Source organism: Streptomyces sp. RFCAC02 (assembly GCF_004193175.1).
GTDB lineage: Bacteria > Actinomycetota > Actinomycetes > Streptomycetales > Streptomycetaceae > Streptomyces.
Genome location: NZ_SAUH01000001.1, coordinates 403,193 through 460,863, shown reverse-complemented (window position 1 = coordinate 460,863; position 57,671 = coordinate 403,193). Strand labels below are relative to the sequence as shown.

At 76.0% G+C, this 57,671-nt stretch carries 42 protein-coding genes (2 of these 42 running past the window's edge); 29 read left to right on the top strand and 13 right to left on the bottom strand.

Annotated features, from left to right (window positions below):
• Window positions 1–346, bottom strand: partial view of a DeoR/GlpR family DNA-binding transcription regulator gene (locus EMA09_RS01940; RefSeq protein ID WP_206305885.1) — the 5' portion only. It extends 479 nt beyond the left edge of the window; 346 of the gene's 825 nt are visible here — the first part of the coding sequence; its start codon is at window positions 344–346; its stop codon lies beyond the left edge, outside the window.
• 134 nt (window positions 347–480) lie between these two features.
• Between EMA09_RS01940 and EMA09_RS01935 the strand changes: the two genes are divergently transcribed.
• On the top strand, window positions 481–2,838 hold the full coding sequence (locus EMA09_RS01935; protein ID WP_129838257.1) for a hypothetical protein: 2,358 nt from the start codon (window positions 481–483) through the stop codon (window positions 2,836–2,838).
• A 16-nt stretch (window positions 2,839–2,854) separates the two neighbouring features.
• Here EMA09_RS01935 and EMA09_RS01930 read toward each other — a convergent pair whose 3' ends face one another.
• Window positions 2,855–5,299, bottom strand: coding sequence for a right-handed parallel beta-helix repeat-containing protein (locus EMA09_RS01930; protein WP_129838255.1), 2,445 nt, complete (start codon window positions 5,297–5,299; stop codon window positions 2,855–2,857).
• A gap of 372 nt (window positions 5,300–5,671) precedes the next feature.
• Between EMA09_RS01930 and EMA09_RS01925 the strand changes: the two genes are divergently transcribed.
• The gene (locus tag EMA09_RS01925; RefSeq protein WP_129838253.1) at window positions 5,672–7,081 is read left to right on the top strand and encodes a family 2B encapsulin nanocompartment shell protein; all 1,410 of its coding nucleotides are present in this window, start codon (window positions 5,672–5,674) and stop codon (window positions 7,079–7,081) included.
• A 203-nt stretch (window positions 7,082–7,284) separates the two neighbouring features.
• The gene (locus EMA09_RS01920; RefSeq protein WP_240796192.1) at window positions 7,285–8,673 is read left to right on the top strand and encodes a family 2B encapsulin nanocompartment shell protein; all 1,389 of its coding nucleotides are present in this window, start codon (window positions 7,285–7,287) and stop codon (window positions 8,671–8,673) included.
• Window positions 8,674–8,711: 38 nt separating this feature from the next.
• Here EMA09_RS01920 and EMA09_RS01915 read toward each other — a convergent pair whose 3' ends face one another.
• On the bottom strand, window positions 8,712–9,341 hold the full coding sequence (locus tag EMA09_RS01915) for a DUF6643 family protein (RefSeq protein WP_129838251.1): 630 nt from the start codon (window positions 9,339–9,341) through the stop codon (window positions 8,712–8,714).
• Between the two features lie 245 nt (window positions 9,342–9,586).
• Between EMA09_RS01915 and EMA09_RS01910 the strand changes: the two genes are divergently transcribed.
• Together EMA09_RS01910 and EMA09_RS01905 are read left to right on the top strand one after the other, a co-directional pair.
• Window positions 9,587–10,879: a TerD family protein gene (locus EMA09_RS01910; RefSeq protein WP_129838249.1), complete on the top strand. Its 1,293-nt coding sequence runs from the start codon at window positions 9,587–9,589 to the stop codon at window positions 10,877–10,879.
• A gap of 22 nt (window positions 10,880–10,901) precedes the next feature.
• Window positions 10,902–11,681: an aspartate/glutamate racemase family protein gene (locus EMA09_RS01905; RefSeq protein WP_129843781.1), complete on the top strand. Its 780-nt coding sequence runs from the start codon at window positions 10,902–10,904 to the stop codon at window positions 11,679–11,681.
• 19 nt (window positions 11,682–11,700) lie between these two features.
• On the opposite strand, the gene EMA09_RS01900 is transcribed toward EMA09_RS01905, so the two are convergent.
• Window positions 11,701–12,291 carry a helix-turn-helix domain-containing protein gene (locus EMA09_RS01900; protein ID WP_129838247.1) on the bottom strand — a complete coding sequence of 197 codons (591 nt, stop codon included), beginning with the start codon at window positions 12,289–12,291 and terminating at the stop codon, window positions 11,701–11,703.
• Between the two features lie 109 nt (window positions 12,292–12,400).
• Between EMA09_RS01900 and EMA09_RS01895 the strand changes: the two genes are divergently transcribed.
• The gene (locus EMA09_RS01895) at window positions 12,401–13,336 is read left to right on the top strand and encodes an alpha/beta fold hydrolase (protein WP_240796191.1); all 936 of its coding nucleotides are present in this window, start codon (window positions 12,401–12,403) and stop codon (window positions 13,334–13,336) included.
• Between the two features lie 141 nt (window positions 13,337–13,477).
• Here the strand turns inward: EMA09_RS01895 and EMA09_RS01890 are convergent, their stop codons facing one another.
• The gene (locus EMA09_RS01890) at window positions 13,478–14,053 is read right to left on the bottom strand and encodes a TetR/AcrR family transcriptional regulator (protein ID WP_129838243.1); all 576 of its coding nucleotides are present in this window, start codon (window positions 14,051–14,053) and stop codon (window positions 13,478–13,480) included.
• An 81-nt stretch (window positions 14,054–14,134) separates the two neighbouring features.
• Between EMA09_RS01890 and EMA09_RS01885 the strand changes: the two genes are divergently transcribed.
• Complete coding sequence (locus EMA09_RS01885) at window positions 14,135–15,574, top strand: MFS transporter (RefSeq protein ID WP_129838241.1); 1,440 nt, start codon at window positions 14,135–14,137, stop codon at window positions 15,572–15,574.
• The gene (locus EMA09_RS01880; protein ID WP_129838239.1) at window positions 15,561–16,052 is read left to right on the top strand and encodes an NUDIX domain-containing protein; all 492 of its coding nucleotides are present in this window, start codon (window positions 15,561–15,563) and stop codon (window positions 16,050–16,052) included. Before EMA09_RS01885 ends, EMA09_RS01880 begins: the two co-directional genes overlap by 14 nt.
• Here the strand turns inward: EMA09_RS01880 and EMA09_RS01875 are convergent.
• Genes EMA09_RS01875 through dhaK form a run of 3 tightly spaced genes read right to left on the bottom strand, consistent with a single transcriptional unit; the run spans window position 16,037 to window position 18,106 of the window.
• Complete coding sequence (locus tag EMA09_RS01875) at window positions 16,037–16,465, bottom strand: PTS fructose transporter subunit IIA (protein ID WP_129838237.1); 429 nt, start codon at window positions 16,463–16,465, stop codon at window positions 16,037–16,039. The two genes, EMA09_RS01880 and EMA09_RS01875, sit on opposite strands and share 16 nt — an antisense overlap.
• A complete protein-coding gene (dhaL, locus tag EMA09_RS01870) occupies window positions 16,458–17,072 on the bottom strand; it encodes a dihydroxyacetone kinase subunit DhaL (protein WP_240796190.1) in 615 nt (204 codons plus the stop codon). Before dhaL ends, EMA09_RS01875 begins: the two co-directional genes overlap by 8 nt.
• Window positions 17,073–17,113: 41 nt before the next feature.
• Complete coding sequence (dhaK, locus tag EMA09_RS01865) at window positions 17,114–18,106, bottom strand: dihydroxyacetone kinase subunit DhaK (RefSeq protein ID WP_129838234.1); 993 nt, start codon at window positions 18,104–18,106, stop codon at window positions 17,114–17,116.
• A 274-nt stretch (window positions 18,107–18,380) separates the two neighbouring features.
• Here dhaK and EMA09_RS01860 point away from each other — a divergent pair, with 274 nt between their 5' ends.
• From EMA09_RS01860 to EMA09_RS01810, 11 genes are all read left to right on the top strand, one after another.
• Window positions 18,381–19,400, top strand: coding sequence for a ScbA/BarX family gamma-butyrolactone biosynthesis protein (locus EMA09_RS01860; protein WP_168220624.1), 1,020 nt, complete (start codon window positions 18,381–18,383; stop codon window positions 19,398–19,400).
• Window positions 19,391–20,065, top strand: coding sequence for an HAD family phosphatase (locus EMA09_RS01855; protein WP_129838230.1), 675 nt, complete (start codon window positions 19,391–19,393; stop codon window positions 20,063–20,065). Before EMA09_RS01860 ends, EMA09_RS01855 begins: the two co-directional genes overlap by 10 nt.
• Window positions 20,062–21,705, top strand: coding sequence for an FAD-dependent monooxygenase (locus EMA09_RS01850; RefSeq protein WP_129838228.1), 1,644 nt, complete (start codon window positions 20,062–20,064; stop codon window positions 21,703–21,705). Before EMA09_RS01855 ends, EMA09_RS01850 begins: the two co-directional genes overlap by 4 nt.
• A gap of 8 nt (window positions 21,706–21,713) precedes the next feature.
• Window positions 21,714–24,038: an MMPL family transporter gene (locus tag EMA09_RS01845; protein WP_129838226.1), complete on the top strand. Its 2,325-nt coding sequence runs from the start codon at window positions 21,714–21,716 to the stop codon at window positions 24,036–24,038.
• A complete protein-coding gene (locus tag EMA09_RS28150; protein ID WP_168220623.1) occupies window positions 24,035–25,078 on the top strand; it encodes an NAD-dependent epimerase/dehydratase family protein in 1,044 nt (347 codons plus the stop codon). Before EMA09_RS01845 ends, EMA09_RS28150 begins: the two co-directional genes overlap by 4 nt.
• A gap of 41 nt (window positions 25,079–25,119) precedes the next feature.
• A complete protein-coding gene (locus EMA09_RS01835; protein ID WP_129838223.1) occupies window positions 25,120–26,259 on the top strand; it encodes an alpha/beta hydrolase in 1,140 nt (379 codons plus the stop codon).
• A 116-nt stretch (window positions 26,260–26,375) separates the two neighbouring features.
• Window positions 26,376–28,631: an MMPL family transporter gene (locus EMA09_RS01830; protein WP_129838222.1), complete on the top strand. Its 2,256-nt coding sequence runs from the start codon at window positions 26,376–26,378 to the stop codon at window positions 28,629–28,631.
• Window positions 28,632–28,786: 155 nt separating this feature from the next.
• The gene (locus EMA09_RS01825) at window positions 28,787–30,253 is read left to right on the top strand and encodes an ornithine decarboxylase (RefSeq protein WP_129838221.1); all 1,467 of its coding nucleotides are present in this window, start codon (window positions 28,787–28,789) and stop codon (window positions 30,251–30,253) included.
• The gene (locus EMA09_RS01820; RefSeq protein ID WP_276324152.1) at window positions 30,250–30,813 is read left to right on the top strand and encodes an isochorismatase family cysteine hydrolase; all 564 of its coding nucleotides are present in this window, start codon (window positions 30,250–30,252) and stop codon (window positions 30,811–30,813) included. The genes EMA09_RS01825 and EMA09_RS01820 overlap by 4 nt, the downstream gene beginning before the upstream one ends.
• A gap of 261 nt (window positions 30,814–31,074) precedes the next feature.
• On the top strand, window positions 31,075–32,895 hold the full coding sequence (locus tag EMA09_RS01815) for a serine/threonine-protein kinase (protein ID WP_129838220.1): 1,821 nt from the start codon (window positions 31,075–31,077) through the stop codon (window positions 32,893–32,895).
• A 24-nt stretch (window positions 32,896–32,919) separates the two neighbouring features.
• Complete coding sequence (locus EMA09_RS01810) at window positions 32,920–33,417, top strand: hypothetical protein (protein WP_129838219.1); 498 nt, start codon at window positions 32,920–32,922, stop codon at window positions 33,415–33,417.
• 40 nt (window positions 33,418–33,457) lie between these two features.
• Here the strand turns inward: EMA09_RS01810 and EMA09_RS01805 are convergent, their stop codons facing one another.
• Window positions 33,458–34,549: an aminoglycoside phosphotransferase family protein gene (locus tag EMA09_RS01805; protein ID WP_129838218.1), complete on the bottom strand. Its 1,092-nt coding sequence runs from the start codon at window positions 34,547–34,549 to the stop codon at window positions 33,458–33,460.
• 230 nt (window positions 34,550–34,779) lie between these two features.
• Here EMA09_RS01805 and EMA09_RS01800 point away from each other — a divergent pair, with 230 nt between their 5' ends.
• Window positions 34,780–36,249 carry a hypothetical protein gene (locus tag EMA09_RS01800; protein ID WP_129838217.1) on the top strand — a complete coding sequence of 490 codons (1,470 nt, stop codon included), beginning with the start codon at window positions 34,780–34,782 and terminating at the stop codon, window positions 36,247–36,249.
• A gap of 424 nt (window positions 36,250–36,673) precedes the next feature.
• Here the strand turns inward: EMA09_RS01800 and EMA09_RS01795 are convergent, their stop codons facing one another.
• Complete coding sequence (locus EMA09_RS01795; protein WP_129838216.1) at window positions 36,674–37,858, bottom strand: SpoIIE family protein phosphatase; 1,185 nt, start codon at window positions 37,856–37,858, stop codon at window positions 36,674–36,676.
• 268 nt (window positions 37,859–38,126) lie between these two features.
• Between EMA09_RS01795 and EMA09_RS01790 the strand changes: the two genes are divergently transcribed.
• Window positions 38,127–39,620 (top strand): HEAT repeat domain-containing protein, encoded by a 1,494-nt coding sequence (locus EMA09_RS01790; protein ID WP_129838215.1) that lies wholly within the window; start codon window positions 38,127–38,129, stop codon window positions 39,618–39,620.
• An 11-nt stretch (window positions 39,621–39,631) separates the two neighbouring features.
• Here EMA09_RS01790 and EMA09_RS01785 read toward each other — a convergent pair whose 3' ends face one another.
• Window positions 39,632–40,099, bottom strand: coding sequence for a cyclic nucleotide-binding domain-containing protein (locus tag EMA09_RS01785; RefSeq protein ID WP_129838214.1), 468 nt, complete (start codon window positions 40,097–40,099; stop codon window positions 39,632–39,634).
• Between the two features lie 348 nt (window positions 40,100–40,447).
• Between EMA09_RS01785 and EMA09_RS01780 the strand changes: the two genes are divergently transcribed.
• From EMA09_RS01780 to EMA09_RS01760, 5 genes are all read left to right on the top strand, one after another.
• Window positions 40,448–42,778, top strand: a complete 2,331-nt coding sequence (locus EMA09_RS01780) for a SpoIIE family protein phosphatase (protein WP_129838213.1) — start codon at window positions 40,448–40,450, stop codon at window positions 42,776–42,778.
• Between the two features lie 8 nt (window positions 42,779–42,786).
• A complete protein-coding gene (locus EMA09_RS01775; RefSeq protein WP_129838211.1) occupies window positions 42,787–44,904 on the top strand; it encodes a SpoIIE family protein phosphatase in 2,118 nt (705 codons plus the stop codon).
• A 101-nt stretch (window positions 44,905–45,005) separates the two neighbouring features.
• A complete protein-coding gene (locus tag EMA09_RS01770) occupies window positions 45,006–46,538 on the top strand; it encodes a hypothetical protein (RefSeq protein WP_129838209.1) in 1,533 nt (510 codons plus the stop codon).
• Window positions 46,535–47,386 carry a hypothetical protein gene (locus EMA09_RS01765; protein WP_129838207.1) on the top strand — a complete coding sequence of 284 codons (852 nt, stop codon included), beginning with the start codon at window positions 46,535–46,537 and terminating at the stop codon, window positions 47,384–47,386. The genes EMA09_RS01770 and EMA09_RS01765 overlap by 4 nt, the downstream gene beginning before the upstream one ends.
• 33 nt (window positions 47,387–47,419) lie before the next feature.
• Window positions 47,420–52,066: a hypothetical protein gene (locus tag EMA09_RS01760; protein WP_129838205.1), complete on the top strand. Its 4,647-nt coding sequence runs from the start codon at window positions 47,420–47,422 to the stop codon at window positions 52,064–52,066.
• An 18-nt stretch (window positions 52,067–52,084) separates the two neighbouring features.
• On the opposite strand, the gene EMA09_RS01755 is transcribed toward EMA09_RS01760, so the two are convergent.
• Window positions 52,085–52,327 (bottom strand): hypothetical protein, encoded by a 243-nt coding sequence (locus tag EMA09_RS01755; RefSeq protein WP_240796189.1) that lies wholly within the window; start codon window positions 52,325–52,327, stop codon window positions 52,085–52,087.
• Window positions 52,328–52,629: 302 nt separating this feature from the next.
• On the opposite strand from EMA09_RS01755, the gene EMA09_RS01750 reads away from it, so the two are divergent.
• The gene (locus EMA09_RS01750) at window positions 52,630–55,056 is read left to right on the top strand and encodes a nitrate- and nitrite sensing domain-containing protein (protein ID WP_129838203.1); all 2,427 of its coding nucleotides are present in this window, start codon (window positions 52,630–52,632) and stop codon (window positions 55,054–55,056) included.
• Between the two features lie 9 nt (window positions 55,057–55,065).
• Complete coding sequence (locus tag EMA09_RS01745) at window positions 55,066–55,482, top strand: roadblock/LC7 domain-containing protein (RefSeq protein WP_129838201.1); 417 nt, start codon at window positions 55,066–55,068, stop codon at window positions 55,480–55,482.
• Window positions 55,483–55,671: 189 nt separating this feature from the next.
• Here EMA09_RS01745 and EMA09_RS01740 read toward each other — a convergent pair whose 3' ends face one another.
• On the bottom strand, window positions 55,672–56,355 hold the full coding sequence (locus tag EMA09_RS01740) for a M15 family metallopeptidase (protein ID WP_240796612.1): 684 nt from the start codon (window positions 56,353–56,355) through the stop codon (window positions 55,672–55,674).
• A 215-nt stretch (window positions 56,356–56,570) separates the two neighbouring features.
• On the opposite strand from EMA09_RS01740, the gene EMA09_RS01735 reads away from it, so the two are divergent.
• Window positions 56,571–57,671 carry the 5' portion of an acetoacetate--CoA ligase gene (locus EMA09_RS01735; RefSeq protein WP_129838197.1) on the top strand. The gene runs 945 nt beyond the window's last position, so the window shows 1,101 of its 2,046 coding nt (coding positions 1–1,101); it begins with the start codon at window positions 56,571–56,573; its stop codon lies off the right edge, out of view.

Sequence of the window (57,671 nt, the reverse complement as noted above, 5' to 3'; positions counted from 1 at the left end):
GCGCGACCGCGTACGTCGTGGTGCCGCCCGACAGCGCCACCGCGCTCCCCGGCGCGGCGAGCGCCGCGGCGGCCCGGGCGATCGCGTTCTTCGCCGACGGTTCGAGTGCCGACTTCGCCTCGAACCCCGGCTCGTGCGTCCGGCGTTCCGCGACCGGGACGGCCCCGCCGTGCACCTTCTCCAGCGCGCCCTGCCGCGCCAGCACGTCCAGGTCGCGCCGGACCGTCATGTCGGACACCTGGAGCATGCGGGTCAGCTCGCTCACCCGGATGCCGCCGCGCCGGCGCACCTCGTCCAGGATGAGCGCGCGCCGCTGGCCCGCCAGCAGATTCTGGTTGTCGCTCACAAGACCTCCCGCCTCCCTCGACTCGCCGGGGGTCATCCTCGCACGCCCAACTTCCGTCCACCGTGGACGGTTCGCGGTCGTTGGCAACGGAGAGACACAGAGCAGGAGCAGCCAGCGAACCCGGGGGACACCGCATGGGAACCGCCGACGAGACCGCAAGCACCGTCCCGCCGCCCGACCCCGCCGTCGAACTCCTCGTGCACGGTGTCGGCGGCACCACCCCCCAGGCCATGCTGGAGTCCGCCTGGACCGCCCGCGTCACCGGCGACGGCACCGCGAGCCTGCACCGCAGCACCGACGACACGGACGACCGCCCCTGGGACGACGAGCGCCCCCTGCGCGAGGCGTACTGCTGGTCCGGCCTCACCTCGGGGAACGGCGCGCGCGCCCTGTGGCTCCTTCTCCTGCCCTTCATGATCGTCAACCTCGCGCACTGGATGTGCCCCACCGCGCCCGGCGGCACCCGCCACGCCCACCGGCTCTACGCGATCCTCGTCCGCCTCGCGGCCGTCAGCCTCACGGTCCTGTTGACCGCCGGAGCCTGCGTCGTCGCGCTCGACCTCATCGCCTGGCAGTGCGCCGGATCGCCGCTGTGCGCCGACCGCGCGTCCTGGCTCGACCCGGTGTCCGGCGAAGGCTGGTGGGCGCAACCCGGGCGACGCCTCGCCCTCGCCGCGCTGCTGCCCACGGCCCTCGCCGTCCTCCTGTGGTGGCTCTCCCACCGGACCTGGAGCGCCTACGAGTCCGCCTCGCCCCCCGTCCGCCCCCGGCCCGACGGCGGCCGGCGCGCCGCCCTCAGCCTGCCCGGCTTCTGGTACGGCCGCCGCCTCGTCTCCCGGCTGCGCGCCTCCCACACGACGGCCGCCCTGCTGACCGTCGCGACCGCGCTGCTCGCCGCGTCCGAGCCGTTCGACACGAGTGCGTACGGCAGCCCCGTCCTGCACGGCACCGGCATCGCGCTCCTCGTCCTCGCCGTCGCCGGCTGGGGCGTCGTCGTCGCCCAGCAGTTCGTGGCAGAACACATCGAGCAGGAACCCGACGAACGCCCCGACTCGCCCGTGACCCGCCTGCTCCCGTCCGCCGCGGCCGTGCTCCTCGCCGCGGTCGTCGTCCACACCGCCTGGGACCGGCCGCGGTGGATCAGCGGCGGCAGGCTGCCGGCCGGCGGCGGCACCTTCCCCGCGCTGATGATCCTGCAGGGCGTCCTCGTCGTCGGGCTCGCCCTCACCGCCTTCTGGCTGCACCGGCACACCCCGCGCCGCGAACGCGGCGCGCTCCACGGGCTCGGCGGCCCGGCCGTGGCCATGCTCGCCTGCGGCCTCGCCGGCATCCTCACCGGCGGCATCGCCGACCGCGTCGCCGACTGGCTCGACCCGGCCGCCGCGCCCGGCGAGGACGGCTCGGCCATCACCGGGCCGCCCGTCGTCCTCAGCTGGGAGGCCGCCGTGATCCCCGTCGTCCTCGCCGTCGTCGTCTGCCTGGCCGCCGCCGCCGCGCTGCGCACCCGGCGCCTGGCCCGCGACCTCACACCCGGCGTGCGCGACCGGTACCCCGACGAGACCTGTGTCCCCCTGCGCGAACGCAGCGCCCGCATCGCCACGTCCGTCGCCCGCGCCCGGCTCACCGACTCCGCCCCCGCCCTCGTCGGCTGGGTCGCCGGCGCCTGCCTCGTCCTCGGCATGGCCGTGGTCGGCGGCTCCCTCACCGGCGAGTCGCCGACCGAACTCGCCAAGGACATGCCCGCGTTCCCCGCCGCCCTGGTGGACATCTGCCAGGGGCTCGGGTCCTGGCTGATGGGCGCGGGCGTCATCCTGCTGCTCGCCGTGGGCCGCCGCGCCTACAGCGACAGCGGTGCCCGCAGGACCGTGGGCATCCTGTGGGACATCGGCACGTTCTGGCCGCGCGCCGCCCACCCGTTCGCGCCGCCCTGCTACGCCGAGCGCGCCATCCCCGACCTGTCCTGGCGCATGAGCACCTGGGTCGACGCCACGTCGGGCCGCCTCATCATCTCGGGGCACTCCCAGGGCAGCGTCCTCGCCGCGGCCGCCGTCTGGCAGCTCGACGCCGCGACCCGTGCCCGCGTGGGCATGCTGACGTACGGCTCACCGCTGGAGCGGCTGTACGGGCGCTGGTTCCCCGCCTACTTCGGACCCGCGGCCCTGCGCTCCCTCCACCAGGACGTCCCCTGCTGGCGCAACCTCTGGCGGGCCACCGACCCCATCGGCGGCCCGGTCCTCGTCCTCGGCGGCCCGGAGCAGATCCCCGTCGACAAGGGGCCGCTGCCCGACCCCCTCTTCTACGGGCGCAACCTCCTGCGCCCGCTCCCCGAACCCGTCCTCGGGCACGGCGACTACCAGGAGGACCCCGCGTTCGTCACCGAACGGGCCGCGCTCTTCCGCCGCCTCGTGCGGCGCCGCGTCACCCCGCCGATCCCGCTGCCGGGCCAGCCCGCGCCGGACAGCGGCCGGCCCGCCGGCACGGGCGGTCCGTGAGCGGACGACCCTGACCTCAGCGCAGCGGCGGCAGGTCGTCGGGGAAGAGCAGGGACAGATCCTCGGTGCTCGGATCCGCGAGCCGCGCGACCCGGCCGGCGTGCCGTTCCACCATCGCCTCGAACGTCTGCCGCGCCGTGCGCCCGTTGCCGAACGACGGGCCGCGGTCGAGGGCGGTGAAGTACTTCAGCAACGCGTCCCGCGTGCCCTCGCCGAGGTCGTACTCCTGGTCGCCGGCCTGCTGCGTCACGATGCTGAGCAGTTCCTCGGGGGAGTAGTCGCCGAAGGTGATCGTGCGGGAGAAGCGGGAGGCCACGCCCGGGTTCACGGCGAGGAACCGTTCCATCTCGGCCGTGTACCCGGCGACGATGACGACGACCGCTTCGCGGTGGTCCTCCATCAGTTTCACCAGCGTGTCGATGGCCTCGCGCCCGAAGTCCCGCCCGGCGTCCTCGGGGGAGAGGGCGTACGCCTCGTCGATGAACAGCACACCGCCCCGCGCCCGGTCGAACGCCTCCTGGGTACGGATCGCCGTGGACCCGATGTGCTCGCCCACCAGGTCGACGCGGGAGACCTCCACCAGGTGACCGCGCTCCAGCACGCCGAGGGACGCGAGGATCTCGCCGTACAGCCGTGCCACGGTCGTCTTGCCGGTGCCGGGGGCGCCCGTGAACACCAGGTGGCGCCGCACCGACGCGGCCTTCAGGCCGGCCCGGGCACGCCGCCGGCCGACCTCGATCATGTCGATGAGGGCGCGGACCTCGCGCTTCACCGTGTCCAGACCGACCAGGGACTCCAGTTCGGCCAGTACCTCGTCCGAGGGACGCGTGCCGTCCGCCCCGCCGGCCGGTGCGGCCGCAGCGCCCGCGTCCTGCCGGCCGGGCGCCGGTGCCGGAACGGTGGCGGCCACCACGGCGGGCTCGCGCTGCGCCGGGACGGTCGCGAGCGCGGCGGCCTCCGCGGCGCGCTCCCGCGCGTCGGCGCCCGGCGCCGTCGCCTCGTCGCTGTGGCAGTCCGTCAGGACCGGGCTGTCCTCGGCGAAGACGTACCCGCCGCGCGCGCACCGCTCCGTGCGGCAGCGGTTCAGCTCCGTGCGGCAGCCGTCGATGACGTGGAAGCCGTACCCGGCCGAGCCGGTGATCCGGCAGCGCGTGAACCGCCCCCTGCCGCCCGCCGACACGTACACGCCGGCCTCGCCCGGCGAGGTGATCACGCACTCCTCGACCGCCGGGTCGGCCTCCTTCGTGACGATGAACGCCGTCCGCGCCTCCTCGACGGTGCAGCCCGTCACCGTGCCGCCGCTGCCGGCGTCGCGGAACCAGGCGCCCGTCCCGACCCGCCGTATCCGGCAGGCGTCGAGCCGGGCCGTCGCACCGTCGCTGACCGAGACGGCCGAGCCGCGCACGTCGTCGACCTCGCTGTCCACCAGGTCGGCGCGCGACCCCGCGTCCAGCACGAACAGGGCGTCCGGCACGTCGCGCACCCGGCAGGACTCCAGGACGGCCGTCGCGCCGTCGCTGACCCACACCGCCGGGTAGTCCCCGGTGCTGCCGTGGATCTCGCAGTCGTGCGCGTCGGCGTGGGTGCCCGGGTCCCAGACGGACATGCCGTTGCGCCCGAAGCGGTGCACGGCGGTGCGGACGAGGGTGAGGACCGAACGGGACCGCAGGTCGATCGCGTTCTCCGGGATGTCGGTGACCTCGCTGTCGGTCAGCGTGAGCACCGCCTCGGAGTCGAGGCAGACGCCGTCGCCCGTCGTCTCGGCGACCCGGCACTCCGTGAGGTGCGCGGTGGCCCGCTCCGCGAGCCGCACGCCCGTGCCCCGGACGTCCTCGATGCGGCAGTGCACCGCGTCGACCGCGGAACCGTCACCGGTCACGGACAGGCCGGCGCCCCGCGCGCGCCGGACCGTGCACCGCTCGAGACGCAGGTGCGCCGCGCCGCGCACGGCCACGCCCGGCTGCCCCGACTCGGCGATCTCGCACTCCTCGAACAGGCCTCCCGCGCCGTCCCCGACACTGACGCCGGTCCCCGTGGGGTTGCTCACCGAGCACTGCCGCACGGTGGGGCGCGCGCCCGCGCGCACCTCCATCCCCGAGGCCGACGCCGTGTGCACCCGCAGGCCGATCAGCTCGGGCATGGAGTTCTCGACGAGCACGGCCGGCGCCGTCGTGTCCTGGCCCTCGATCCGCAGGTGCCGTACGGTGGCCGAGCCGCGCACGGTCAGCGGTACGCCGTCCAGCGGTGCGATCCGCGCGGGGCCGTCCCGGTCGTCGGCGGGGCCGCGCAGGGTGACGGACTGTTCGATCACGAGGTTCTCGCGGTAGGTGCCGGGCGCGAGGACGAGCACATCGCCGTCGGCGGCGGCGGCCAGGGCTTCGGTGACCGTGCTGTAGACGGCGGTCCTGCGCCGCCATCGTCCCGTACCGGTGTGTGTCACCTGGACCGAGCCCTGAGTCATGGACCGTTGTGCCCCAACCTCGTGCGACGACTGCGCGCGCGATGAGCGCGTCTGGCCGCTCCACCGTAGCGTGCTGCGGGCCGATCGAATGACCGGCGCGGTACCTCTCCGTGCGCGCCCCCGCGGATGCCTCCACGCTCCGCTCACGCGCCTGCGCGCCACCTCACCATAGACCGTCACGTGCGGTCATCAATCGATCGCCGTCCGTGCTCGACGAACGGGCGTTACGCGGCGTTACCCAGTAATTCCCTTGATAAATCCATGAGTTGACCGCTCTTTCGGGTGATTGCCCCCCTTCCGGCCAACCTCTAGTTTCAACGCGGGAACTCCCCCGAATGGCCTGAGAAACACCTGTGATTGGCGGCACGACCCATGACGACTTCGACCGAGCCGACGCCCGAAAACGCGGTGGCCGAACACCCGTTGAGCCTCACCACGGCGGCGGCGCGGAATCTGGCGACCACCACCAAGACGCCGCCCCAGATGCAGGGCATCAGCTCCCGCTGGCTGCTGCGCGTCCTGCCCTGGACGCAGGTCTCCGGCGGCACCTTCCGCGTGAACCGGCGCCTCACCCACACCCTCGGCAACGGGCGCGTCGAATTCGTCTCGACCGGCCAGGACATCCGCATCATCCCCGCCGAACTCGGCGAGCTGCCGGCCCTCGCCGGGTACGCGGACACCGCCGTGCTGGAACGGTTCGCCGCCGCCTTCACCCAGCACGAGGTGCGCCCCGGCGACGCGCTGACGCGGGCCGGCGACCCGGCCGACCGGGTCGTGGTCGTCGCCCACGGCAAGGTCGAACGCCGCGCCCCGGGACCGTACGACGCCGAGACGGCGCACGGCGTCCTGGGCGGCGGCGAGTTCTACGGCGACTGGATCCTCACCGCCGACGACGCCGGCGTATGGCCGCACAGCCTGGTCGCCCTCACCAGCGGCACCGTCCTCACCGCCGACCTCGCCGCCCTGCGCGACCTCGCCGCCGCGGAACCCGGCCTCGCCGCCCACCTCGCCGCCGCCCGCAGCGCGGCCGCCGCGCCCCGCAACGCCGCAGGTGAGGCCGCCATCGCCCTCGCCTCGGGCCACAGCGGCGAGCCGGTGCTGCCGGGCACGTTCGTGGACTACGAACTGGCGCCCCGCGAGTACGAGCTGAGCGTCGCGCAGACCGTCCTGCGGGTCCACTCGCGCGTCGCCGACCTCTACAACGACCCCATGAACCAGGTCGAGGAGCAGCTCCGGCTCACCGTCGAGGCCCTGCGCGAGCGCCAGGAGCACGAGATGGTGAACAACCCCGGGTTCGGCCTCCTCCACAACGCGGACGTCCGCCAGCGCCTCCACACGCGCACCGGCCCGCCCACGCCCGACGACCTCGACGACCTCCTCGCCGCCGTCTGGAAGGAGCCGGGCGTCATCCTCGCCCACCCGCGCGCCATCGCCGCGTTCGGGCGCGAGTGCAGCAGCCGCGGCCTCTACCCCGGCACCGTCGAGCTGTCGGGGCACGCGGTCCCGTCCTGGCGCGGCGTGCCCGTGCTGCCGTGCGACAAGATCCCGGTCACGCCCGAGGGCACCAGCTCCATCATGGCGCTGCGCACCGCGGGGAAGCAGGGCGTCGTCGGGCTGCACCGCACCGGTATCCCGGACGAGTACGAGCCCGGGCTGTCCGTCCGCTTCATGGGCGTGAACGACCAGGCCGTCATGTCCTATCTGGTCAGCGCCTACTTCTCCGCCGCCGTGCTCGTGCCCGACGCCCTCGGCATTCTGGAGGACGTCGAAATCGGGCTGTGACGCCCGCGCTTTCCGTCGCGCAAACGTACGAGAAGCGTTCGGTCATTCGATCGAGTCGCGCGGAATCGCCGTCCGGAACCACCGTGCGGCATTCCACCGCGACGGCCACCGGCCGATGACCCCTCGCGCCGCCGGGCACCGTTTCCCCTTTTCTCCGGTGCCCGGCGGAAGAACCATCCTGTTCCCCCTGGAAGGCACACCGAGTGAACGCCCAGCCCACCGACGACCGGCAGCCCCTGTCCAGCCTGGACACCGCCGCAGCCCGCAATCTCGCCACCACCACCAAGACCCCGCCACAGATGCAGGCGGTCTCCTCCCGGTGGCTGCTCGAGATCCTCCCCTGGGTCCAGGTGTCCGGCGGCACCTTCCGCGTGAACCGGCGCCTCACCCACACCCTCGGCAACGGCCGTGTCGAGTTCGTCAGCACCGGCACCCAGGTGTCCGTCATCCCCGCCGAGCTGACCGAACTCCCGGCGCTCCAGGGCTTCGACGAGGCCGACGCGCTCGCCGCCCTGGCCGAGCGCTGCGTCCAGCGCGAGTACGCGCCGGGCGACGTCATCGCCGCCCTCGGCACCCGCGTGACCGAGGTCGTCCTCATCGCCCACGGCAAGGTCCAGCGCCTCGCGCCCGGCCCGTACGACGCCGAACGCAGCCTCGGTGTCCTCGCCGACGGCGACTTCGACGGCGACCGCGCCCTGACCGCCGGCGGCACCGCCGAGTGGCCGCACACCCTCACCGCCCGCACGCGCTGCACCGTGCTCGCCCTGCCCCTGGACGCCGTCTCCGCCGTCGCCGAGCGCTCCCCGGGACTGCGTGCCCACCTCGACGGTGTCGCCGCCCGCCCCGTGCCCCGCCAGAACCGGCGCGGCGAGGCGGCGATCGAACTGGCCTCGGGCCACAGCGGCGAGCCGGTGCTGCCGGGCACGTTCGTGGACTACGAACTGGCGCCCCGCGAGTACGAGCTGAGCGTCGCGCAGACCGTCCTGCGGGTCCACTCGCGCGTCGCCGACCTCTACAACGAGCCGATGAACCAGGTCGAGGAGCAGCTCCGGCTCACCGTCGAGGCCCTGCGTGAGCGGCAGGAGCACGAGATGGTGAACAACCCCGGGTTCGGCCTCCTCCACAACGCGGACGTCCGCCAGCGCCTCCACACCCGGGGCGGGCCGCCCACGCCCGACGACCTCGACGAGCTGATCTCCCGGCGCCGCAAGACGCAGTACCTGCTCGCCCACCCGCTCACCATCGCCGCCATCGGCCGCGAGTGGAACGCGCGCGGGATCTACCCCGCCACCGTCGAGTTCGAGGGCTCCGCGGTGCGGGCCTGGCGGGGCATCCCGATCCTGCCGTGCAACAAGATCCCCGTCACGCCCGAGGGCACCAGCTCGGTCCTGGCCCTGCGCACCGGGCAGGAGAACCAGGGCGTCGTCGGACTGCACCAGACGGGCATCCCGGACGAGTACCAGCCCAGCCTGAACGTGCGCTTCATGGGCATCAACGACCAGGCCGTCATCTCCTACCTGGTGAGCGCCTACTTCTCCGCGGCCGTCCTGGTCCCCGACGCCCTCGGCATCCTGGAGGACGTGGAGATCTGACCACCGTCCGCGCGCCCGCGCGGCGCGCCCGGTGGCCGCTAGTGGCCCGCCCCCGGTTCCGACCAGTAACCGGGGGACGGGTACTGGTGCTGGGGCTGATGCTGCGGCTGGGGCTGCGCGGGCGCCAGGTAGGGGCTCTGGCCGGCCGCCTGCGTCTGGTAGCCGCCGGGACCCTGACCCGGCATCCGCTCCTGGTGCTGCGGCTGCGGCTGCGGCTGCTGGAACGCGCCGGGGTACGGCCGCGGTGCCGCCGGGCGCGGTGCCGCCGGCCGCATCTGCTGCGGCACGTGCGGCTGGGGGACGCCGGGGCCCGGGCCGCCCGGGAACTGCGGGCGTGCCGGTGCCGTCTGCTGCGGGAAGTAGCCCCCGGGAGCCTGCGCGGCCGGCGCGGGCGCGGGGAGCTGCTGCCGGACGGGCGTGGCCTGGTAGCCGGTGTACCCGCCGGGCTGCTGGTAGGTGGGGGACGACGGTCCTGACGGCAGCGCCGGCAGGGCGGGCAGCGCGGGCTGGGGGGCCGCGTTCGGGAACCCCATGGGCTCGTACGCCGCCGGGACACGGATGGGGGCGATCTGCGGGGTTCCCCGCTCGGCCACCAGCCTGTCGTAGATGGGGGTGTCAGCGAACGACGGTGACGTGTAGCCACCACCGTAAGGGCGCGGGGAGGTCATACCCCATAAGTTAAGCCCACTGTGTGCTTGTTGGGGAGTCCGACGAGAAGGTCATTTGGCGCGGTCCGGTCGGTCCCGCACGCCTTCTCGGAAAGCATTGCGCAAAATTTCCCCGGTGGCATCATCCGATGTGCGCACCGTGCGGTATAGGGGGCTCGCCGGGGGGCCGGCGCCGGGGATGGCATAGTGGGCAGTGGCCGCGGACCACATGGCGTGATCACGCCCCACGACGGAGGAACACCCCGATGCTCAAAGGTGCGAATGTCCCGGTGGCCGCGCGGGCGGTCCGCGTCGAGATCGGCTGGCAGAGCGCGCCGGGCACGCCGGACGTCGACGTGTCGGCGCTCCTGCTGGCCGGGGGCCGGGTCAGGTCCGACGACGACCTCGTCTTCTACAACCAGCCGGCCCACCCCTCCGGCGCCGTCCGGCACGAGGGCAAGCAGCCCCAGGGCGGCGCGGTCGTCGACCGGCTCGCCGTGGACCTCGCCGCCGTCGAGCCGGCCATCGAGAACGTGACGCTCGCCGCCTCGGCGGACGGCGGGACGTTCGGCCGCGTCCCCGGCCTGCACATCCGTGTCCTGGACGCCGACGGCGGCGCCGAGATCGCCCGCTTCGACAGCACGGACGCCACGACGGAGACCGCGTTCGTCCTCGGTGAGCTGTACCGCCGGGCGGGCGGCTGGAAGTTCCGCGCGGTCGGCCAGGGATACGACAGCGGACTCGCAGGTCTCGCCACGGACTTCGGCATCTCCGTGGACGACGCGCCGCCCCCGCCGGCTCCCGCGCCGCCCGCTCCCGTGCCGCCCCCGCCGCCCGCGGCCACGCTGCCGCCGCCCCCGCCCGCCGCCGTCCCGGCCGCCGCGCCCCCGCCGCCCCCGCCCGCCCAGCCCACGGGACCGGTGCGGCTCAGCAAGATCACCCTCACCAAGTCCGCCCCCAGCGTCTCGCTCGCCAAGCAGGGCGCCACGTCCGGCCGCATGCGCATCAACCTCAACTGGCAGCAGCGCACCACCGAGGCCCGCGGCTGGAAGGAGCGCATCAACAAGGCGCTCGGCGGCGGCCTCGACCTCGACCTGTGCGCGCTGTTCGAGCTGACGGACGGGCGCAAGGGCGTGGTCCAGGCCCTGGGCAACGCGTTCGGCTCCCTCCACCAGCCGCCGTACATCCACCTCGACGGCGACGACCGCACCGGCGCCGTCACCCGCGGCGAGAACCTCACGATCAACCTCGACCACGCCCGCGAACTGCGCCGCGTCGTCGTCTTCGTGACGGTCTACTCGGGCGCCAGCGGCTTCCAGGACGTCACCTCCGCCACGGTCACCCTCACCCCGGAGAACGGCGCGCCCGTCGACTTCACCCTCGACGAGTGCACCGTCCCCTCGCCGGTGTGCGTGCTCGCCGAGCTGACCGGCCAGGGCGGCGACCTGACCGTCCGCCGCGAGGCCCGCTACCTGGTGCCGGACCGCGGTGTCAGCCCGCAGCGGACCGTCGACCACGCGTACGGCTTCGGTCTCCAGTGGACGCCGGGACGGAAGTGAGGTCCCGATGACCACGGCACGGGTGAGGGTCGCCCTCGTCGACTCGGGGGTCGGCCTGCTGGCCGCGGCGGCCGCGGTCCGGCGCCTGCGGCCCGACGCGGACCTGGTGCTGTCGTGCGATCCGGACGGCATGCCGTGGGGGCCGCGCGGCCCGGAGGACATCACCGCACGCGCCCTGACGTGCGCCCGCGCCGCCGCCGGGACCCGTCCCGACGCGCTGATCGTCGCGTGCAACACGGCGTCCGTCCACGCCCTGGCGACCCTGCGCGCCGAACTGGAACCGGCGCTGCCGGTCATCGGCACCGTCCCGGCGGTGAAGCCGGCCGCGGCGCGCGGGGAGCCGTTCGCCGTGTGGGCGACCCCGGCCACGACGGCCAGCACCTACCAGCGGCGACTGGTCGCCGACTTCGCCGCCGGGGTGCCGGCCACGGGCGTGCCGTGCCACGGTCTCGCCGACGCCGTGGAGCGCGCCGACGACGCCGCGATCCGCGCCGCCGTCAAGGCCGCCGCCGACCTGACACCGCCGGACATCCGCACGGTGGTCCTCGGCTGCACGCACTACGAGCTGGTCGCCGACCACATCCGCGACCACCTCGCCGCCGCGACCGGCGCCCGCGTGGCCCTCCTCGGATCGGCCGAGGCGGTGGCGGCCCAGGCGCTGCGCCGCGCCGGCCACGCGCCCGCGCCGTCCGCCCCGGCCACCGGGACCCTGACGGTGCTGGCCCTGGGCGAGCCGAGCACGCTCCCGGAGGCGGCGCTGGCCTACCCGGAGGGCCGTCTGCTGGCCGCCGGCGCGGCCTGACCCGGCCGCCGCACCCGGCTCAGACGCCGGGTCCCGCGTCCCGGGCGCCCGCGCCGGTGTCATCGGTGCCGGTCCCGGGCGGCGGCGTCTCGACGGGGAAGAGGATCGGGCTGATCAGGTACCGCGTGCGGCCGGGCGATGGCTCGTTGGCCAGATGGGGGGCGATGGCCTCCCGCATCCCGTCGATCATCCCGCGCAGTTCCCCGGGGCCGAGCCAGACGGCGTGCTGCCGGTAGCCGACCAGGTCGGCCGCCGGGTCGGCCGCCTCGCGGCCGAGATACGCGGTGAATTCGGCGGTCAGGACCGCCAGGGCGGCGGCGAACGCGCTGCGGTGGTCGTCGGGCGACAGGGAATCGGCCGTTGCCGCGTCGATCCCCGCGCGGTCGCGGCGCAGCCGGTAGCGGCGCTCGACCGCGCCGCGCACGCGCCGCTCCGAGGCGACTTCCAGGACCCCGCCGGCCGCGAGCAGGTCGACGTGCCGGTAGACGGTGGCCTTCGAGACGTCCCGGATGCGTTCGCACAGGTCGGCGGTGGTCAGTTCCCTGCCGCCGCGCATCGCGTGAACCACCCGCAACCGCACCGGGTGCGCCATGAGTTCGAAAGCGTCCATCCCGTAATGATCTCATGTCATGCTACCGTTCGCATCACTTGAGAGAGGTTGTGACGGGGTGTCCGACAGTGCTGCGACAGAGTCCATGGCCGGTGCGGATTCCGCCTGGATGCCACCGCCCTACGCCGAGCCCGGCCGCTTCGACGAGCACGAGGTCACCGTCGGCACCGGTCCCTACGCCGTGCCGGGCACGATGAGCGTCCCCCGCGGGCAGGCTCCCGGCCCCGGCGTGGTGCTGCTCGCCGGCGGTGGGCCGTTCGACCGCGACGGGACCAGTGGGCCGAACAAGCCGCTGAAGGACCTGGCATGGGGGCTCGCCGGCCGCGGGACGACGGTGCTGCGCTTCGACAAGGCGACATACGCCCACCGCGAGATGGCCGCGGCGCCGGACCTGACGATGACGCGGGAATACGTGCCGTACGCCGTCGACGCGGTCGGCCTGCTCCGCGGCCACCGCTCGGTGGACCCCGGGCGGGTCTTCGTCCTCGGACACAGCATGGGCGGCAAGGTCGCTCCCGCCGTCGCCGTGGCCGCCCCCGCGGTGGCGGGCCTTGTGATCATGGCCGGTGACACGCAGCCGATGCAGCACGCCGCCGTCCGCGTCGTCAGCCACCTCGCCACCGTGCTCCCCGACCAGGTCCCGCCGGCGGTCGTCGAGACCTTCCGGCGGCAGGCCGCCCTGGTCGACAGCGCGGACCTCACGCCCTCGACCCCCGCGGCGGATCTGCCGTTCGGGCTGCCCGCGCCGTACTGGCTCGAACTGCGTGACTACGACCCGGTCGCCATCGCGGCCGGACTCGGCAGGCCGATGCTCGTCCTCCAGGGAGGACGCGACTACCAGGTCACCGTCGCCGACGACCTCGTGCGCTGGCGTACGGGCCTGGCCGGCCGCCCGGACGTCGACATCCGGGTGCACGAAGCCGACGACCACCTGTTCTTCCCCGGCGCGGGACCGTCCACCCCCGCCGGATACGGCACTCCGCAGCATGTCGATCCCGCCGTCCTCGCCGACATCGCCCATTGGCTCGGCCGCGACCGGAGCTGAGCGTCCGCGCCGCCCGTGGGCCGGCGAATGCCGCGCCCGCCGCCGCTCGGCGCGAGCAGCGCACGGCCTCGGCTCCCGCGCGCGGTGTCCCGCCGTGGTGACCGGGGCGGCGTCGTCGGCGCGTCGTGGGGGCCGGACGCGTCACGGCCGGGGGGCCGGTGGGCGGGCGGGCAGTCCGCGCAGCAGGGTGTCGAGGAAGATGTCGAAGCGGGGCGTGTCGTCCCCGAAGTCGTGGCCCTCCCGGTTCCCGAGCCAGTTGACGACGCCGAAGCCGAAGATGAGCCAGCTCTGCACCGCGAGGTCGTGCGGCACCCCCGCCCGTTCGAACGCGGTGACCACCCGTTCCCTGAGCAGCCCGAACGAGGCGGGGTTGTGCCGGTGCGGGCGGGCGACGCGGGCCGCGTAGCCGGGGACCGCGAGGAACTCGTCGTGCATGGCCCACGCCAGCCGCGCCAGCCAGTCGCGCCACGTGCCGGCGGTCGGCTCGTCGGCGGGCAGGACGCGGGCGACCATCACCTCGCTGACCAGGTCGAACAGGCCGTCCCGGTCGCGGACCCAGCGGTAGAGAGCGGAGTGCGACACGTCGAGGCGCGCCGCGAGGTCCCGCATGGTCAGCGTGTCGAGACCGCCGTCGAGGGCGGCCGCGACGATCCGCTCCCGGCTCAGCCGCGAGGGACGGCCTGGTCCGCGCCCCGAGGGTGTTGGTCGCGCTGTCATGGGCCGAGCCTAGCCACCCATATTAGTGACCAGTGGTCTCGAATCCTGTTAGGGTGCCCTTACCTGACGGAGGGAGCCCGCATGGACGGGACACGCACGCGGGCCGTACCGGCCCTGTTGGTGGTCGCGGCGACGGGGGTGGCGCTGGCCCAGACGGTCGTCGTCGCCGCGCTGCCGGTGCTCCAGCGCGAACTGCACACCCCGGCCGACGGCGCAGCCTGGCTGCTGACGGCCTTCATGCTGGCGTCGGCCGTCGCCACGCCCATCGCCGGCGCGTGGGGCGACCTGTTCGGCCACCGGCGGGTGCTGGCCGTCTGCCTCGCCTGCCTGGCCTGCGGATCGGCCGTCGCGGCGCTCGCCGTCGAACGGGGGTCCTTCGCCGGTGCCCTGACCGGGCGCGTGCTGCAGGGACTGTCCGGCGGCGCGTTCCCGATGGCCTTCGCGATCGCCCGGCGCGCGGTCCCCGCCGGGCGGGTCACCGGGCTCGTCGCCGCGCTCAGCGCCGCCTTCGGTGTCGGGGGAGCGCTCGGCCTGGTCGTGGCGGGACCGGTGACCGACGGTCCGGGGACGGCCGCCCTGTTCCTGATCGTCCTCTGCCTCGCCGTGGCCGCGCTCGCCGGCACGGCCCTCCTGCCCCCCGACGGGGCGCGGGCCGCCAGGTCGCGGGCGGTCGACCTCCCCGGCGCGGCGCTCCTCGCCGCGACGCTGGTCGCCCTCCTGCTGCTCATCACCGAGGGCGGCGGGGGAGGGCACCCGTGGACCGTGCCCGCGCTGTCGGCGGCGACCGTCCTCGGGGCCGCCGCGTTCGGGCTGCGGGAGGTCCGTACGCGCCACCCGCTGGTGGACCTCCGGCTCCAGCGCGGCCGCGCCCTGCTGACCACGAACGCCGCCACCTTCGTCGTCGGCACCGCCATGTTCGCGGCCGTCACCCTGCTGCCCCGCCTGGTCCAGACGCCCGGCGGGACGGCGGCTCCCGGGTTCGGGGCGTCGGCCGGCGAGGCCGGCCTCGTCATGATCCCGGTCGCCGCGCTCATGCTGGTGACCGGGCCCGCCGCGCCCCGGCTCGCCGCCAGGACCGGTCCACGGGTGCCGCTGCAGGCCGGCGCGGCGCTCGCCGCCGTCGCGTTCGGCATGCTCGCGGCCGCCCACGGCCACCTGTGGCAGTGCTACGTGGCGGGCGGCGTCCTGGGCGCCGGGTACGGGCTCGCGTTCTCGTCCCTCGGGACCCTCGTCGTCGCCGCCGTGCCGGCCGCGCGCACCGGTGCGGCGACCGGTGTCAACACGCTCCTGCGCACCGTCAGCGGCGCGGTCGGGGCGCAGCTCAGCGTCACGCTCCTCGGGTCCGGCGCGGCACCGTCCGAGGCGGCGTGGGTCCGGGCGTTCTTGACGTTCGCCGGCATCGCCCTCATCGGGGTCGCCGCGGCGTCCGTCATCCCCGGCGCCCGCGCGGGACGTGCGCCGGGCGGCCCGGCGGCCCCGCCCGCCGCCGCGGACATAGGCTCGGGGCATGCCGACTCCTGACTTCATCCTCGATCTGCGCCGCCACATCGGGCACGCCCCGCTCGTACTGCCCGGCGTCAGCATGGTGGTGCGCGACGACGCGGGCCGCGTCCTGCTGGGGCGCCGCGCCGACACCGGGCGGTGGGCGCTCATCGGCGGCATCCCCGAGCCCGGCGAGCAGCCCGCGCAGGCCGCCGTCCGCGAGGTGTACGAGGAGACCGCCGTCCGCTGCGCCGTCGAACGCGTCCTGCTCGTCCAGGCCCTGGAGCCCACCCACTACCCGAACGGCGACGTCGTCCAGTACACGGACATCGCGCTGCTGTGCCGGGCGACGGGCGGCGAGGCGCGGGTCAACGACGACGAGTCGCTGGAGGTCGGCTGGTTCACCCCCGACGCCCTGCCGCCGCTGACGCCGTTCGCCCACCACCGGCTCGCGCTCGCCCGGGAGGAAGGGCCGACCTGGTTCGAGCCGGCGGAGGCGGATCAGACCTTGCGGTAGGCGTACGCGTCGGCGGCGGCGCCCGCCACGGCGTCGAGGTCGGCGCCGGCCGACGCCGTCACCAGGGCCGCGACCGCGCCCTCGACGAACGGCGCGTCGAGAAGCCGCACGCCGTCCGGCAGCCCGCCCTCGTCCTCGGCGTCCGCGACGAGGGACTTCACCGTGAGCACCGCGCTGCCGAGGTCCGCGAGCACGGCGACCCCGGCGCCCCGGTCGGCCCGCCGCACCGCGTCGGCGATCCGGGCCGCCGACGTGCCGAAGCCGCCGTCGTCCCTGCCCCCGGCGGGGAGCACCGGCGCCAGGTCCCCGCCGCCGGCGAGCCCCGCCGCCATCCGCGCCACGGCGGCGGCGACCTCCTCGCTGTGCGAGACGAGCACGATCCCCACCACCCGGCGGTCGGCACGGTCAGTCATCCCCGTCCTGCCCCTCCGCCTCCGCCAGCGCCCCGATCAGCAGGGCGGCCGACGCCGCGCCCGGGTCCATGTGGCCCTTGCTGCGTTCGCCCAGGTAACTGGCCCTGCCCTTGCGGGCCTGCAGCGGGACGGTCGCCTCGGCGCCCGCCGCCGCGGCGCGGGCGGCCTCGGCGGTGTCCGGCAGGGCCTCGACCGCGGGCAGCAGCGCGTCCAGCATCGTCTTGTCGCCCGCCGCCGCGCCGCCGAGCCGCACCACCGCGTCGACGCCGGCGCGCAGCGCCTCCCGCAGCTCCTCGTCGCCGACGGTCTCCGCGCCGCCGAGGGCCTTGCCGGTACGGCGCAGCAGCGTCCCGTAGAGCGGACCCGACGCGCCGCCGACCGTGGAGATGAGCGTCCTGCCGGCCACCGTCAGCACGGCGCCCGGCGTCGCCGGCTCCTCCTCCGCCAGCGCGGCCGACACGGCGGCGAACCCGCGCCGCAGGTTGCTGCCGTGGTCCGCGTCGCCGATGGCCGAGTCGAGATCCGTCAGCCGGCCGGTCTCCCGCTCCACCGCCGCGGCGGCCAGCGTCAGCCAGCGCCGGAAGAATCCGGTGTCCCTCGCCGCCACTCCTGGCTCCTTCCCGTCGTCCGCCGCACCCCGCCGCCTCGTCAGCGGCCCCGGCGCAGCGCGGGCGTGCTGACCGGCGCGTCCCACAGCCGCAGCGCCTCGTCGTCCGCCTCGCACAGCGTGACCGAGCAGCCGGCCATGTCGAGCGAGGTCACGTAGTTGCCGACGAGCGTACGCGCCACCGTGACGCCCCGCTCGTCCAGGACGCGCCGCACGTCCGCGGCGAAACCGTACAGCTCCAGGAGCGGTGTGCCGCCCATGCCGTTGACGAGGGCCAGGACGGGACCGGCCGGCCTGCGGTCCGTCAGCAGCGCGTCCACCGTGTACGCGGCGATCTCGGCCGCCGTCATGACGGGGCGCCGCTCGCGGCCCGGCTCGCCGTGGATGCCGATGCCGAGCTCCAGCTCGCCCGCCGGCAGGTCGAACGTCGGCCCGCCCTTCGCCGGCGACGACGGCGCCGTCAGCGCCACGCCGAAGCTGCGGCAGCGCTCGGCCGTCCGCCGCGCCACCGCGGCGACCTCCGCGAGCGGCGCCCCGGCCTCGGCCGCCGCGCCCGCCAGCTTCTCCACGAACAGCGTGCCGCCGGTGCCGCGCCGGCCCGCCGTGTACAGGCTGTCGGTCACGGCCACGTCGTCCGCAACGACGACCCGTTCGACGGCGATGCCCTCGTCGTCGGCCAGCTCGGCGGCCATGTCGAAGTTGAGGACGTCCCCCGTGTAGTTCTTCACGACGAACAGCACGCCGGCGCCGCCGTCCACGGCCTGCGCGGCCTTCAGCATCTGGTCCGGCACCGGGGAGGTGAACACCTCGCCGGGACAGGCCGCGTCCAGCATGCCGGGCCCGACGAAGCCGGCGTGCAGCGGTTCGTGCCCCGAGCCGCCGCCCGACACGAGGGCCACCTTGCCCGCGACGGGCGCGTCGCGGCGGACGACCACGCGCCCCGCCACGTCCACGCGCAGCTCGGGGTGGGCGAGGGCGATGCCCCGCAGGGCGTCCTCGACGATCCGGTCGGCTCCGTTGATCAGCATCCGCATGACTGGCCTCCACGACGGGGGTCGGCCGCGGCCCCTGCGCGGCCGCGGCGCCGCTCACCCGCCCAGTATCCGCGCGAACCCGGCGGGGGGAACGGTTCAGCGCGCGCCGGGCGCGTACCAGCGGCGCACCGCCCTGGAACGCGCGCCCCGAGGAGGGGCCGCGCCCTTCAGCACGGCTTCAGCGATCCTTCCAGCGGCCGGTCAGCGCCGCCCGACACGATCTTCGCCAGGGCACCCGGTGGCGCCCCGAGCGGACCCGGAAGGAGAGCACGGCATGACCCTGCCCATGGAACTCCCCTCATCCACGGACCGCGAGCGGCTGCGCTTCGACGCGACCGTCCCGCGCGCGCTGGTGCACCGCGCGTCCGTGGCCGAGGTGTTCATCACCGATTCCATCGCCGCCCCCGGCAACCGGCCCGGTGCCGCCGAGGCGGCGTTCGAGGTCGCGGCACAGCTCCCGCGCGGGCACCTCATCGGGGAGAACCCGGCATCGTACGACTTCCTGCTCATCGTGGAAGTCCTGCGGCAGGCGGGCGTGTTCGTCGCGCACCGGCACCTCGACGTCCCGCTGGACAGCGCGTTCATCTTCAAAGAGATGCACTACCGCGTGCGGTCCCTGGCCGCGCTGCGCATCGGCGCGCGCCCCGCGCAGGTCGTCATCCGCATGACGGTCCGGCCGGCGCGCAACCGCGCCGGCCGCGTCCTCGGTCTCGACTTCGACGGCGTCCTGGAGATCGACGGGACCGCCGCGCTCCAGGCCGCCGGCGGGCTCACCTTCGTCAGCCGCCGGGCGTTCGACATGCTCAGGGCCAAGGGGCGGGAGCGCGTGCGCGGGGCCGACCCCGGCGCGACGCTCGTCGCCCGGCTCGCGCCCGCGCCCCCCGCCGCCATCGGGCGCCGCGACCCGCGCAACGTCGTGGTGACCGATCCGGCCGTGGACACCGGGGGCAACGCGCTCGCCCGTGTCGTCGTCGACACGGCGCACCCGCACCTGTTCGACCACCAGCTCGACCACGTGCCGGGGAACCTCCAGCTGGAGGCCGCCCGGCAGGTCGCCGTCGCGGCGGTCGCCCGGCTGCACGGCCTGTCCCCCGAGCACCTCGTGGTGACCGCGCTCGGCACCACGTTCACCGAATTCGCCGAACTCGACCTGGCCACCACCGTGCTGGCCAAGGTGGGCGGCGTGCGCCAGGGCGAGGAGCTGGGGCTCCTCACCGTGCCCGTCGCCGTCCGCACCGAGCAGAGCGGCACCGTCTGCAGCGATGTCACCGTGGAGGTGGCCCAGTGGGTCTGAACCGGATCGACACCCTCGTCGTCGACTACGGCGGCGTCCTCACCAATCCCCTCGGTGAGACGTACCAGTTGTTCGCGAACCGGGTCGGCGTCCCGCTGGAGACGATCGTCACGGCGTTCCTGCGGGCCACCGAGCGGTACGGCGCCACGCCCATGGCCGACCTGGAGACCGGCGCCATCACGGAGGCCGAGATGATCGGCCGCGTCACCGCCGAGCTGCCGCCCGGCACCGGCGACATCCTGGCCGGCCGGCCGTTCGGCGAGCTGTGGTTCCGCGGCCGCCACGCCAACGACGACCTCGTCGCCTACCTGCACGCGGTCCGCGCCGCCGGCGTCAGGGTCGCGCTGCTCACGAACAACGTCCGCGAATGGCGGCCGCGCTGGCGCGCCACGCTCCCTGTGGACGAGCTGTTCGACCTGGTCGTCGACTCGTCCGAGGAGGGCGTGCGCAAGCCGGACCCGGAGATCTACCACCGGCTCCTCACCCGGCTCAACGTCGCGCCCGACCGGTGCGTCTTCCTCGACGACACGGAGGAAAACCTCGTGCCCGCCCGCGAGTTGGGCATGCACACCGTTGCGTTCAGCACCACAGCACAGGCCGTCAAGGACGTCGGCACGCTGCTGGATCTCGATGTGGATCTCACCGCTGAAGGAGTCGGGGCATGACCGACGACCACACCGTCCTGATCGTCGGCGCGGGCCCCACCGGGCTCACCGCCGCCTGCACGCTGCTCCTCCACGGCGTGCCCGTCACGGTCGTGGACCGCCGCGGCGGACCGGCCACCGCGCCGAAGGCCCTGGTGCTGTGGAGCGGCGCCCTGGAGGCCCTGGACCGCCTCGGCGTCGCCGAGCCCCTCGCCGGCCGCGCCCTCGCGCTGGCCGGCGCCTCCTACTGGTCGCGCGGCCGCAAGGTCGCCGCCGTACGGTTCGGCGGCCTGGCCGGCACCCGGTTCCCCGGGCCGCTGTGCGTCCCGCAGCCCGTCACCGAGGAACTGCTGTACGACCGCCTCACCCGCCTCGGCGGCTCGGTCCGCTGGAACACCGAGGTCACCGCGGTCACCACCGCGCCCGAGCGCGTCACCGCCGTCCTGCGCTCGACGGACCCCGCACAGCCCGCGGAGAGCACCGAGACCGCGACCTGGCTGATCGCGGCCGACGGCATGCACAGCACGGTCCGCGACCGGGTCGGCGTCCCGTTCGAGGGCGCCACCTACCCCCGTGACTTCCTCCTCGGCGACGTCGTGCTCGACGCGGGCGGCGGCACCGCCCTGCCCGACCGCGAGGCGCAGTACCACCTGACGCCCGACGGGGTCCTCGTCGTCGTGTCGCTGCCGGAGGGCGGCCACCGCGTCTTCTTCGACCAGCGGGCCGGCACCCGCACCGACCGGCCGGACACCGCCGAGCTCCAGCGGCTCCTCGACGCGCGCGGCCCGGGCCGCTGGCGCATCACCGACACCTGGTGGAGCAGCCGCTTCCAGGTCCACACGAAGGTCGCCGCCGCGTTCCGCTCGGGACGGGTGTTCCTCGCCGGCGACGCCGCGCACGTCCACAGCCCGGCCGGCGGCCAGGGCCTCAACACCGGCGTCCAGGACGGCTACGACATCGGCTGGAAGCTCGCCGCAGCCTGCCGCACCGGCGACACCGCCCTGCTGGACAGCTACGAGGCGGAACGCCGCCCCGCCGCCGTCCGCGCCGTCGCCAACGCCGACCGGCAGACCAGACTGTGGCTCATCCGCAATCCGCTGCTGCGCCGCCTGCGCGACGCGGTCCTCGGCCGGCTGTCGCGCCGCGGCGCGCTGGAGCGGCGCTTCGTCCCCGAGCTGGCCCAGGTCGACCTCGACCACTCCGCGAGCCCCGCCGTCCAGCGCGGCGCCGGCCCCGAGGGACCGTTCCGGCCCGGCCGCCGCGTCCCCGACCTCGCGCTCACCCCGCTGCACGGCACCGACGCCGCCACGCTGCACGGCTACGTCGCCGCCGGCCGCCACACCGTCCTCGTCATCGACGACGGCCGCGCCCCGGACCGCGCCGCGCAGGCCGCAGCCGAGGTCAGGCGCCGCACCGGCGACGGGCGCACCGCCGTGCTGCTCGTGCGCGCGGGCTCCGGCGGCGTCCCCGCGCCCGGCGAGGCACCCGCGCACGACCTCGCGTCCGCCGCCCCCGACGAGGACCGCGCCGCCCAGCTCGTGTACGTCAGGCCCGACGGCACGGTCGGTGCCCGCTGCGCGCCGGACCGGGTCACGGACCTGCTCGCGCACCTGCCCGTGTCCGCGCCCGCCGCGTCCGGCGACCTGTCGGGACCCAGGTGAGGCCCGTCATGACCGCACCCGCACGCGCCACCGCCGCCCGCAGGGCGCGCTGGCCGAAGTTCGTCCTGTTCTTCGCCGCGCTGTTCCTCATCGACGCCGTCCTCGTCGGCGGCGGGGTCGCGGACCGGCTGCTCAACGGCGGCACCGAGGACACCTCCTCCGAGTCGGCCCGCGCCACCGAGCTGCTGGAGGAGACCTTCCCCACCAGCCAGCCGAACTTCGTCCTCCTCGTCCACCCCACCGGCGGCGCCGCCGTCGACGACCTCGACGTGGCCCGCGAGGGCATCCTCCTCGGCGAACGGCTCGCGTTCGAACCCGACCTGTCCGGCGTCACGTCCTACTGGCAGACCGGTGCCGACCAGCTCAGGTCCGAGGACGGCGACTACGCCATGGTGCTCGGCCACATCAGCGGCGGCGAGGACGAGGCCCAGGCCACCCTGGCCCGCATCGCCCCGCAGTACAGCGGCACGCCGGAGGGCACCGAGCACATCGAGGTGACGATCGGCGGGCGCGTCGCCGTCCTCGACGAGGTGCAGTCCACCATCGAGGAGGACCTGCTCACCGCCGAGCTGATCGCCCTGCCGATCACCCTGCTGATCCTCGTCCTCGTCTTCGGCGGCGTCGTGGCGGCGCTGCTGCCCCTCGGCGTCGGGATCGTCGCCATCCTCGGCACGAACGCCGCGGTGCGCGTCATCACCGAGTTCACCGACGTGTCGGTCTTCGCCCAGAACCTCACCACCGCGCTCGGCCTCGGCCTCGCGATCGACTACGCGCTCCTGATCGTCCGCCGCTACCGCGAGGAACTCGCCGCGGGCGCGGAGCCGGCCGACGCCGTCGCCACCACCGTCCGCACGGCCGGCCGCGCGGTGCTGTTCTCCGCCCTCACCGTCGCCGTGTCGCTGTCGGCGATGCTCGTCTTCCCGCTCTACTTCCTGCGCTCCTTCGCCTACGCCGGCATCAGCGTCGTCATCCTCGCCGCCGCTGCCGCCCTCACCCTGCTGCCCGCCCTGCTGATGCTCCTCGGCCACCGCGTGGACGCCCTGCGCATCCGGCGGCGCCGGAACCGGCCCGCCGCCGGGCCGGCCGAGGAGGGCCGCGGGTGGCTGCGGATCGCGCGGGCCTCCGTCGGCCGCGCCCCGCTGTTCGCCATCGGCACCACCGTCGTCCTCGTCGTCATCGGACTGCCCTTCCTGAACGTCCAGTTCGGCACGACGGACGACCGGCAGCTCCCGCAGGGCGCGGAGGCGCGCGTCGCCCAGGACGTGATCCGCTCCGACTTCGACAGCAGCGCCACCGCGACCGTCGAGATCGTCGCCCGCGAGGCCGACTCCGCGCGCGAGACGGTGGCCGACGCCCTCGACCGGTACGCCGTCGCCCTCTCCGGGCTGCCCGGTGTCTCGTACGTGGACACCCCGGTCGGCACCTACGAGGACGGCGAGCAGACCGTCTCGCCCACCCCCGCCCACTCCGTCCGCGCCGACGCGGGCATGAGCCACATCTCCGTCGTCCCCGACTCCGGCATGGAGATCAGCTCTCCCGAGGCCGGCACGCTGGTCGGCTCGGTCCGCGAGATCGGCGCCCGCGCCGAGTTCAGGGACTTCGAGACGCTGGTGGGCGGCGAGGCGGCCGTCCTCGCCGACAGCAAGGAGGCCATCTCCTCCCGCCTGCTGTGGGCCGGCGTCATCATCGTCGGCGCCTCGCTCGTCCTGATGTTCCTGCTGACCGGCAGCCTCTTCATCCCCGTCATGTCGGTCGTGCTGAACGCCCTGAGCCTCACCGCCATGTTCGGCGCGGTCGTCTGGGTCTTCCAGGACGGCAACCTGTCCGGACTCCTCGGCTTCACCGCGACCGGCACGATCGAGGTCACACTGCCGGTGCTGATGTTCTGCGTGGCGTTCGGTCTGTCGATGGACTACGGCGTCTTCCTCCTGTCGCGCGTCACCGAGGAGTACCGCCGCAGCGGCGACTCCCGCGCGGCGATCATCGCGGGCGTGCAGCGCACCGGAGGCGTCATCACCGCCGCGGCGCTCATCCTGTCCGTCGTCCTGGTCGCCATCGGGACCTCCCGCATCACCAACACCAAGATGCTCGGCCTCGGCGTCGCCCTCGCCGTCATCGTCGACTCCACGGTGGTGCGCGGCCTGCTGGTGCCGGCCGTCATGCGCCTGGGCGGACGCGCCACCTGGTGGGCGCCGGCGCCCCTGCGCCGCTTCCAGCAGCGGTTCGGCCTCCGCGAGGAACCCCTCGAACCGGAGCCCGCGGCCCCGCCACCACCGGGCACGGCGGTCCCGGCCGGCCCGCCCCGCGAACCCGTACTGGAGGAAACCCCGTGAGCACCCCCGCCCTGCGCCGGGTGGTCGTCACCGGCGCCACCGGCCTGCTCGGCACCGCCGTGACCGCCCGGCTCCTCGCGGACGGCACCGAGGTCACCGCCCTCGTCCGCGACCCGGACAAGGCACGCCGCCTGCTGCCCGCGGACGACCTCCTCACCACCGTGAGGGGCGACATCACCGACCCGGCGAGCTACCGTTCCGCCCTCACCGGCGCCGACGCCGTGATCCACACCGCCGCCTACTTCCGCGAGTACTACCAGCCCGGCGCCGACCTGCCGCTGCTGTTCCGCACGAACGTGGACGCCGTCACGGACCTCCTGCGCGCCGCCGTGGACGCCGGCGTCCCGGTCGTCGTGCAGACCAGCTCCATCAACACCCTGGCACCCGGCACCCCCGACGCGCCCGCCGACGAGTCCGCGCCCCCGCCGCCCGACTGGGAACGCAACGCCTACCGCGCCAGCAAGGTGCGCGCCGAGCGGGCCATCGCCGAGTTCTGCGCCCGCGAGGACCTGCGGGTGCCGCTCGTCCTGCCCGGCTGGATGTGGGGTCCGGGCGACGCCGGGCCGACATCGGCGGGACGCCTGTTCCTGTCCGTCGCCGAGGGCCGCCTGCGGGCGGTCCCCAGGGCCGGCAACCACATCGTGGACGCCCGCGACGTGGCCGCCGCCCTCGTGCGCGCCGCCACGGACGGCAGGACCCTGCGCCGCTACATCGTCGCCGGCCGCTGGCAGCGCCTGGCCGAGACCTGCCGCGGCGTCGCCGAGGCCGTCGGGGTGGGCGCGCCCCGGGAGATCCCCGCCGGCGCCGCGCTCACGTTCGCCGCCCTGCTGGAGACCTCGGCGAGACTCCGCCGCCGCGAGCCGGTCGCGACCCGCGAGGGCGTCCGCGTCCTCCTCGACGGCAACCGCACCCGCATCAGCTCCGACCGCGCCCGCGACGAACTGGGCGTCACCTTCCGGCCGCCGGCCGAGACGTTCGCCGACGAGGCCGCCTGGTACCGCTCCGCCGGCCTCCTCGCCCCCGCCCGGAGCGCCGCGTGACCCCCCGCCACCACCCGCCCGTCCCCCGGAGGCCCTGACCCATGCCGAACATCAGAACCGCCGTCGTGGGCGCGGCGGCCACCCTCCTCGCCCTCAGCCCCGCCGTCTGGGCCGTCGCCGCCGGCTCCGGGCCGGCGTCCCCGGCCGACCCCGCCGCGGCCGCCGCCGACGCCGAGGCCGACGCCGCGGCGGCAGCCGCCGCGACCGCCGAGCGGCTCGCCGACGAGGACATCGTCGACCTCCCCGTCACCTTCACCGTCGTCAACCAGAACCGCACCCTCGCCGCCTGCGCCGTCGACGGCGAGACGTACGAGATCCGCGGCCACCTCACCGCGCCGCGCGCGCTGCTGGAGGGGGCGGCGGCCGGCGAGGAGACCGCGATCACCCTGTACGAGCACGGCATCGCCGCGGGGGAGTGGTACTGGCGCCTCGACGCCGAGGGCTACCACCACGCCGAGGAGATGGCGCTGCGCGGCCACGCGTCCCTCACCATCGACCGCCTCGGCTACGACTCCAGCGACCGGCCCAACGGCCTCGACACCTGCATCGGCGGCCAGGCCGACATGGCCCACCAGATCACCCAGCAGCTCCGCGACGGCTCCTACACCGTCGAGGGCGGCGAGACCTGGGCGTTCGACCGGATCTTCCTGGCCGGCCAGTCCAACGGCGGCCAGGTCGCCCAGATCGCGGCGTACTCGTTCCGCGACGTGGACGGCGTCGTGATCATGGACTGGACCGACCTCGGACTCACCGACCAGGCCAACGCCCGCTTCTTCACCTCGCTCCAGACCTGCCTCCAGGGCGGGAACGAGGGCTACAGCTACTACGACCTCGGATCCGAGGAGTTCGCCTCCGGCAACTTCAACGACACCGACCCCGAGGTCCTGGCCCTCGCCGTCCCCCACCAGAACGCGCACCCGTGCGGCGACATGGTGTCGCAGCTCGCCGGCGTGCTGATGGACGTGCGGCAGATCCCCTCGATCGAGGTGCCCGTGCTGTTCATGTACGGCGAGAAGGACGCCCGCGTCGAGGGCGGCGCGGAGCACGAGGCGCTGTTCACCGGCGCCGAGTCCACCGAACTGATCGAGATCCCCGGCGCCGGCCACTACATGGGCCTCGCCCGGCAGGCACCGCTCGTGCACGACACCCTGGCGGACTGGCTGGACCGGCAGAGCGGCTGAGCCGCACCACCGGCGCGCCCCGCGCCCCACCGTCCCGGCCCACCTTCGTGTCGTGACCCGCCACCCCCACACCACCTGACCCCGTCCCGGGGCGACACAACGAGGAGTTGCGTTCCATGTCCGCATCACCGCCACCGCTGCGCAGGCTGGGTCTGCTGGCCGCCCGGCGACGGCGTGCCGTCCTGATCGCCGGGGCGGTCGTCCTCCTCGTCGCCGCGGTCCTCGGCGCCGGCGCGCAGAGCGTCCTGTCGCTCTCCCGGTTCGAGGCCGAGGGGTCGGAGTCCGACACCGCCGAGGAGATCCTGCACGAGGAGTTCGGCGACGGCAGCCCGAACTACCTGCTGCTCGTCGAGGCGCGGCAGGGCACGGTGGACGACCCCGCCGTGGCCGACGAGGGCCGCCGCGTCGCCGACGAACTGGCCGGCACCCCCATGGTCGCCACCGTCGACTCCTACTGGTCGCGCGACATGAGCCCCACGCTCGTGAGCCGCGACCGCACCCAGGCCCTGATCGTGGCCTGGCTGGACGGCGACGCGACCGCCGTGCGCGAACAGCTCGCCGACACGACGGAGGAGATGGTCCGCGAGACCGACCTCGTCACGGTGCGCGCCGGCGGCCAGGACGAGATCTTCCGGCAGGTCAGCGACACCTCGCGGGAGGACTTCCTGCGGGCCGAGATCGTGCTGATCCCGATCGTGTTCCTGCTGCTCGTGTGGGCCTACCGCCGCTGGTCCGCGGCCGGGCTGACGCTGGGCGTCGGCATCTTCTCCGTCCTCGGGACCCTCGCGCTCCTGCGGGGCGTGACGGCCTTCACCGAGGTGTCGACCTTCGCGGCCAACCTCGCGCTCGTCCTCGGGCTCGGCCTCGGCATCGACTACAGCCTGTTCGTCATCGCCCGCTACCGCGAGGAGCGGGCCGCGGGCCGGGACCGGGAGACCGCCGTCGTCCGCACGGTCGAGACGGCGGGACGGACCGTGCTGTTCAGCGGCGTGACGGTGGCCGCGTCGCTCGCCGCGCTGTTCGCGTTCCCCTTCCCGTTCCTCCAGTCGTTCGCCTACGCGGGCATCGCCGTCGTCGCGACCGCCGCGTTCGGCGCCGTCGTCCTGCTGCCGGCCGCGCTCGCCGCCGTCGGCCACCGCGTCGAACGCCGTACGCCGCCCGCCGCCACCACCGACGTGGCGTCCGGCCGCTGGTACCGCCTCGCCCTGCGGGTGATGCGCAAGCCCCTGCTCTACGGCCTGCCCGCGCTGGCCGTCCTGCTGGCGCTCGGCTCCCCGTTCCTCGGCGCCCGGTTCGGCCTGCCCGACGAACGCGTGCTGCCCGCCGACGCCTCGGCGCGCGTCACGCAGGAGGAGATCCGCGAGAACTTCGACACCGAGGAGACCGACGCCCTCCAGATCGTCGCCACGGGCGTCGGCGCACCCGCCGACAACGCCGCCGACACGGAGAGCTACGCGACCGCGCTGTCCGCCCTGCCCGGCGTGTACCAGGTCGACACCCACACCGGCTCCTACCGCGACGGCGCCCTCACCGAGGTCCCCGCCGGGGCGGCCGGACGGCACGCCGCCGACGACGCGCTGCGGCTGACCGTCACCGCGGACCGCGCCGCGCTCGACGGCGACATGTCCGACCTCGTCGAGGCGGTACGGGCCGAGCCCGCGCCGTTCGACGTGCTCGTCGGCGGCTTCCCCGCCGCGATGACGGACTTCCGCGCCGACCTCTTCGAGAGGCTGCCGCTGGTCGTCGGCATCATCCTGGTCGTCACCTTCGTCATCCTCTTCCTGATGACCGGCAGCGTCCTGATCCCGGCCAAGGCCACCGTCGCGAACATCCTCAGCCTCAGCGTGATGTTCGGCTCGCTCGTGTGGATCTTCCAGGACGGCAACCTCTCCGGCCTGCTCGACTTCACCCCAGCGGGCCGGATGGAACCGAGCATCCCCATCCTGATGTTCTGCATCGCCTACGGCCTGTCGATGGACTACGAGGTGTTCATCATGGCCCGCGTGAAGGACGAGTACGACCGCACCGGCGACAACACGGCCGCCGTCGCCGCGGGCATCCAGCGCAGCGCACCGCTCATCACCGCCGCCGCCGGCATCCTCGCCCTCACGTTCGCCGGCTACGTCACCGGCCAGGTCGTCTTCCTGAAGGAGCTGGGCGTCGGCATGGCCCTGGCCGTCCTGGTGGACGCCCTGCTCATCAGGACGGTGCTCGTGCCCGCGTTCATGCGGCTCGCGGGTGACGCCAACTGGTGGGCGCCGGGGCCGCTGCGCCGCCTGCACGAGCGCTTCGGCCTGAGCGAGGACCCGGCGGCCCCGGAGCCGGCCGGCCCGGCCGCCGCCGACCCGCAGCTCGCCGGAAGCAAGGGGTAGCCGGACGCCGCCACCGAGTCACGGCCCGCAGGTCGCGCCCCTGCGGGCCGTTCCCCTTCCCGGCGGCCCGGAAGAAGCCGGGGACACCGCGCCGCGGCCGCACGACGCCCGGACGGCGCCGTTTCCCGGTCACGTACCGGGGCAGTCGGGGCGTCATGGACCACGCGCGAGCCCCCGTACTGGAAGCGCTGGCCGCCTACCACGCGACCGGCCAGAAGCCGTTCACCCCGCCCGGCCACAAGCAGGCCCGCGGCGCCGACCCGCGCGTGCGCGACGTGCTCGGGGACGCCGTGTTCCGCTCCGACGTGCTCGCGATCGCCGGGCTCGACGACCGCACGTCGTCCGGCGGCGTGCTGGCGGACGCCCAGCGGCTGATGGCCGACGCCGTGGGCGCCGACCACACGTTCTTCACGACCTGCGGCAGCTCCCTGTCGGTCAAGTCCGCCATGCTGTCGGTGGCCGGACCGCACGAGAAGCTCGTCGTCGGCCGGGACGCGCACAAGTCCGTCGTCTCGGGCCTCATCCTGTCGGGCGTCACCCCCGTGTGGGTGGACCCGCAGTGGGACCCGGACCTGCGCCTCGCGCACCCGCCCGCGCCGGAGGCGTTCGACGCGGCCCTCGCCGAGCACCCGGACGCGGCCGGAGCCCTCGTCACCTCCCCGACCCCCTACGGCACCTGCACCGACCTGGCTGCCGTCGCCGAGGTGTGCCACGCACGGGGCAAGCCGCTCATCGTCGACGAGGCGTGGGGCGCGCACCTCCCGTTCCACCCCGACCTGCCCACGTGGGCCATGGACGCGGGCGCCGACGTGTGCGTCACCTCCGTCCACAAGATGGGCTCCGGCCTCGAACAGGGCTCCGTCTTCCACCTGCGGGGCGACCTCATCGCCCCCGAGGTCCTCGCCGCCCGCGCCGACCTGCTCGGCACCACCAGCCCGAACGTCCTCATCTACGCCGCCCTCGACGGCTGGCGGCGCCAGATGGTGGAGACCGGCCGGCAGCTCTACGACCGCGCCCTGCCCCTCGCGCACGACGTCCGCGCGCGCCTGGCGGACATCGACGGACTCCACGTCCACGGCCGGGACGACTTCTGCGGCCCCGGCCGCGCCGCCGACCTCGACCCGCTGCAGATCATCATCGACGTGTCCGCGCTCGGCACCACCGGCTACCGCGTCGCCGACCGGCTGCGCGCCCGGCACGCCCTCAACGCCCACGTCAGCGACCACCGCCGCGTCAGCGCCCAGCTCACCCACGCCGACGACGAGGAGAGCGCCGACGCCCTGGTCGCGGCCCTGACCGAGGTCGCCGCCCACGCGGACGGACTGCGGCCCGCGCCGGCCGTCGACGTACCGCCGCCCCGGCGGATGCGCCTGGAGCAGGTCATGCTGCCCCGCGACGCGTTCTTCGGCCCGACCGAGCAGGTCCCCGCGCGGGAGGCGGCCGGACGCGTCGCCGCCGAGATGCTCACCCCCTACCCGCCGGGCATCCCCGCCGCGCTCCCCGGGGAGCGGCTCACCGGCGACATGGTGCGGTACCTGCGCAGCGGCGTCGCGGCCGGCATGGTCGTGCCGGACGCCGCGGACGGGACGCTGGACAGCTTCCGCGTGGCGGTGGAGCGGTGAACGCCCCGCCCGCCACGAGGGGCGGCTCGGCGCTCGTCGTGATCGACATGATCAACACCTACGACCACCCGGACGCCGACCTCCTGCTGCCGTCCGTCAGGGCCGCCCTGCCCGGCATGCGCCGCCTCATCGGACGCGCCCGCGACGAGGAGGTGGACGTCATCTACGTCAACGACAACTTCGGCCGCTGGCGCTCCCACCACGACGAACTCCTCGCCGGCGCCCTGCGCGGACCGCACGCCGACCTCGTGGCACCGGTCCGGCCCGACGGGGACTCCCTGTTCGTCGTCAAGGCCCGGCACTCGATCTTCTACGAGACACCGCTCGAATACCTGCTCGCCGAGTACGGCATCGGGCACGTGGTGCTGTGCGGCCAGGTCACCGAGCAGTGCGTCCTGTACTCCGCGCTCGACGCCCACATCCGGCACCTCCGGGTCACCGTCCCGACGGACGCCGTCGCCTGCATCCACCCCGACCTCGCCGACGCGGCGCTGCGCATGATGGAACGCAACATGGCGGTCCGCCTCGCCGACTCCGGCAGCACCGGCCTGTTCGGCTGAGCCGCCCCGCCGTCACCTGGGGGAGTGGCGGGAGGGTACGGCCGCCGCGGTCCGTGTCGCCGGTTCGGGCGACGGCGGCGCGCTGCCGCCGGCCCCGCGCGACCCGTGCCGTCCGCGGCGCGCGCGTCCTCCCGTGACGCGCCGGAAAGCTTCCGGGCCGTCACTTTGCCGTTCTCCGGCATAGGAACCCTCGCGCCCGGTGACCATACTGGAGGACAAGGGGGCGGGCACGGAGGACGGACGGGGGGCGAGCGACGCACGATGGCCGAGGGCATGCTGATCCATGGCCGCTACCACCTGCTGGAGCTGATCGGGCGCGGTGGCATGGGGGAGGTCTGGCGGGCGCGGGACGAGTCCCTCGACCGCCGGGTGGCGGTCAAGTGTCTCAAACCGATGGGCGGCCGGCAGGACGAGACGTTCCTGCGGACGCTCCGCGAGCGGTTCCGCAGGGAGGCCCGCGTGGCCGCGGCGCTCCAGCACCGCGGCGTCACCGTGGTGCACGACTTCGGCGAGTACGAGGGCGTCCTCTACCTCGTCATGGAACTGCTGGAGGGCAACAACCTGAGCGAACTCCTGGCCGCGCGCGGCGGTGCCCCCATGCCGGTGGCCGACATCGCCGACATCGCCGAGCAGGTCGCCGCCGCCCTCGCGTACACGCACGGCCGCGGCATCGTGCACCGTGACCTCAAACCGGCCAACATCATGCGCCTCACCGACGGCACCGTGAAGATCTGCGACTTCGGCATCGCCCGGCTCGCCGACAGCATCGGCCTCACCTCCAAGCTCACCAGCGCCGGCATGGCCATGGGCACCCCGCACTACATGTCGCCCGAGCAGATCGCCGGCACGGACGTGGACCACCGCAGCGACATCTACTCGCTCGGCTGCGTCCTGTACGAACTCGCCACCGGCTCGCCGCCGTTCGACCTCGGTGACCCGTGGTCCATCCTCATCGGCCACCGCGACACCGAACCCGAGCCGCCGAGCGTCCGCAGGCCCGACCTGCCGCGCGAACTCGACGACTTCGTCCTCGCCCTCCTCGCGAAGGACCCCGACGACCGGCCCGACGACGTGGCCGAGCCCGCGCGCACCCTGCACGCCCTGGTGCACCCGGCCACCGGGGCGCCCTTCCCCCGGCAGCACCGCGCCACCGCGCGCATGCCCGCCTGGACCCACGGCATGCGGCCCGGCTGGCGTGCCTCCGGCGCCTGGTCCACCCGGCTCCCGCCGGCCGACCGCACCGGCGGCCTCACCGGCCAGTGGACCGGCGCCGTCGCGACCCTCGTCCAGACACCGGCCGGCCGGCGCAGCCCCGCGCCGGAGTACCTCGCCGTCCTCGACAGCCGCCACCGCGCCGCCCTCGGCCTCGGCCGCCTCGGCCGCTGGAGCGAGGCGTACGACGTGCACCGCCTCGTGGCCGCCGAGCGGGAGCGCACCCTCGGCCGCGACCACCCCGCCACCCTGGAGAGCCAGTACTTCGTCTCCTACGCCCTCGGCCGCCTCGGCCGCTGGGAGGAGGCGCTCGCCGGCCACGGCTACGTCGCCGACGTCCGCGCCCGCGTCCTCGGCCCCGACGACCCCGCCGTCCTGGAGACCCGCTACGAGGCGGCCGTCTGCCTCGGCAGGCTCGGCCGCCCCGGCGAGGCGCTGCGGCTCTACCAGCACCTCGCCGCGGCGTGGGCGCGCGTCACCGACCCGGCGCACTTCCAGACCCTGCGCGCCCGCCACGGCGTCGGCATCAGCCTCGGCCGCCTCGGCCGCTGGGAGGAGGCGCTCGCCGAGGCCCGCCAGGTCCGGGCGCTGCGCGCCGGCACGCTCGGCCCGGAACACCCCGACACCCTGGTCAGCCACCGCGAGGTGGCGCTGGCGCAGAGCTGGCTCGGCCGCTGGGAGGAGGCGCTCGCCGACCACCGGGAGGTACGCCGCGCACGGGAGCGGGTCCTCGGCCACGGCCACCCGGACTCGGTCGCGAGCCGCAGCGAGGAGGCCGACTGCCTCCTGCGGCTCGGCAGGGACGCCGAGGCCGCCGCGCTGCACCGCTCGTCCGTGATCCCCGGCGACCGTCGCACCCCGGGGCGCTGACGCCCCCCGACGTACCATTGCGGCATGTCCTTTCTCCGCCGCCGCAACGCCGCTTCGCCCGCAGGCCCCGACTTCGACGTGCTCGCCATGGACCCCGGGGACTGGCCCGGCGTGCTCGGCGCCGGCCTGCTCCCGGCGCCCGACGGGAGCTGCCAGGGCGTCGTGCTGCGCTACGACCTGTTCGGCGGGCGCGGACCGGCCATGGTGATCGGGAACCTGCCGGAGGGCTCGCCCGCCCGCGAGACGGAGGACGGCGAGCCGCCGTTCGAGGTCCACCAGTTGCTCGCCGCGCTGGAGATGGACGAGGACGTCGAGGTGACGGGCACCGAGGAGGTACCCGTCATGCATGAGGACAACCTGCTGATCGTCCGCCGCATCCAGTGCTCCGAGACGCGGATCTCCTGCGTGCAGTTCGACCGCAGCGACGGCGTGCTCGTCACCATCGCGAGCTGGGACCGGCCCATCACCGACGACCTCTACCAGCTCCTGAAGCCGCTGCCCGCGGAGATGTTCCAGCGCTGAGCGACCTCCCGCGGCCGCGCGGCGGCGGCCGCGGACGGGGTCAGCGGGTGCCGACGGCGGCGCGCACCGCGCGGCGCGCGAGCGCCCAGTCGTCGTGCAGCCGCCGCAGCCGCAGCCGCTGCTCCTCGCCGTACGAGAGACCGCCCGTGGGCGCGGTCACGGTGTTGCGCATGGCGCGCTGGACGTTCTCCTCGCAGCGGCGGATCTCGCGCGTCAGCACCAGCGTCAGGTTCACGAGGAACGCGTCCCTGCCCCCGGGTCCCGACGCGTGCGCGAGCTGGCTGATGCGGCGCCGCGTCACCGGCACGTCGCCCAGGTCCGTCCACAGCGTCGCCAGGTCGTAGCCCGGCAGGTACCAGCCGGCGGACTCCCAGCCCAGCAGCACCGGCCCGGCCGGCGACAGCACGACGTTCTCCAGGCGTGCCGCGCCGTGGCAGAACTCCCGCGGCAGCTCCTGCCTGCCGCGCCGTGCCAGGCCGCACAGCAGCGTGTGCAGGTCGCTCATGTCCCGGTCGGCAAGCAGCCCGAGCGCGTTGTAACGGGCGAGCTGCGCCGGATAGTTCACGGCGTCGGGGAACGCGCCCTCCGGCGGCTGCCAGGAATTGACCCGGCCGAGCGCCTGCAGCGTGGCGCGCTGGTCGGTGGTCGCGGGCGGCGCCGACGGGTGGCGGCGCGGCACGGCCGTCCGGCCGGGCACGAACTCCGTCACCAGCGTGCAGCGGTGCGGATCGTCGGCGATCAGGCGGGGGACCCGCACGGGGGGCCGCAGCCGGACGAACGTCCGGTACGCCCCTATCTCCAGGCGGAACCGCTCGGCCCGCGCGCCGTTCGGCCCGGCGAGGCACTTCGCGACGACCGCGCGCCGCCCGGTCATGCCGGCCAGCACCAGCATCGTCCCGTCGTCGGCCAGGACCCGGGCCGCGGAGAAGTCGGGGCAGATCTCGGATACGGCGGCCAGCGCCGCGCGGAGCCGCTCCCCCCGGGCTCCCGAGAAGTCCAGCCGTCCGCCGGCCGGCGCCGCCCGGCGCGGTCCGTGGGCGCGGTCGTCGAGTCCCGCGGCGGTCCGGCCGACCGACGGGACGCGGGGACGCGGCCGGGGCCGGGTGGCGACGGGAGGGGGTGACGGATACATGAGGGGGCATCGTCCCTTCGGGTGCGACGGGTTCACGCGTTCCCCGGCCGGCGGTACGGGCACCCTGGGGGATGTGCCGCGCCGCCACCGACCGGAGTGACGCGGTGTCTACATCACCCTGTCCGACGGGTGGCACACCATGTGGCGGACCCTGGCGAAGCATGGCGAATCAGCTTCGGTGCGTTGCGCGTTGGTTACTGTCAACTCAGCCGAGATCCTGGGGGCTTGACGTGAGCAGCAGAACCAACACCCGTCTCGCGGACCTCTTCCGGCTCGCCGGCTGGTCCAAGGGTGAGCTCGCCAGGCTCGTGAACCGGCGGGCGGCGGCCTCGGGCTGCCCCCAACTGGCCACGGACACCTCGCGGGTGCGCCGCTGGATCGACATGGGGGAGATCCCCCGCGATCCGGTGCCGGAGCTGCTGGCGACGCTGTTCACGGAACGGCTCGGCCGTGTCGTGACCATCGAGGACCTCGGGTTACGCCGGCCAGGACGCGCGGGGGACGAGCTGTCCCTGCGCGGGGTGCCCTGGCCAGCGAGGCGGACGGCCGCGGTCCTCACCGAATTCACGGGAATGGACCTCATGCTCAACCGACGCGGCATGGTGGGCGCGGGCGCAGCGCTCGCCGCGGGATCCGCACTCAGCGACGCCATGTACGACTGGCTGCGGGCCGTCCCGGGCGGCTCGCCCGCGGCGGACCGCTTCGACGACGGCGCCGGCTTCGACCGTTACGAGGCGGCGCCCGCCGGCGTGGAGGAGGTCGAGGCGCTGGAACAGTCCGTCGAGATCTTCCGCGCGTGGGACGCCGCGCGCGGCGGCGGGCTGCAGCGCAAGGCGGTCGTCGGCCAGCTGAACGAGGTGGGCGGCATGCTCGCCTACCGCAACCCGCCCGCGCTCCAGCGCAGACTGTGGGGCGTCGCGGCCAACCTGGCCGTCCTCGCCGGCTGGATGTCGCACGACGTCGGCCTCGAACCCACCGCGCAGAAGTACTTCGTCATCGCCGCGCACGCGGCCCGCGAGGGCGGCGACCGGCCGCGCGCCGGCGAGGCCATGTCCCGCGCGGCCCGGCAGAAGGTGCACCTCGGCCGGCCCGACGAGGCACTCGACCTGATGGAGCTGGCCAGGGCCGGGATGGGCGACGAGGCGCTGCCCCGCACCCGCGCCATGCTCGCCACCATCGAGGCGTGGGCGCACGCCTCGATGGGCCGGGGCCGGGAGATGCGCCGCACCCTCGGCGAGGCCGAGGAACTGTTCGTCTCCCACGACGGGAACGTGCCGCCGCCGAGCTGGATGCAGATGTTCGACGAGGCGGACCTGTACGGCATGGAGGCCCTCGCGTACCGGACCCTCGCCGAGCACGACCCGTCCGCCGCGCCCGTCGCGGAGCGGTACGCCCGGCGGGCGCTGGCCCTGCGGGACGGCGGCAAGGCCCGCTCCCGGCTCTTCGACCAGATCTCCCTGGCGTCCGCGTGCCTGCTGGGGGACAACCCGGAGGAGGCCGACCGGACGGCCCGCCTGGCCCTGGCCGGGATGGGCGAGAACTCGTCGCACCGCACATGGGACCGGCTGCGGGAGATGTACCGCCTGACGGGCCGCTACGGCGGTCACGAGGGGATCGCCGCGCTGCGGGAGGAGATGGCGGAGCACTTCCCGGAACGCCTGCGCGCTGGCCTCGCGTCGGCGGACGGCCGCCTCGTGTGACGACACGGGTTCCCCGGCCGGGCGGCTCGCCCGCAGCACCCGCCGGGGAGCCCGCCCGCGCTCCGGCCGGGCACGGGGCACGCGCCGGTTCGTGCCGCCGGCCGTGCTTCCCGTGTCCGGGTGCGACGCGGGGCCGGGGGTTTCGGGGTGCGGGGTGGCCGTGCCGGCTCCACGCAGGCGGTCCGGCGCCCGCCGGCGTGGCGGCTCGTTCTGTCGGCGGTGTCCTTGGCGTCCGGCCGATCGCGCGGGTCACGTCCGCGCTGCCTGCGGCGTCGGACGTGGTGCGTCGAAGGGCACCGGATCGCGGCTCATGCCCGTCGTCTTCGCGCGATGCGCGCCGCACGGCGGGGTGGTCGTCCCAGCCGGACCGGCGCCGCCCGCCCGGAGCGGGCGCGACATGCCGGCCGGCCGGTGCGGGATCCGGCTACCGCCGGACGCGTGCCACCAGGACGCATGCCTCCTCGGCCCCGTCACCGGCCGCGTTCCGTGCCTCGGTGATCACGTCCAGGGCCTCCGCGGCGGTCGTCGCCTCGGTCAGCCGCGCCGCGAGGCCGAGCAGCCGCGGGTCCGCCCGGTGCCCGGGACCGCTGTCGAGGGCGCCGTCCGCCACGTCCCCGGCGATGTCCGAAAACAGACCGTCCGTATGGAGGACCAGTACGTCACCGGGCTCCAGGTCGTCCACACGTTCGGCGTACGTGGTGTCCGGCATCGCGCCCAGCAGCGTGCCCCGCGGCCGCGGCAGTGCCCTGCCGCGCCCCGACCGGTACAGCAGCGGCGCGGGGTGGCCCGCCTGCGCCCACGTGAGCAGCCGCGCGCCCGGCTCGTAGCGGCAGCACAGGGCGCTCGCCAGAACCGGCCGCGCGCCCCCGTCGAGCAGGTGGTTCAGGTGGCCGAGCAGGGCGGCCGGGCCCGCGCCGGTCAGCGCGATGCCCCGGATGCCGCCGAGCGCCGTCGCCATGTCGGCCTCCGCCGTCGCGCCGCGGCCGGACAGGTCGCCCACGGTCAGCAGCAGGCCGCCGTCCGGCAGGTCGAGCGCGTCGAGCCACTTGCCGCCGGGGCCGGGCGCCAGGCCGGGTGCACCGTCGGCCGGCAGGCGGCGCGCGGCCAGCTCGAGCGTCCCCGGGCCGCGGGCCGCGCGCCCGCCGGCCGACGCACCTCCCGGCCACGCCGTCAACGCGGCGTCGTCCACCGCGAGATCGATCCGCTCGCCCGCCTCCGCCGCGCCGGCGTCACCGGCCGCGTGCCCGATGAGCGCCCACAGGGCCACCGTGTCGCCGCCCTCGTCCAGCACCGGTTCGCCCGCCATCCGCACCGTGCGGAACGAGCCGTCCGACCGGTGCACGCGGAAGACGCAGTCCATCGGCCGCCCGTCCACCAGGCACTGTGTGACGGCCGCCGTCAGCGTCGGCTGGTCCTCGGCGGGCAGCCACGACGGCAACTCGTCGAGCGTCAGGGGACCCTCGCCGGGCGTCCGGCCGAAGAGGGTGAACAGGCCGGGCGACCACTGGACCGCGTCGGTCAGCAGGTTCCACTCGGCGCGGCCCGCCTCGGCCTCCGGCTCGGCGCCCTGGCGCTCCAGACCGCCGCCCGTTGCATCGAGCCGTTCCATCTCCGCCTCCCACCCGCCGCGGCAACCCCGCGTGGCCCTGCCCGTGCGCGCTCCCGCCGTCCGCGGCCGGTGCACCGGGCGCCGGACGGGTCCGACTCTGACACAGACCTACCCGCGCCACGCCATAATCAGCCGCTCGCGCCGCGGCCCGTTCCTTGGGCGCCGGGCGGCCGGGATGGCATGGTGGAGCCGGGCTCCGCACCGGTTGGGAGCCGCCAGGACGGAAATCCCGTTGCCACCGGCACAACCGCACCGGATGCTGACTCATATGTTCGCCAGTCCCACCGAAACCGACATAGCGCCCGGCGGAAGCCTTCTCGGGCTCCTCCAGCGAGGGCGCGGCGACGGCTGGCTGCACGCGCTGGCCGCCCCCCGGGCGGAGGCGGTGGCCGCCGTCGACCACTGCGTGCTGCACGACCCCCGCCACGACTGGCAGCTCGAACACCGCTCGCTCTACTACGCCCGTCTCTACGCCGAGCTGGACGCCGGCCTCGACGCCATCGCCGCCCACCTCGCCGACCCGGACGACCTGCTCCTGCCCGACGAGGAACGCACCGGCCTCGCCCTGTCCGTCCTCGGCCACCTCACCGGCCTCACCCACAGCTCCGGGTCCACCGCCGCGCGCCTCAACACCAGCGCCCTCGCCCTCCTGCGCCAGTACGCCGTCCACGGCGCGAACTGGCGGTGGGCGCTCGACGAACTCGCCGTCCACGACGACGACGCGGGCCTCGCCGCGATCGGCCCGGCCGTCCTGGCCCGCTTCCCGGCCGGTGAGGAGGGGGACGCGGCGCTCGCCGCCGCCGTCCGCGACGCGTTCGAGCCCCGCCCCTGGCACCTGTGGGCGCGGGACCCGGCCCGGCCGGCCCAGCGCGCCCGCCTCGCCCGCGCCCTGGAGGCCGGGTCCTTCGACCGCTGGCAGCGGCAGCTCCGCCCGCCGGGGCCGCGCCCCGGATGGAGCGTCGGCGCCGTCCTCGCCTGGGCGCAGGACGGCTGGGACAGCGTGCCGCGCCAGTGGCGCGAGGCCCCCGCCGCCCGCTGCCTCGGCGCGGTCGCGGGTCCGGGCGACCGCCCGGAGCTGCTGGCCGCGGCGGCGGACGGCGCCCCCGCCGCCCGCGCCGCCGCGCTCCGCCACCTCGCCGAGCGCGACGACCCGGACGTCTGCCCCCTCATCGAGGCGGCCGCCACCGCGCCCGACGCGGACGTCGCACGCGCCGCGCTGACCGCCTTCACCCGCATGTGCGGCCCCGACGCGCTGGCCCACGCCAGGCGGTGGGCGCGCCGCGACGACGCGCTCGGCACCACGGCCGCCACCGTCCTGGCCCGCCGCGGCGACCCGGGCGACGCGCCCGCCGTGCTGGACGCCCTGCGCCGCGCCCTGCGGCGGCACGGAGCGCAGGCCGAGGAGCTGCGGCCCCTGATCGAGGGCGCGGGCCGGCTCGGGATCCGGGGCGCCGTGCCCGTCCTGCGCCGTGTGTACCGGGAGACGGCCTCCTCACGGCTGCGCGGGGAGGCGGCCGGCGCGCTCGCCGTGACGGACCCGTCGTTCGCCGCCGGGTTCGCCGTCGAGTGCCTCTGGGACTGCGAGGAGGACACCCGCGCGACCGGCGCGCGGCACGCCACCACCGTGGACGCCCGTGTCGTGGAGCGCCTGCGCCGCCTCGCCGCCGATCCCGCCGAGCAGGCGGACGTGCAGACGGCCGTGCGCGGCCGGCTCGGCGGGCGGCCCGGCGGCACCCGCGCGCCCTCCGACCGGGGGGCGTGAGGCGCGGCGGCTCAGGGGGCGGGCCGCGGCCCGCCGCCCGCGTGCGGCGCGAACAGGTCGAGCAGCCGCGTGCGTTCCGTCCGCACCCGGGACGCCAGGATCTCCGCGACCACGCGCAGCAGGGTGTAGCCGAACGCCGGGTCCTCGTCGCACAGCTCCTGGACGGCGGCCCCGCCGAACTCGTACGCCCGCACCGGACTCAGCGCCTCCGCGCCGAAGTCCCACTCGTGCGGCGGGAACAGCCAGGACCAGCCCAGCATGTCGCCGGTGTCGAGCGACGACACCGCCACCGGCCGCCGCCCGCCGAGGCGCAGGTCGAGCCGGACCGTGCCCGACCGGATGATCCAGAACCGGTCGGCCCGCCCCCGCTCCTCGAAGAGGCGGTCGCCCTGGTCGAAGGTGACCTCGCGGGCCAGCGCCATCAGCCGGTCCCGGTGGTCCGGGGGCAGCGCGCGCAGGAGCCGTCGCGGTGCGGTCATCGTGGGCCTCCTCCCGTCCGCCACCCCCGTGCCTGCCGGTACCCGCCCCTCCATTGGACCTCCGCCGCACCGCGCCCGCATCCCGCGCCGCCCCCGGACGGACGCCCCCGGCTCGCCGGGCGGCGCGCCCGGGACCACAGTGGGACCCGGGGGAGGCCCACCGCCGGACGAAGGCCGAGGGAGGAACGTGAGCGCCGTCCCGCAGCCCCCGCCGGCGCCCTGCCCGGCGGGGCGTCCCTCCTCCTGATCGTCGCCGCCGACGGCACGGTCCGCGCCCGCGCAGGCGGCACCGGCGCGCTGGCCGTCGAGCTGACCGGCCGCACGTTCGACGACCTCGCGCACGCCACGATGCCCGGGCTGCTGGCCGACCCGGACTCCTGGGCCGGCATGACCCGCGCCGACGGCAGCGTCCACCGGGCCGTACCGCTGCGGCACCCGGGCGGCGCCGTGACGGAGGCGCGGCTCGACCTCTTCCCCCTGGACGTCCCCGACGACGCCCTGTCGCGGTACCTCGTCGTCCTCACCCCCGGGCCCGCCGCGCGGCGCCGGCAGGAGGACCAGGCCCTGCTGCGCGCCCTGTTCGCGCAGAACCAGGTCGGCATCGCCATCCACGACGAGACCCTGGCCATCACGCGCATGAACCTGCCGCCGGGCCGCCACCCCGACGCCACAGGCCCCCTGCGCGCCCTGCCGCTGCCCCAGCCGCTCGGCGCCCTCGTCGTCCCCGAGGACGCCGGTCCGCTTCAGGAACGCCTCGACCACGTGGCGCGCACCGGTGAGCCGCTCATCTACTCCGAGCACCCCGCCCGCCTCGTGTCGGCGCCCGACCGCGAGCGGGTCCTCGCCGTCACGGCCCTCCGGCTGAAGGACGCCGACCAGCACGTCCTCGGCATCGTCAGCCTGTTCACCGACATCACGGAGCAGCACCAGGCGCGCCGCCGCATGGCGATCCTGCACCGGGCCAGCGAACGCATCGGCCCGTCCCTCGACGTGCAGCGCAACGCCCACGAGCTGGCCGCCGTCCTCGTCCCCGGCTTCGCCGACCTCGCCACCGTGGACCTCGGGGCGGCCGTCCTCGCCGGCGACGAGCCGGGACCCTCGCTCCTCGGCCCGCCCGTGCGCCGCGTCGCCGCCGTGTCGGCGGACGGCCACTGGCCGGCCGGCCTGCGCAGGACCGGGGCGCTGTTCCGCGTGGACGCCCTGCCGGATCTGCCGGGCGGCACCGGCGTCGTCCTGGAACCGCACTGGGACAACCTGCGCGTCACCCCGCTCGGGCCGACGGCGCAGGACGAGGCGGCCGGCCCCGGCGACGGCAGGGGCGTGCTGTCCGGTGAACCCGGCTCCGGGCTCCTCGTCCCGCTGCGCGCCCGGGGGCAGCAGCTGGGCGTCCTCGCGCTGTGGCGGTCGCCCGCGCGGCCCCGCTTCACCCGCCAGGACGCCGACCTGATCGAGGAGATCGGCTCCCGCGCCGCCCTCAGCCTCGACAACGCCCGCCGCTACACCCGCGAGCACCGCACCCTGGAGAGCCTCCAGCGCAGCCTGCTGCCCCAGCCCGTGATCGAACTGCCCGGGGCGCACAGCGCGGGCAGCTACCTGCCCGCCGTGACGGCGGCGGGCATCGGCGGGAGCTGGTACGACGTCATCCCGCTGTCGTCGGCGCGCGTCGCGTTCGTCATCGGCACGGTCGCCGGGCACGGCCTGGGCGCGACGGCCACCATGGGACGGCTGCGGACCGCCGTGCAGACCCTCGCCGACATGGACCTGGCGCCGGACGAACTCCTCACGCGGCTCGACGACCTCGCGACCCGGCTGGCCGACACCGCGCCCCCCGCCGCGGCCGGCGAGGACGGCGGGCGGCCGGACGGCAGCGGCGCCGCTGCCGGCGGCGCCGTCGGCACGAGCTGCCTGTACTGCGTCTACGACCCCGTCACCAGCCAGTGCGTCCTGGCCGCCGCCGGCCGCATCGCCCCCCTCGTCGCCGCGCCCGGACGTCCCGCCGAGGAGATCGCCCTCAAGGCGGGACCGCCCCTCGGCGTCGGCGGCGTCCCGTTCGAGTCGGTCCGCATCGGCGTCGAACCGGACAGCCTCCTCGTCCTCCACAGCGGGGAACTCGTCGCCCCCGGGCCGGCGCGACCACCCGCGGAGCGCCGCCGCGACCTGCTGCGTGCCCGCGTCACCGAGGAGGCGGCCGGCGAACGCTCCCCGGCCGACATCGGGGAATCCCTGCTGGACGCCCTGCTGCCGGACCGCGCCCCGTCGAACGACGTGGCCCTCCTCGTCGCCCGCGTGCAGCCGCTGCCGCCCGGCGCCACCGCCGACTGGGAGTTCCCCGCCGACGCCGAGGTCGTCGGCCGCGCCCGCGACGCCGTCATCGACCAGCTGAAGGACTGGGACCTCACCGGCAACGCCTTCCCCACCGAACTCATCGTCAGCGAACTGGTCACCAACGCCATCCGCTACGCGGGCGGCCCCATCGGCCTGCGGCTCATCCTGAACGACACCCTCGTGTGCGAGGTCTCCGACCCCAGCGAGACCCAGCCGCACCTGCGCCGGGCACGCCCCACCGACGAGGGCGGACGCGGCCTGTTCCTCGTCGCCCAGCTCGCCCGCCGCTGGGGCAGCAGGTACACCGGCGCGGGCAAGACCATCTGGACCGAGCAGTCGCTGGAGCGGGGCTGAGAGCAGCCATGAACCGACCACCGGGCGACGGCCCCCGCGACCCCGAGCAGGAGACCGGCACGGCGTCGGACCCCGTCGCGCCGCGGGGACCCGGCACCGTCCACGACGCCGTCACGCCGCCCGGCGGCCTCCTCGACACGCTCGCCATCGCGGAGATCGTCCTCGACGGCGCCGGGCGCGTCCTGCTGTGGGGACCCGGCGCCGAACGCCTCTTCGGCCACCGCGCCGACGCCGTCACCGGCCGCTCCGTCGTCGACCTGCTCGGCCCCGGGCGCCCCCGCCGCCTCACCGCCGACTGGCTGCGCAGGCCCGGCGGCCCCGACTGGTCGGGCGGCCTGCCCGTGCGGTTCGCCGACGGCCTGCTGCGCCGGGCCGAGTTCCGCGCCCAGTGGACGGCAGGACCGCACGGCGAGCCGCGCGCCCTCGTCATCGCCGCCGGCACCGGCACCGTCCGCCGCCTGGAGACCGACCTCGCGCTGTCCGCCGGCATCGTCGACCAGTCGCCGCTGTCCATCGCCCTCCTCGACGCCAAACTCCGCTGGATCCGCGCCAACCCGGCGATGGAGGAACTGACCGGCCTGCCCGCCGACCGGCTCACCGGCCGCCGCTTCGGCGAGACATGGCGGGGCGCGGACCTGACCGGGGTCGAGGCGGCCCTGCGCCGCGTCCTCGCCACCGGCGAGCCCCTCCTCGGCCAGCACACGACGGCCCGCACCCTCGCCGACCCCGGCCACGAGCACATCTGGTCCGTCTCCTACTACCGCGTCGCCGTCCCCGGCGGCCGCACCTACGGCGTCGCGGCGGCCGCCCTGGACGTGACGGAACGGGAGCAGGCCGTCGCCGAGGTCAGCGCAGCCCGCGAGCGCCTCGCCGTCATCGCCGACGCCGGCGCCCGCATCGGCACCACCCTCGACCTGGCCACGACCGCCCGCGAACTCGCCGCCGTCACCGTGCCCCGGCTCGCCGACCTCGCCGCCGTCGACATCCTCGACGCCGTCCTCGACAACGAGGCCGGCACCCCATCCCTCCGGGACGGCCCCGCCCTCGTCCGCACCCTGGCCGCCGTCGCACGCGCCGCCGCCCGCGAGGGCCGCGCCGCCCACCCGCTGAGCGACGGCGCCGGCCACGCCGCGCCCGACGTGGTCACGGATGTCGCACGGGAGGCGAGGCCGCGGCTGCTCACCCGGCTGGGGTCCGAGCAACTGCCCGGCATCGCCCGCGACGAGGACGCCGCCGCGGCGCTGGCACGGGCCGGCGTCCACTCGGCGCTCGTCGTCCCGCTCATCGCCCGCGGCGACGTCCTCGGCACGCTCACCCTGAGCCGTACGCGCGAGCGCCGCCCGTTCGACACCGAGGACCTCGCCCTCGCCGGCGAACTCGCCGCCCGCGCCGCCATCAGCGTGGACAACGCGCGCCTCTACGGCCGCCAGCGCGACATCGCGCTCATCCTCCAGCGCAGCCTGCGCCCCCAGCTCCCCGAGGGCCGCGACCTCGACGTCGCCCTGCGCTACCTGCCCGCCGTCAGCGAGGCCGGCGGCGACTGGGCCGACGTCCTGCGGCTGTCGGACGGCCGCTTCGGACTCGTCGTCGGCGATGTCATGGGCAAGGGCGTCCACGCCGCCGCCATCATGGGCCAGTTGCGCTCGACCATCCGCGCCCTGGCCCGCCTCGACCTGCCGCCCGCCGAACTCCTCGGCCACCTCGACGAGGTGGTCCGCTCCCTCGGCACGACGATCGCCACCTGCGTGTACGCCGTGTGCGACCCGGCAGCGGGCCGGTGCACCATCGCCAGCGCCGGGCACCTGCCGCCCGTCCTGGTCCAGCCCGACGGCACCGCCGACCTGCTGCGGCTGCCCAACGCCGTCCCCCTCGGCGTCGGCGGGGTCCCGTTCACCGAGGACCGCAGACCGCTGCCGGACGGGGCGACCATCGCCCTGTTCACCGACGGCCTCGTCGAGGAGCGCGACGCCCCCATCGACGAGGGACTCGAAGCCCTCCGCGCCCTCCTCGAAGGCCCCCCGGCCCCGCTGGAGGAGACGTGCGACCGCGTCCTCGCCGGCCGCCGCCGCGCCACGCCCGCCGACGACGTGGCCCTGCTCCTGGCCCGCAACCACACCCCCTACTGACGCCGGCCGGCGACCGGGCACCGGTGGCCCGCGGGCCGGCCGAAGCGTCCGCATCCGTGCGGAATCGCTCGTTGTCAGTCCCACCGCCTAGGGTGTGCCTCGTGACCGCACCCGCCTCGTCGACACACGCGCCGACCGGTGCGGGTCAGCTCCCCACCAGGCCGGCTCCCGGGCCGGCCGCGGACGAGGGACTGGCCCGCCGCCTGCGCGCCCTCGCCTGCACCGCCCCCCTCCACGACCTCGACGCGCGCAAGGCCAACCTGGCCGGCGAGTACAGCACCTACAGCATGGCCGAGGTGGCGCTCGCCGCCATCGACCTCGTCACCCTCGCCATGGACTTCGACGCCGGCGCCGACCACGAGCTGATCGTCGCCCGCCTGCTGCCGCGCGTCGCCGCCCAGGCGCCGGCCCGCCCCGCCGCCGAGCACGAGCGCGTCGCCCGCTGGGTCCTCGACAACCTGATCAACGTCGGCAGCGTCAACCGCGGCTTCCGCGCCGTCTACGGCACCTTCGACCCCGACGGCTCCTACGTCCGCCGCGACTACGACTTCAAGCTCATCGAGGAGGTCCCGGGCCCCGGCGGCGGCGTGTGGCTGCGCACCACCGACGAGGCCGTCAACGTCCTCGTCGGCGCCCTCGACACCGACGTCACCAGCGCCCAGATCGCCGCCGAGGTCAAACTGGAGGTCCTCATCAGCCGGGGCCGCCTCGCCGACGCCCAGCTCGCCGCCGAACAGGCCCGCTACCGCACCGTCCAGTACGCCGAGGCCCTGCGCCGCACCCTGGAGAGCACCCGCCGCGACGTCCGCTCCGTCGACTGGCTCAGGGCCGTCCCCGACATGATCGCCGAGGCCCTGGACCACATCGCCGACCGCTACCGCCACGAGAACGCGATCCTCACCAACATCCGCCGCGCCCGCGACGAGGCCACGGCGCCGGGCCACCGGCTGCGCGCCGCCGAGCTGGTCGACATCGTCAAGGACTGCATCCGCCGCCACACCCAGCTCCAGTCCCGCCTGCTGGAGGCGGGCCCGCTCTTCCGCGCCGAGCAGGACCGGCAGGCGTTCGCCGCGCCCGCCGCCCGCGCCGGCACCGACCTGTACGGGCAGCTCCTCGCCCCCCTGCTGACCGAGCCGCTGGAGCGCGCCACCCGCGTCACCGACGCGTTCTTCGCCCGCGGCACGGCACCACGCCCGCCGGGCGCCGTCCGCCTCGCCGACCTCACCGAACAGCTCCTCACCCCGCCCGCGCCGCGCGACCACCTCGGCGCCGAGCTGCCCGAGCCCGACCTCGTCGCCACACCCGACGACAGCCGGTTCACCGAGGAGCAGCTCGCCACCGCCCTCGACCTGCTGCGGCTGCCCGACGACGCCCCGCGCCGCCTGTCCGGCCTCCTCGCCGACGCCCGCCGCGCCGACCCCGACCTGCCGCACCTCGTCGCCCTGCTCGCCGTCCACGCGGCCAGCCCGCCCGTCGGCACGGCCTACCGCCAGGGCGAACCGCGCCTGCTGTTCGCCGTGGACGACGGCACCGAGCTCACCGACCCCGACATCGGCGGCGCCGACCTCATCGTCGGCACCGCCCTGCTGGACGCGGCCGGCATGGCCCAGGAGCGGACGGAAGGCACCGCATGACCGACACCGAGCGGCCCGTCGCCGCCCCCCTCACCCCCGGCGACGCCGCCGACGCCGCCCGGCTCGTCTCCTTCGGCCTCCAGCCGAAGGTCTCACCCGCCCGGGACGCCGAATACGGCACCCTGCTGCGCCGCTACCAGGAGGAGCCGCCGTTCGCCCGCCTCGCCGACGCCGTCGCCGCCGGCCTCGGCCTCGTCGTCCTGGAGGTGTCCCCCGGCGCGGGGATGGCCGTCGCCGCCGCGGAGGACTCGGTGTTCGCCGTCCGCATGAGCGAGTACGCCCGCCGCGCCGCCACCGACACCGCCGACCGCTTCCTCCACGGCCTGGCCCATCTCGCGGTCGCGGCCCTGGCGTTCCCCCGCCCGGCCGACCTCGCCGACGACGGGTACATCGGGCGCGTCACCGTGGGCGGCGTCGAGGCGTTCGTCCGCCAGGCGTGCCGCCGCCTCGCCGAACAGGCCGCCGAGCACGGCGAGAACACCGACCCCGCCACCGACAGCCCCGGCCTCGAGGCCGCCTGGCGCGTCTACGCCCGCCGCACCGCGACCGGCGCGACGAAGGACGCCCGCCGCCTCGCCGGCTCCACCACCGGCATCGTCGGCAAGGCCGTCGCCTTCCTCGCCGACTCCGGTTTCCTCCAGCGCACCGGGGACGAGGCGGGCGGCACCTTCCGCACCACCGCCCGCTACCGCCTCCAGGTCCGCGAACTGGCCGCCACCGCCGCCATGGGCGAGCTCCTCGCCCTCGGCATCGTCCCCGTCGCCGACGGCAGCGGGACCCTCCTGCCCCCCACCGACGAGGACGCACTGGGGCTCGTGCCCGACGCCGGCCTCCCGTTCCACGGCTGAGGCCGTGCCCCCGTTCGCGTAAGGACCTCCACGATGTACGAGCTGGCCCGCATCCGTCTGTACTCCATCGGCCCGGCGGGCGCCCGGTACGCGGACACCCTCCTCGACCTGCGCGGCGTGGGCGCGCCCGTCCCCGAACCGGCGCCCGCCCAGGCCGACTTCTTCGAGGACGAGCCGCAGGGGCCGCCGCGCAGGCCCGCGCCGGCCGGCGTCCTGTTCCTGGAGAACGGCGGCGGCAAGTCGGTGCTGCTCAAGCTGATCTTCTCCGTCATGCTGCCCGGCCACCGCAACACCCTGGGCGGCGCCAGCTCCGGCGTGCTGCGCAAGTTCCTCCTCGCCGACGACTGCGGCCACGTGGCCCTGGAGTGGCAGCACACCCGCACCGGCGAGACGGTCGTCGTCGGCAAGGTCAGCGAGTGGCGCGGCCACCAGGTCTCCAGCGACCCGCGGCGGTTCGCCGAGGCGTGGTACTCGTTCCGGCCGGGGCCCGGCATGAGCCTGGACTCCCTGCCCGTGGCCGAGTCCACCGCCCTGCGCCCGCGCGCCGACGGCGCCTCCGGCGCCCGCGGACGCCGCCGCACGATGAAGGGCTTCCGCGACGTCCTCACCGAGACCGGGAGGACCTACCCGAACCTGGACGTCGTCTGGGAGGAGATCCACGAACGCTGGATCGACCACCTCGGCGGCCTCGGTCTCGACCCCGAACTCTTCCGCTACCAGCGCGAGATGAACGCCGACGAGGGCGAGGCCGCCGGCCTCTTCGCCGTCCGGCACGACGCCGACTTCACCGACCTGCTGCTGCGCGCGGTCACCGACACCCGCGACACCGACGGCCTCGCCGACCTGGTGCACGGCTTCGCCCACAAGCTCGGCCGCCGCGCCGAGCTGACCGCCGAGCGTGACTTCACGGCCGGCTCCGTCGACCTCCTCACCCGCATCACCGAGGCCGCCGCCGAACGGGACGCAGCCCGCGGCGTCCACACCGCAGCCGAACAGCGCGTCCGGGGCCTCGCCCGGCGCCTGGCCGCCCGCGGCCGGGCGGAGCGGGACCGCACCACCGCGCTGGAGGAGCGCGCGGCAGCCGCCGCCCTGACCGTCACCGAGGCCGAGCGCGCCCGCGGCCTCGCCGCCCGCACCGCCGCCGAACTGGCCTACCGCCACGCGTCCCTCGCCCTCACCGCCGCCGAGAAGGCCGCGGCGGCGCAACGCCGCGAGCTGACCGAGGCCCGCACCCTCCAGGCCGCGTGGCAGGCCGCCGAGACGGTCCTGCGGCACCGGGCCGCCGCCGACCGCTCCGCCCGCGTGGCCGCCGCCATCCGCGAGGCCGAACGGGACGCGGCCCCGGCCCTCGCCGCCCGCGGCCGGGCCGCCGCCGCCCTGGTCCGCGCGCTGCGCACCGCCGCCGCCGACAGCGAACGCGTGGCCGCCGAGCACGAGGAGCGGTCGGCGACCCTCCTGGCCGCCGCCGAGACGGCCCACCGCGACGCCACCACCGCGGCCACCGAGGCGCAGCGCGCGCGCAGCGAGGGCGACCACCTGCGGCAGAGCCTCGCCGAGATGGACCAGGAGACCGAACAGGCGGTCCGCGCCGGCTGGCTGGAGGGCGCCGACCCGGCCCGCGCGGCGCTGGCGGCCGACGACGCCGCGCAGACCGCCGCCGCCGCGCTGGAGAGCGCCCGGGAGGCCGCCGGCCGGGCGGCGGAGCACGCCCGGCAGGCCACCGCGGCCCACGGCCGCGCCGAACTGGCCGCCGCCCGCGCCGCGGACGCGGCCGAGGCGGCCGGCGCGGCCTGGCGCGCGGAGCACCGCACCGCGGCCGCCCTGGCCGCCGAGCCACGCCTGTCCGAACTCCTCGGGCTCCCGCAGGACCCCGCGGGCGACCCGGCACCCGGCGCTGAGGCCGGCCCCGCGCTCACCGCCGAGGAGCTGGACCGCACCGCGGACGACCTCGCACGCCTCCTGGACGAGCGCACCGCGGCCGACGAGCGCAGGCTGTTCGAGCTGCGCACGGCGGCCGCCGACGACGCCCGCATCCTCGCCGCCCTCGGCGACGGCGGCCTCCTGCCGCCGGGTCCCGACGTCCTCGCCACCGTCGAGTACCTCGGCGAGCACGGCATCCCCGCCCTCCCCGGCTGGCGCTACCTCGCCCAGGCCGTCGACCCCGCCGACCACGCGGCCGTCCTCGCGGCCCGCCCCGAACTGGTCGACGGCGTCATCGTCACCGACCCGGCCGGGCACGCCCGCGCCCGCGAGGCCCTGGCGTCGGCCGCGCTCCTGCCGCGTTCCGCCGTCGCCGTCGGCACGGCCGCCGCCCTCCTGGCCCCCACACCGCCGTCGGCGGCGCCCGACAGCGGCGTGTTCCTCGTCCCGCCCAACCCGGCCATGCACGACGAGCACGCCGCCGACGGCGAGCGCCGCGCCCTGCGCGGGCGCGCCGCCGAGCGGGACGCGGACATCCGCGCCCTCGCCGCCAGGACCGCGGGGGACCGGGGGCTCGCGGCGCGCATCGCGTCCTGGCGGGCCGGCTGCCCGGCCGGCCGTCTCGCCGAACTGGCCGACGCCGCACGGCGCGCCCGCACCGAGGCGGACGCCGCGCGCGAGCGGCTGGCCGCGGCCGGCGCCACCCGCGCCGAGGCGGAGGAGGCCGCGGCCGAGGCGGCCGCCGCCCGCGACGCCCGGCAGGAGGCGGCGCAGCGCGCCCGCCGTTCCGCCGACGCCATCGCGGGCCTCGCCTTTCGGCTGCGCGACCGGCCGCGCCGGCAGGCGAGGCTGCGCGAACTGGCCGCCGAGGCCGCCGAGTCGGAGGCCCGCGCCGCCGCGTTCCTGGAGCGCGCCCGCGCGGCCGACGAGGACCGCAGGAGCGTGCAGCGCGCCGCCGACGACGCCCGCCGCACCGCCCGCGCCCTGCGCGCCGAACGGGCGGAGGTGTCCGGCGCCCCCGACGACGAGGTCTCCGACGACGGGACTCCCGGCGGCACCGCCGGCCGGGCCGCGCTGCCCGACCTGCGGGAGGCGTACCGCTCCGCGTCCCAGCTCTACGAGAAGGTCGGGGTCGGCGCCGACCTGCGCGCCGAACAGGCCCGCGCCGAGAGCGACGAGAGCGCGGCCCGCGCGGCCCTCGACCGGCTCAGCAACCGCGTCCGCACCCGCGCCGCGGCCCTCCTCGAGGGCACCGAGGGCGCGGACGGACCCTCCCGCCAGGCCGCCGCGGCGCGCGCCGAGGGGCTGGTGCAGCTCCTGGAGTCCCGCGCCTCCGCCGCGAGCGAGCGGCTCGGCCGGCTGCGCGGCGAGGCCGAGCGGCTCGCCCCCGCCGACGGTGCGAGCCACGTCGACCTCGCCCCCGACGACGTCCCCGAGGACGCGGACCGCGCCCGTGAGCTGCTGAAGGCCGCCACCGCCGGCCTCGCCGAGCGCGAGGACGCGCTCGCCGCCGCCCGCGAGGCCCACGACGGCCTGCTCCACGACCTCGCGGCGGCCAGGGACGCCGTGGGCGGCTTCGACGAGACGGCCGCCCTCCTGCGCGACCTGCTGCGCGACCCGGCCCCCGGCCAGCCGTCCGCCGAGCCCGACGGCACCGGCGACACCGCGCCCGCCGAGGACACCGACGCCTGGCCCGGCACCCTGGCCGAGGCCAGGCAGTCGGCGACCGACGCCCGCCGCGCGCTGCGGGCGTGCGCCGCCGGCCTCGCGGCGGCGGAGGCGGCCGTGCGGGAGGCGGCCGACCGCCTCGTCCGGCACGCCAACTCCACCCGCTACGAGCAGGTCCGCACCCCCGCCCGGCAGCAGATCCGCGAGCTTCCGGCCGCCGCCCTGCCGGCCCACGCCGCGGCCTGGGCCGAGGCGTTCGCGCCCAGGCTCCGCGTGCTCACCGACGAACTCGCCCAGCTCGAACGCAACCGCGGCAGCATCGTGGACCGCCTGCGCGGCCTCGTCGAGTCCTCGCTCGCCACCCTCCGCGCCGCGCAGCGCCTGTCCCGGCTGCCGGAGGGGCTGGGGGAGTGGTCGGGGCAGGAGTTCCTGCGCATCCGGTTCGACGACCCGGATCAGGCCACCCTGACCGAACGCCTCGGCGAGGTCGTGGACGAGACCACGCGCGCCGCCGTCCGGAAGAACTCCGACCTGCGCCGCGACGGCATGTCCCTCCTGCTGCGCGGTGTGCACGCCGCGCTCCAGCCCCGCGGGGTGCGGGTCGAGATCCTCAAGCCGGACGCCGTGCTGCGCGCCGAGCGGGTCCCGGTCGGCCAGATGGGGGACGTCTTCTCCGGCGGCCAGCTCCTCACCGCGGCGATCGCCCTGTACTGCACGATGGCCGCCCTCCGCAGCAACGACCGCGGCCACGACCGGCACCGGCACGCCGGCACCCTGTTCCTCGACAATCCCATCGGCCGCGCCAACGCCACCTACCTGCTGGAGCTGCAACGCGCCGTCGCCGACGCCCTCGGTGTGCAACTGCTCTACACCACCGGCCTGTTCGACACGACGGCGCTGGCCGAGTTCCCCCTCGTCATCCGGCTGCGGAACGACGCGGACCTCCGCGCCGGCCTGAAGTACATCAGCGTGGAGGAGCACCTGCGCCCCGGCCTGCCGCGGCCCGCCGCCGACGGGGAAGCCACCGTGCACGGGGAGATCACCGCCACGCGGGTGTTCCGCCGCCCGCCCCCGGACGGTGCCCAGGGCTGAGCGCGCGCCGGCCGGCCGTCAGGTGAAGGGCGGCCCGACCTCGTCCCCCCGCCGCCAGGGACGGGGCCGCGCCACGCTGCTCGGCACGGACACCACGCCGTGCCGCTGCCGCCACTGCTGCCGCGTGATCCAGATGTCGAGCACCGACCAGGTGGCCACGACGGAGCTGGCGAGCGTGCACACGAGCATCGGGAGGACCAGCCACGAGCCCGCCAGGGTGCACAGCAGCACGATGACGAGCTGAGTCAGTGTCAGGGCCACGATGATCCCGGCCCGCACACACGCCGCCCTGACCGGGTCCGGCATACGGGGTCTCGCGTACACGCCGCCTTCGCTCCCTGCACGGTGTCGAGCGGTGGGAAGTGCGCGGAAATGCCCGCGCCACCCATGGTAGAACGCCTTGCGCGCCCCCGGGGTACGGACGAGGATGAGGCACTCGGCCGCCGACCGCCCCCGGCCGCCGGGCCGATACCCGCCCCTCGTCCCCGCACCGGTAGTAGGCTCGCGCTGGCGGACGGTACGGACTCACGGGGCCGGGAGACCGATTCACCCAAGGGGAGGGCATGCGCTTTCGCGGCAAGTCGATCCGGCGGAAGGTGACGGCGCTGGTCCTGGTGCCGCTGCTGTCGCTCCTGACCGTCTGGGCGCTCGCCGTCGCCGTCACGGTGCCGGACGCCCGGGGCGCGGGCGCGGCGGGCGACGCCGCGCAGAAGCTCACCGGGCCGGTGCTCGACCTGGTCGACGCCGTGCAGCAGGAGCGCCGCCAGACCCTCGTCCAGCTCGGTGACCCCCGCCGCGCCGACGGACTCAGCGCGCTGCGCGACATCAGGGAACGCGCCACCGGGGCCGCCGAGCGGGTCGACTCCCTCGGCCGGTCGGCCGCCGGGGACCTGCCCGGCGCGGCCCGCGACCGGCTCGCCGGCCTCACCGACGCCGTCGACGGCCTGGCCACCCTGCGCGAACAGGTCGACAGCAACACCATCTCCCGCCCCGACGCCCTGGCCGCCTACACCGGCCTGGTCACCCCCGCCCTGCGCCTCCTCGACACGCTCCGCCCCACGGACGACCCCGGGCTCGCCGCGCAGGGGCACGCCCTCGTCGGCCTCGCGCGGGCGCGCGACCTCCTGTCGCAGGAGGACGCGCTCGTCTCCGGGGCGCTGGCCTTCGGCCGCACCACCGACGGCGAACTCCGCGCCCTCGCCGACCTCCTGGCGCAGCGCGACCTCGCCGAGCGGACCGCCGTCCCCGACCTCCCGATCCAGGACCGGGAGGCGTACGAGGCGTTCAGCGGCGGCGGCACCGCCCGCATCCTCGCCGACGCCGAGCAGAACCTGCTGGCCGGCCGCACCGGCACCGTCCGCCCCGACCACTGGCAGGAGGCCGCCACCACGGCGCTCGACGCCCTCGCCGAGCTGGGCGACGACGCCCGCGCCCGGTACGAGGCCGGGGTCGCGCCGGAGAGTTCGGGGCAGCGGTCGCGGGCGCTGCTGCTGCTCGTGACGGGCGCGCTCGCCCTCGCGCTGTCGGTGTGGGTGGCCGCGCGCGTGGGCCGCGACCTGGTGCGCGACCTGCGGTCGCTGTCCCGCGAGGCCAGGGACGCGGCGGAGACGCGGCTGCCGGGCGTGGTCCGCCGTCTCGCCGCCGGCGAGCACGTGGACGTGGAGACGGAGGCCCCGGTCCTCGACTACGGCGACGACGAGCTGGGCCGGATCGGACGGGCCGTCAACACCCTCCGGCGCGAGGCGGTCGGCGCCACCGTCGACCGCGCCCGCACCCGGCGCGGCATGGCCGAGGTCTTCGTGAACCTCGCGCGCCGCAGCCAGGTCCTGCTGCACCGTCAGCTCACCCTCCTGGAGACCGTCGAACGCCGCGCCGGCACGTCCGACGACGCGGGTGACCTCGTGCGCGCCGTCCATCTGGCCTCCCGGATGCGCCGGCACGCGGAGGGGCTCGTCATCCTCTCGGGCGCGGCGCCGGCCCGCCAGTGGCGCCGCCCGGAGACCCTGATGGACGTGGTGCGGGCGGCCGTCGCCGAGGTCGAGGACTTCGAACGGGTCGAGGTGCGGCTCCTGCCGCCGCTGACCGTCGCGGGCGGTGCGGTCGCCGACCTGGTGCACCTCGTCGCCGAACTCCTGGAGAACGCGACCGTCTTCTCGCCGCCCCACACGGCCGTCCAGGTCACCGGTGAGCGGGTGCCGCACGGTTTCACCCTGGAGATCCACGACCGCGGTCTCGGCATGACGGCCGACGCCCTGCGGGAGGCGAACGCGCGTCTGGCCGACGCGCCGGAGTTCGAGCCGTCCGACACGGACCGGGTGGGCCTGTTCGTCGTCTCGCGTCTCGCGGAGCGGCACGGCATCCGCGTGTCGCTGCGCGACTCCCCGTACGGCGGCACCACGGCCGTCACCCTCGTCCCGGGCGAGCTCCTCACCGAGGCCCGTGACGAGCCGCCCCGCCGCCTGTCGCACGTGCCCGGCCGACCGGCGCTGCGCGGCGGGCCGGTCGACGGGCCGGTGGAGCTGGACGCCCCGGTCGGACCGGCCGGCACCGAGCCGGGCGGCGGGGACGGCGATGTCCGCGACGGCGCCCCCGGCGAGGGCGAGCCCGGCGGCGCCCCGCCCGGGCGTCCGGGGCTGCCGCGCCGGCACCGGGCGCCGGTGCTGGTGGCCGACCACGGCCGCCCCGTCGCCCCGCCGCCCGACGACGATCCGCCGGGGCATCCGGCCGCCACGCCCGTCGGTCTGCCCCGGCGGGTCCGCGGCCCGGCCGCCCGCGGCGGCCCTGACACCAAGGACGGCCCGGACGGCCCGGACGGCCCGGACGCCGAGGGTGCCGGCGTCCGCGGCGTCCCGTCCGGCGACGACCCGCCCGAGCTGGACGCCGAAGCGGTGCGCGCCCGCGTGGCGGCCCTCCAGCGCGGCTGGCGGCGCGGCCGGCAGCAGACCGGCGGCCCCCCGTCCGACGGAACCCCCGCAAGCCCCGAACCGTGAGGCAGGACCATGAGTGAACTTCCCAACGGCCCCGGAGGGATCGGCGGCCTGCTGGACGAACTGGCCGACCGGGTCCCGGGGGTCAGGCACGCCCTGCTGCTGGCGGCGGTCGGCCTGCCCCGCGGCGCGTCGCGCGGCCTCGGCCAGAGCGCGGGTGAGCAGCTCGCCGCCGTGGCCTCGGGTTTCCACAGCCTCGCGCGGGGCGTCGGGCGGCACTTCGGGACCGGCGCGGTGCGGCAGACCCTCGTGGAACTCGACGGCGCGTTCGTCCTCGTCACGGCCGCCGGGCAGGGCGCCGCGCTCGCGGTGATGGCCGAGCCCGACGCCGACTTGGGACAGGTCGCCTACGAGATGGCGCTGCTGGTGAAACGGGCCGCCCCGCTGCCGTCGGCCCCGCCCGGCGACGACCCGTACGGCCCCGCCTGAGCACACGGCCGGCGCGGCCACGGCGCCCGCCGTCCGGCGGAGATCTCCGTCCGGCGTCGCCCAGGTCGCGAAACGGTGACAACGCCGGGGTCCGGCGAACCGTCCCGTGCCCGTACCGCGTGGAAGGCACCGAGCGCGGTGGCCCGGGACCGACGGGGGTGGTTCCGGGCGCCGCGTCGTCGCTCCGGCTCAGTCGCGCAGCACGCCGCGCTCCACCGGGAAGTCGAAGTACGTGTCGGGGAAGGGCTCGGCGCCGTAGGTGAAGTGCCACCACTCCGTCTCCACCGGGACGAAGCCCTGCGCGGTCATCGCCTCCCTGAGCACGGCCCGCGCGGAGCGCTGATCCTCGCTCAACCCATCGGCGTCCGGGTGGGACTTCGGGTCGAAGAAGTCGAACCCGGTCCCCATGTCCACCGGTTCGCCGTCACGCCGCAGCGTCAGGTCCACGGTGCTGCCCCTGCTGTGCCCGGACCGCTCGGCCAGGTAGCCCTCGTCGAACAGCCGGTCCTTCCGCACCCGGGGGTAGAACTCGTCCTTCGTGCGCGTGTCGTCCGTGTCGTCCGCCCAGCGGAGGAACCGGTCGACGGCCCGCTGCGGCCGGTAGCAGTCGTACACCAGCAGCGCGTACCCGCGTCTGCGCACGGCGCGCTGCACGCGGCGCAGGGCGCGCGCGGCGTCCTGCGTGAGGAGGCATTCGGCCTCGCGGTAGCCGTCGACGGGCTCGCCGGTGAAGTTGTGGTCGCCGGCGTACCGGATGTCCTGGCCGATGGACGGCGCGACGTCCCGCAGCGCCGTGAACTCCGCCGGCGCCCGCTCCCGCCCGCCGTCACCGCCGTCCGGCGCCCCGGCACCGACGGGACCGGTCAGGAGCACGCCGGCGAACGCGGCGGCTGCGGCGAGACCCGCGGCTGCGGTGGTTCGACGGCGCACGCCCCACACCTACCAGCGCCGGCCGTGCCCCGACAGCCGGGACGGCCCGGCGCGCGGCGTCCGGGTGGCGCGGCCCTGGAAAAGCGGCCGGGGCACCTGGCATCGTCCTGGTGAGCAGCCGGGACGACCGGCGTCCGCCGAGCGCGCAGGGAGCCGCCATGACCGTCGAGACGTCAGGAACCGCCGCCTCAGCCCCCGGTCCCGCACCGCTGTGGCGCCCCGCGCCCGAACGGGTGGCCGGCGCCCGGCTCACCGCGTTCCACGCCTGGGCCGCGACACGGTACGGCGCCCCCGCGCCGGGGGCGGGCGATCCGGGCGCGGACTACGCGGCGCTGCACCACTGGTCCGTCACCGACCTCGACGCCTTCTGGCGCTCGGTCGCCGACTGGTTCGACGTGCGCTTCCGCACGCCGTACGACCGCGCCCTGGCCGACCGTGCGATGCCGGGCGCCCGCTGGTTCCCCGGCGCCACCCTCAACTACGCGGAGCACGCCCTGCGCGCGGCCGACGACCCGCTGAACGCCGACCGGCCCGCCCTCCTGCGCGTGGACGAACGCCTGGAGCCCGAGCCCGTCACCTGGGCGGAACTGCGGGACCGGGTGGGCGCGCTCGCCGCAGCGCTGCGCGGCCTCGGCGTGCGCCCCGGGGACCGGGTCAGCGGCTACCTGCCCAACATCCCCGAGGCCGTGATCGCCCTGCTCGCCACGGCGGCGGTCGGCGCCGTGTGGACCTCCTGCGCACCGGACTTCGGGGTGCGGGCCGTCCTCGACCGCTTCCGGCAGGTCGAGCCGGTCGTGCTGTTCGCCGTCGACGGCTACCGCCACGGCGGCCGGGTCCACGACCGCGCCGACACCGTCGCCGCGCTGCGCCGGGGCCTGCCGGGGCTGCGGGCGACCGTCCACGTGCCGCTGCTCGGGTCACCGGCGCCGGAGGGCGCCCTCGACTGGGCGGAGCTGACGGCCGGCGGGGAGCCGCCCGTCTTCGAGGCGGTGCCGTTCGACCACCCCCTGTGGGTGCTGTACTCGTCCGGCACGACCGGGCTGCCGAAGGCGATCGTCCACTCCCAGGGCGGCATCCTCCTCGAACACCTGAAGCAGATCGGCCTGCACTGCGACCTGGGGCCGGGCGACCGGTTCTACTGGTACACGTCCACCGGCTGGATGATGTGGAACTTCCTCGTCTCCGCCCTCCTCACCGGCACGACCGCCGTCCTGCACGACGGCAGCCCCGTCCACCCGGCCACGGACGCCCAGTGGCGC

What these genes read in the sequence shown, in the direction of transcription:
- EMA09_RS01775 (WP_129838211.1), top strand. Translation starts at nt 42,787, where the DNA reads ATGAACCGACCACCGGGCGACGGCCCCCGCGACCCCGAGCAGGAGACC.
- dhaK (WP_129838234.1), bottom strand. Translation starts at nt 18,106, where the DNA reads ATGCGGATGCTGATCAACGGAGCCGACCGGATCGTCGAGGACGCCCTG.
- EMA09_RS01760 (WP_129838205.1), top strand. Translation starts at nt 47,420, where the DNA reads ATGTACGAGCTGGCCCGCATCCGTCTGTACTCCATCGGCCCGGCGGGC.
- EMA09_RS01845 (WP_129838226.1), top strand. Translation starts at nt 21,714, where the DNA reads ATGACCGCACCCGCACGCGCCACCGCCGCCCGCAGGGCGCGCTGGCCG.
- EMA09_RS01750 (WP_129838203.1), top strand. Translation starts at nt 52,630, where the DNA reads ATGCGCTTTCGCGGCAAGTCGATCCGGCGGAAGGTGACGGCGCTGGTC.
- EMA09_RS01815 (WP_129838220.1), top strand. Translation starts at nt 31,075, where the DNA reads ATGGCCGAGGGCATGCTGATCCATGGCCGCTACCACCTGCTGGAGCTG.
- EMA09_RS01825 (WP_129838221.1), top strand. Translation starts at nt 28,787, where the DNA reads ATGGACCACGCGCGAGCCCCCGTACTGGAAGCGCTGGCCGCCTACCAC.
- EMA09_RS01915 (WP_129838251.1), bottom strand. Translation starts at nt 9,341, where the DNA reads ATGACCTCCCCGCGCCCTTACGGTGGTGGCTACACGTCACCGTCGTTC.
- EMA09_RS01910 (WP_129838249.1), top strand. Translation starts at nt 9,587, where the DNA reads ATGCTCAAAGGTGCGAATGTCCCGGTGGCCGCGCGGGCGGTCCGCGTC.
- EMA09_RS01785 (WP_129838214.1), bottom strand. Translation starts at nt 40,099, where the DNA reads ATGACCGCACCGCGACGGCTCCTGCGCGCGCTGCCCCCGGACCACCGG.
- EMA09_RS01900 (WP_129838247.1), bottom strand. Translation starts at nt 12,291, where the DNA reads ATGGACGCTTTCGAACTCATGGCGCACCCGGTGCGGTTGCGGGTGGTT.
- EMA09_RS01875 (WP_129838237.1), bottom strand. Translation starts at nt 16,465, where the DNA reads ATGACTGACCGTGCCGACCGCCGGGTGGTGGGGATCGTGCTCGTCTCG.
- EMA09_RS01780 (WP_129838213.1), top strand. Translation starts at nt 40,448, where the DNA reads ATGCCCGGGCTGCTGGCCGACCCGGACTCCTGGGCCGGCATGACCCGC.
- EMA09_RS01810 (WP_129838219.1), top strand. Translation starts at nt 32,920, where the DNA reads ATGTCCTTTCTCCGCCGCCGCAACGCCGCTTCGCCCGCAGGCCCCGAC.
- EMA09_RS01765 (WP_129838207.1), top strand. Translation starts at nt 46,535, where the DNA reads ATGACCGACACCGAGCGGCCCGTCGCCGCCCCCCTCACCCCCGGCGAC.
- EMA09_RS01850 (WP_129838228.1), top strand. Translation starts at nt 20,062, where the DNA reads ATGACCGACGACCACACCGTCCTGATCGTCGGCGCGGGCCCCACCGGG.
- EMA09_RS01895 (WP_240796191.1), top strand. Translation starts at nt 12,401, where the DNA reads ATGCCACCGCCCTACGCCGAGCCCGGCCGCTTCGACGAGCACGAGGTC.
- EMA09_RS01790 (WP_129838215.1), top strand. Translation starts at nt 38,127, where the DNA reads ATGTTCGCCAGTCCCACCGAAACCGACATAGCGCCCGGCGGAAGCCTT.
- EMA09_RS01830 (WP_129838222.1), top strand. Translation starts at nt 26,376, where the DNA reads ATGTCCGCATCACCGCCACCGCTGCGCAGGCTGGGTCTGCTGGCCGCC.
- EMA09_RS01885 (WP_129838241.1), top strand. Translation starts at nt 14,135, where the DNA reads ATGGACGGGACACGCACGCGGGCCGTACCGGCCCTGTTGGTGGTCGCG.
- EMA09_RS01880 (WP_129838239.1), top strand. Translation starts at nt 15,561, where the DNA reads ATGCCGACTCCTGACTTCATCCTCGATCTGCGCCGCCACATCGGGCAC.
- EMA09_RS01935 (WP_129838257.1), top strand. Translation starts at nt 481, where the DNA reads ATGGGAACCGCCGACGAGACCGCAAGCACCGTCCCGCCGCCCGACCCC.
- EMA09_RS01930 (WP_129838255.1), bottom strand. Translation starts at nt 5,299, where the DNA reads ATGACTCAGGGCTCGGTCCAGGTGACACACACCGGTACGGGACGATGG.
- EMA09_RS01745 (WP_129838201.1), top strand. Translation starts at nt 55,066, where the DNA reads ATGAGTGAACTTCCCAACGGCCCCGGAGGGATCGGCGGCCTGCTGGAC.
- EMA09_RS01860 (WP_168220624.1), top strand. Translation starts at nt 18,381, where the DNA reads ATGACCCTGCCCATGGAACTCCCCTCATCCACGGACCGCGAGCGGCTG.
- EMA09_RS01890 (WP_129838243.1), bottom strand. Translation starts at nt 14,053, where the DNA reads ATGACAGCGCGACCAACACCCTCGGGGCGCGGACCAGGCCGTCCCTCG.
- EMA09_RS01805 (WP_129838218.1), bottom strand. Translation starts at nt 34,549, where the DNA reads ATGTATCCGTCACCCCCTCCCGTCGCCACCCGGCCCCGGCCGCGTCCC.
- EMA09_RS01835 (WP_129838223.1), top strand. Translation starts at nt 25,120, where the DNA reads ATGCCGAACATCAGAACCGCCGTCGTGGGCGCGGCGGCCACCCTCCTC.
- EMA09_RS01925 (WP_129838253.1), top strand. Translation starts at nt 5,672, where the DNA reads ATGACGACTTCGACCGAGCCGACGCCCGAAAACGCGGTGGCCGAACAC.
- EMA09_RS01795 (WP_129838216.1), bottom strand. Translation starts at nt 37,858, where the DNA reads ATGGAACGGCTCGATGCAACGGGCGGCGGTCTGGAGCGCCAGGGCGCC.